Here is a 55895-nt window from a genome sequence, read left to right as displayed (position 1 = left end):
AGCGGTCGGCGATCGCCTGCCGCACGCGCGGCAGACCCACGGGATCGAAGCCCGACTCGCCCAGGTAGGCGGGGAGGTCGCGTGCGGCCCGCACCGCGGCATCCGCGAGCCTCGGGATCGCCGGCATGGTCGCCTTGCTGAAGTCGAGAAAGCCGCTACTCGCCCCCTCGATCGGCGCCGGGGCGTGCGTGGGCATGCGCGCGACGCTGCCCGAACCGCGCACGCTCTCGAGGTGGCCCGACTCGCGCAGCGCCGTGTAGGTCGCCGTGATCGTGGTGCGACTGACCCCGAGCCTGGCCGCGAGATCGCGTTCGGCGGGCAGCCGCGAGCCGACCGGAATGCGTCCGTCGACCACGAGAAGTCGGATGCGGTCGGCGAGCGCCTGATAGGCGGGAGCGGTCGAGCGCCACTGGGTGAGCAGGGCGTCGAGGGCCCTCGCGGACACGGTCACAGCACCGGTAGCCATAAGGCCACAGTAGCCAAAGTGGACTCTTGTCGTAAGGCCAATGTGGAGATTGGCTTGGCTCATGCCCCTTCTGCTTGTGCGCCGCATCCTCCAACTGCTCGTCGGACTGTTCTTCTACGGTTTCGCCATCGCCATGATGGTGCGCGCGGGAATCGGCGCCTCGCCGTGGGACGTGCTGAGCCAAGGCATCGCCCTGCAGACCACCCTCTCGTTCGGGCTCGTCACCAACCTCGTCGGCGCCGCGGTGCTGCTACTGTGGATCCCCATCCGCCAGCGCCCCGGCATCGGCACCGTCGCCAACGTGCTCATCATCGGACCGAGCGCCGAAGTCGGGCTCGCGGTGCTCCCCCACCCTCCCGAGCTGTGGATGTCGGCGCTCCTCTTCGCGGGCGGACTCGCCCTCCTCGCCCTCGCGACCGGTCTCTACCTCGGCGCTCGCTTCGGCCCGGGCCCCCGCGACGGGCTCATGACCGGCATCCACCGGCGATGGGGCGTTCCGCTGTGGATCGTGCGCACCGCCATCGAAGGAACGGTGCTCGCAATCGGGTGGGCGCTCGGCGGGGTCGTCGGCGTGGGCACGCTCGCGTTCGCGCTGCTCATCGGGCCGATGGTGGGGCGCACGATCCCGTGGTTCGCGGTGCCGGAGGTTGGTGGGGTGGGTGCGCGCGGGGCGAGGGCGCGTGGGGCGAGGGCGACGGGTGCGGGCGCGGGCGCGGGCGCGGGCGTGGCGCTCGGCGCAGACATCCGTGGTGCAGGAGTTTCCGTTGAAGACGCACCTCTCGCAGGAGGATCTGCGCCCCCGACCGCAGAAACTCCTGCAATCCGGTGACGGAAGGAGTTGCGGCTACAGCGGGCGGACAGCGTCTGCGGACGCGACACCCTGCCGACGCAGACGCATGTTGAGCAGCAGGAGCAGGCCACCGACGAGCAGCAGACCGACGCCGAGCTCGACACCGCCCTCAGCGGCGGCACCGGTCGCGGCCAGTGTCGGCGCGCCTGAGCCAGCCGGGTCGACGGCTGCAGCGGACACGACGGAGAAGCTGTGCTCTTCCGACGGCGGAGAGACTTCCAACGCGAATCCGGCAAATTCGACGTGGGCGGCCGAAACCACATAGGACCCAGCCGGGAGAGGCCACTCGATGCTCCAGGTTCCGTCTGCCGCCACCGAAGCACCGACCGGTTCGTAGGGAAGGTCGCCCTCGAAAAGCGCTTCGTCGACCGCCCGTTGCGTTGCCTCGTCGGTCGCCTCGAAGTTAGGAGAGACCGAAGTATTCGGCGTCCCTGTGCCCGAGAACACAACGGTGTCGCCCTGAACCACTGCGCCGTCGCTGGGCGACTCGATGGTCGGCGCAGGAAGCATCGAGGGCACTGTGATCGTGACCTCGCCCGGCAACAGGTCGGCCCCGTCTGCGTCGGTCCCCGTGACGGTGATGGTGGCGGTGCCGGGGTCATCGATCCCGAAGGGTATGTAGAAACGCCAATCACCCCTGGGCCCGACGATCTGTGAGGAGAAAGCCCCGTTGAGCGCCGTCGACACAGCGGATCCGACGGGAGCGGTGCCGGTGACCAGAACGATGCGAGACTCTGTCGTCGCGCCATCCGTCGGCGACGTGATGACGATCTCGCCTGCGGGAGCGGGTGCGGGCGGCACGACGGGCTCCTCGGGCAGCACCACGTCGAGCACGATCGTGTCGGGCTCGGGGTCGAGCGGGTTGTCGGGGTCGACCTGAACGATCGTGATCTCTTGGGCGACTTCGGCCTCCGGCGCGAAAGTCACCGGGAGAGTCCAGCCGCCGCTCGTCTCGACGATCGCTGCCCCGAGAACGGTGCCGTCCGCGGTCTCGGCTCCGATGCCTGCGCCCGCAGTGCCGGTGCCGGTGATGTCGAAGGCGCGTGACTCGACGGTGCTGCCGTCGGCGGGCGACACGATCGCGAGGGTGCCGAGCGCCGCCTGCGCGGGAGCGGCAACCAGAAGAGCCCCTCCCAGAGAGAGCGCGGCGGCAGCAGACGTGGCGACCACGCGGCGCCAGAACGGTTTCTTCGACATGGCGTCCTTGCTGAGAGATACGGGCGAGAAGTCGGATGCCCGCGGCAACGGTTGCACCCGACCGCAGGGCTCGGGATCGCAGTGAAGAAACTGATCAACCGTCACTGAACGACCCTTGCTCGGAGAGTAGCAGCGCGTCGGGCCAGCTCAGGGGGGTTCTTTGTCTCGATCTGGAAACGGTCGTGACCCGACCGGACTGACCGACTACCGCGAAGGCCACTTCCACGCGGGCTGGTCGAGCAGGTCACGCCCGGCGACCACCGTCTCGCCGTTGCGCTTCTCGAGCTCGTGCCGCAACGCGCCCTGGCCTGCAAGGGCGTCGACGAGCGGCGCCGCGTGCGACACCACGACGATCTGCGAGTCGCTCGACGCCCCGGCGATGAGCTCGGCGAGAGGCTCGAGCAGTGACGGGTGCAGGCTCGTCTCGGGCTCGTTGAGCACGAGGAGCGGGGCGGGGCGCGGGCTCAGGAGGGCGGCGACCCACACGAGGTAGCGGAGGGTTCCGTCAGAGAGTTCGGGCGCCGTCAACGGTCGCAGCAACCCCGGCTGCCGCAAGCCGAGGCTCAACCCGCCGTCGGCCGGCGTGAGCGTGAGCCGGCTGCCCGGAAAGGCCGCCGAGATCGCGTCGTCGAGCCGATCGGGGTCGCCGAGCTCGCGCACCGTCTGCAGTGCGGCGGCGAGGTCCGCGCCGTCACCCGAGAGCACGGGGGTGCGAGTGGCGACGGGCGACCGCCGGGCGGGGGCGTCGGCATCCGTTCTCACCGAGTCGTAGAACCGCCACGACCGCAGGATGTCGCGGAGCGTGAGCAGCTCGGGAGCGGTCGCCGGGTCGGCGACCTCGCCGAGCACACTCGCCCACGGCGGCAGGGACCGCTCGTGCCGCCTCCACCCCTCGTCGCCGCGCAACCGCACGAGCGAGTTCTGGCGCTCGGTGAGCAGGGTCGCGGGGCGGAGGATCGGCCCGCTCCACACGCTCTCGGCCTTGATCTCGGGGTCGTCGTTGAACATCGTGTGCGCCGACGGTGTCGGGATGCCGAAATCGATCGCGTAGCCGAAGCCGTCGTCGTCGCTCGCGAACCCGAGCTTGAGCGCGATCGGGGTGGAGCGTTTGCCTGCGCCGCCGCCGGGCCGCTCCGGCCCCGCCCAGAGGGTCGACGCGAGACCCCCCTCGCGAGCCAGGGCAGCGATGGCGCCGTCGCGGGCCGTCGCCGCGAGCAGGCGGAGCGAGCGGTAGAGGCTCGACTTGCCGCTGCCGTTCGCGCCCGTGATCACGGTGAGCTGTTCGAGCGGAACGACCAGATTGCAGAGGGAACGGTAGCCGGCGACGGCGAGGGTGGTCAGCATGCGGCGAGCCTAGGGGGCAGGGGTGACAGTGGCGCGGGCGGTGGGGCGAGGCGGCGAGATGGCGAGGCGGCGAGGCGGCGAGGTGGCGAGGCGGCGGAAAGGGAGGCCGGCCAGGCGACAGCGACCGCCGCTACCCCCGCAGCGCGAGCCGTTCGCTGCGCCACCGCGCGTACAGCGCCCACGGGTCGCTCACCCCCGCGGCGAGCGCCACCACGTGCGCGTCGAGCTCGTCGCTGCGCTCGAACCACTCGGTGCGGGGGATGCGCCACGACGCGAACTGCGCGTGGCGCCGCTGCTCGAGCATCCGATCTCCGAGCTCGAAGGCGAGCACCTCGTCGTAGGGCAGCGCCTGAAATCGCACGCGAGGATTGCCCGACGTGCCGATCTTGATGCGGTCGCCGAACCGCACGTAGTAGACGACATCCACCCGCGCCGAGGTGGCGTGCCCGTCGGACGCCGCGCCGTCGGGCGTCTCGCCGTAGCGCCACTCGCAGATCGCACACATCCATCCGGAGCGGAATTGCACCCCCAACCGCGACCCGCACGCGAGGCACGGCGACGGCAGCAGGTCGGTGACGCCCAGCTCGCCGACCACCCAGTCGTGCGCCTCGAGCAAGTGGCGGATGCACGCGGCGAACGGCGCGGCGTCGTCGACCGGCGCGGCGCACACCGTGCCGTCGCCGCGAACCACTTCGCACGTGCGCGCACCCATTCCCGCAGAATACGGGCAGCCGCTGACGTCGAGCGGAGCGGGCCGGAGCGGGCCGGGGCGGGGGTGCTCGCCGACCCCGCTACCCCGCCCTTACCCTTCCCCTACCCCGCCAGGATCTCGTCGACCTGGCCGAGCGCCTCGCGCATCCCCTCTTCCATGCCCATCTCGACCATCTGGTCGAGCTGCTCGAGTGAGTCGAACTTCGACGAGACCGTCATGACCGTCTTCCCCGATCCGGCGCTGTCGCCCGACTCGCCGCCATCAGCCGAACCGCCCGCGCGCTCGATCACCACGGCACCGTGGGTCGAGCCGAGGTCGCCCGTGGGGCTGCCGTTCTCGTCGGCGAACCCGTCGTCGAACTCGAAGAGGTGCGGGGCGTCGACATCCGTGATCAGCCACCAGCCGTGCATCTTCTCGCCGTCGGGGCCGGTCATGTAATAGTGCGATTGCGTTCCCACGACGGCCTCGTGCTTGACGAAGGTCGCGGGGTAGGTCGGCGGACCCCACCAGCGCTCGAGCTGGCGCGGGTCCTCCCAGATCTGCCACACGCGCTCGACGCTCGCGTCGAACTCGCACACGAACGTGAGGGTCAGGGCCTCGGGGTCTTTCGTTGAACTGATGACGGTCATGATTCCGTTCCTCCTTCGGGGCCGGAGAGCAGGTCTCCGATTCGGGCGGCGCGGTCGCGCCATATCTGTTCGTATGCGTCGAGGAGTGTCGCGGCTTTGCGAAGGACCTCGGCATTGCCGTGCACGAGTTGCTCCCTTCCTCGACGCTCCTTCGTGACGAGCGAGGCCCGCTCGAGCACGGCGACATGTTTCTGCACGGCGGCGAAACTCATGTCGTAGTGCTGCGCGAGCTCCGACACGGACGCCGCGCGCGCCATCGTCTTGCTCACGATGTCGCGGCGCGTCGCATGCGCCAGCGCCTGGAAGATGCGGTCCACCTCGGTGTCGCTCAATTCATATACAACCATTTGGTTGCACGTTAGCGGTGTCGGATGCTCGCGCGCAAGCGTTCTCGCGAGACCCTCTTCCGCGCGCCGGGCCACTCCGCGCGCGAACCGTCCCGGTGCAGAGCCGCAACCACGTGCCGCGCCACCGACCGACCGGCCCGGTTGGCGCCGATCGTCGACGCGCTCGGGCCGTAGCCGGCGAAGAACACGCGGGGGTCGGATTCCGACACCCCGTTGCGCACGCGCAACCCGCCCGCCGCCTCCCGCAGCCCGAGCGGCGCGAGGTGACGCACCTCGGGCCGGAACCCGGTCGCCCACACGATCGCGTCGGCGCGATGCAGGGTGCCGTCAGGCAGCAGCACGCCCTCCGGTTCGATGCGCGTGAACATGGGGTAGGCGACCAGCACACCCCGATCGATGCCTGCCGCGATGCGTCTCGTGGTCGCGATGCCCGTGCCGCTCACGATGCTCGGAAGCGGGCGCCCCTCCCGCGCCGCCTCGTCTTGCATCCGCACCGCCGCGAGTCGGCCCTCGAGGTCGTCGTCGCCGGGCGCGAGAAACTGCACCGGTCGACGCGTCACCCAGAGCAGGTCGGATGCGTGCCGCTCCAGTTCGAGCAGAAACCCGACCGCCGACGTTCCGCCGCCCACCACCACGACGCTCTGTCCGGCGAAGTCGAACGCCGAGCGGTAGTCGGCGGTGTGCACGTGGCGCCCCGCGAACGTGGAGTAGCCGGGGTAGTAGGGCATGAACGGCGATCCCCAGGTGCCCGACGCGTTGACGACGACATCCGCCACCACCTCGTGGTCGCCGTCGTCGTCGGTGAAGGCCACGACGAGGTCGTCGCGTTCGTCGACGACCGAGGTGACGGTCGCGGGGCGGTGCACCTGGAGCCCGAAATGCTCTTCGTATCGCGCGTAGTAGTCGGCGACGACGGTCTTCGCCGGCGCCTTGCGGTCGGCGGTCTCGAAGCTCAGGCCGAGCTCCGACATGCCGGGGAGGTCGTTGATGCGGTGGGCCGTTCCGATGCGCAGATCGCTCCACCGGTGCTGCCAGGCACCGCCCGCACCGGGACCGCGATCGAGGGTGAGCATGTCGTGCGCGGGCGAAAGCCCGAGACGCTGGAGAAAGTAGGTCACGGCGAGCCCAGCCTGCCCCGCACCGATGACGACGACCTCGCGGCGGGGCAACTCGAAGGGCACGAGCCCACGATAGTGCCCCACATTTGAAGCGGCCGCGAGACTGTGAACGACGGCCGGGATGACCGGTCAGTGGTGCTAAAGTGACGGTAGATTTTAGCTTTCCTGTTGGCCACTGCCCCGCGCCGTCTGCGCTCGGCTGCAATCGTAAGGGGGTCACCCATGGGACGCGGTCGCCAGAAGGCAAAGCACACCAAGGTTGCCCGTGAGCTGAAGTATTTCAGCCCGAACACCAATTACAACGCCCTCGAGCGTGAACTGACGCACCCGTCAGACGCCGAGCCGGACTACGAAGACAAGTGGGCCGACACCGTTGCTGCCCCCGAGCCCGACGAGGCGGATGATTCCGCCGACGACCTCTACGTCGACCGCTGGGCTGTCGACACCGACGACGACGCACCGGAGTCGAAGAGCGCCTAGGCGCTAGTGCGGGCGCGGCACGCCGCGCCCGTCATCCGGCTGCCCTCGGCGGCCTGACTCCCCGTGCGCAACCCCGCGCCGCCGATTGTCCGTCGTTTCCGCGAGCGGCCGTCGTATCCGACGTACGCTCGCGGAAATTGCGTTCATTCGGGGCGGGTTGTGCGCGCGGCGGCGGGTAGCGCGCGGCGAGGGGTGGCGCGCGGCGAGGGTCAGGCGGTGAAGCTGCCGGTGTCGAGGAGGTAGGGGATGAGCGCGAAGAGCGGCACCCCGATGAAGGCGATGAGCAGCAGGGTGAGCACGATCGTCACCACGAGGATCGCGATGTTGATCCAGATGCCCGCGATCGCGAACCCGCGACCGGCCGGCTCACGCTTGAGACCGAGCAGGCCGAGGATGAACCCGATGATCGGCACGATGAAAGTGAACCCGAGAAAGAACGAGGCGATCCCGATGACGAGGCTCGCGATGCTGAGACCGCGGGGCGGCTGCGCGCCGTACGCCTCGGGCCGATAGGCCGGCCCCGAGGGCTGCTGATACGGGTTCTGGTTCGGGATCTGCTGGTCGGCCATGGGTCCACGGTATCTGTCTGCGGCGACCGCAGCCTACGAATAGGTGCCGACGAGTTTCACGGCCCCGCCGTCGACACCCTTGGCCCCCTGCTCGAACCCGTCGAGCGGATGCGCCGCGGTCGAGACCGAACCGACCGCCCACGAGCGGATGCCTGCGGCCCCGAGCGTCGCGACGACCGCGTCGGCGGCGCGAGCGTCGACGACCGCGAACATCCCGATCCCGAGGTTCCAGGTGCCCTCGACACTCTCGAGCGTGAACGACCCCATCTCGGCGAGAGTCTGGAACACGGGCGCGGGCGACCACGTCGACCGTTCCACCTCGACCCACGAGCCGAGCGGCAGCACGCGCGCGAGGTTCGCGGCGATCCCGCCGCCGGTCACGTGGCTGAGCGAGTGGATGGCGCCCGGATGCTGCGCGATCGTGTCGAGCAGCGGCGTCGTGTAGAGGCGCGTCGGCTCGAGCAGCACCTCGCCGACCATTCCCCCGAGGTCGTCGGAGTGCGCCGTGAACTCGAGGCCCGCGGTGCGGAGGATGCTGCGCACGAGGGAGAACCCGTTGCTGTGGAGCCCCGACGATTCCATCGCCACGACGACGTCGCCGTCGCCCACGCGGTCGGCTCCGAGCAACTCGTCGGCTTCGACGGCCCCGACCGCCGCGCCCGCGACGTCGTAGTCGTCGGGCCCGAGGAGGCCGGGGTGCTCGGCGGTCTCGCCGCCGACGAGAGCGGTTCCGGTGGCGGAGCATCCGCGGGCGATCCCCGCGACGATGTCGGCGATGCGGGCGGGCTCGACCCGGCCGCACGCGATGTAGTCGGTCATGATGAGCGGTTTCGCGCCCACCACCACGATGTCGTCGACGACCATGCCGACGAGGTCGATGCCGATCGTGTCGTGCTTGTCGATCGCCTGGGCGATGGCGACCTTGGTTCCGACCCCGTCGGTGGATGTCGCGAGCAGGGGTTTGCGAAACTCCTTCAGAAACGACACGTCGAAGAGGCCGGCGAAACCGCCGACACCGCCGACGACCCCCGGGCCGTGAGTGGCCGACACGGCCGACTTCATGAGTTCGACGGCGAGGTCGCCCGCGGCGGTGTCGACACCGGCGTCGCGGTAGCTGTTCGTGGGGGTCTCAGTCACCCGACCAGCGTAGCGGCGGGGGTATGCGAAACTATTCGAGGCCCACTCGGACCGATCCCCTTACTCTCTGGAGCATCCGCCTCAGCATGTGCGGCATTGTCGGCATCGTTTCTTCGGAACCCGCCAACCAACTCGTCTACGACAGCCTCCTCCTTCTGCAGCACCGCGGACAGGACTCGACCGGCATCGCCACCGCCGACGGGCGCACCTTCCACATGGTGAAGGCCCGGGGTCAGGTGCGCGAGGCGTTCCGCACGCGCGACATGCGCAACCTGCCCGGAACGATGGGCCTCGGCCACGTGCGATACGCGACGCGGGGAACCGCCGCCAACGAGCAGGAGTCGCAGCCGTTCTACGTCAACGCGCCCTACGGCATCGTTCTCGTGCACAACGGCAACCTCACCAACACGCGCGAGCTCACGCAAGAACTGTTCGACATCGACCGCCGCCACCTCAACACGGCGAGCGACACCGAGCTGCTCGTCAACGTGCTCGCGCACGAACTGCAGCAGCAGGTCTCCGGTCGCGACCTCGACCCCTCGCAGCTCTTCGCCGCCGTGAGCCGCGTGCACGAGCGCGTCGAAGGCTCCTACGCGACGATCGCGCTCATCCCCGGCCACGGTCTGCTCGCGTTCCGCGACCCCTACGGCATCCGCCCGCTCGTGCTCGGGCGGCGCCCCCGCGGCATGGTCGGGTATGAGTGGGTCGTGGCATCCGAGTCCCTCGTTCTCGAGAGCGGCGGATACGAGATGGTGCGCGACATCGCTCCCGGCGAGGCCGTGTTCATCGCGCTCGACGGCGAGATGAGCTCGCAGCAGTGCGCCGCCAACCCGCGCCTCGTGCCGTGCTCGTTCGAGTACGTCTACCTCGCCCGGCCCGACTCGGTGATGAACGGCATCTCGGTCTACGACGCGCGGCTGCGTCTCGGCGACCGTCTCGCCGACACGATCGCCAAGTTCACGCCGATGGGCGACATCGACGTGGTCATGCCGATCCCCGACTCGTCGCGCCCCGCCGCGATGCAAGTGGCACAGAAGCTCGGCATCGAATACCGCGAGGGGTTCTACAAGAACCGCTACGTCGGCCGCACCTTCATCATGCCCGGGCAAGCGGAGCGCAAGAAGAGCGTCAAGCAGAAGCTCAACGCGATGAGCTCGGAGTTCAAGGGCAAGAACATCCTCATCGTCGACGACTCGATCGTGCGCGGCACGACCTCGAAGGAGATCGTCGAGATGGCGCGCCAGGCCGGCGCCAACAAGGTGACCTTCACCTCGGCCGCTCCCCCGGTGCGTTTTCCGCACGTCTACGGCATCAACATGCCGACGCGCGCCGAACTGGTGGCGCACAACCGCAAGATCCCCGAGATCGCGCGCGAACTCGGATCCGACTACCTCATCTACCAGGAGGTGGCCGACATGGAGTCGGCCATTCTCGAGGGTTCGGATGTGACGTCGCTCGAGATGAGCTGCTTCACGGGCGACTACGTGACCGGATCGGTGACCCCCGAGTACCTCGACTGGGTGGAGCGCAACCAGCTGAGCTGAGCTCGCGAAACCGGCTCTTGACCGCTCACGCGAGGGGGAGCATAATTCGGTCGTCGCACTCAACCAATGGGGGTCTCGTGCCGAACACTTTCACGCTTGCGCAACCCGCCGCCGCAAACGCCTCAGGGAGCCGAGCGCTCCGCACCACCGCCGTCTTGTTGACCGTCGCCGCCGTCTCGGTGGGGCTCGCGCTGTTCGCGATCACCGGCGATCTCGCGCCGGTCGTCGTGACCGCGCCGCTCGCCGGGCTCGCGGCCATCGCCTTCTACCTGCACCTCGTGCTCGAGGCCGCGGCGAGCCGCAGCCACCCGGTGATCGCGCGACACTGACGCGGCGCGGGCACTCTCGACCCCGACGCGGCTCGCGCACTCTCGACGCTGACGCGGCCCGTCAGTCTTCGAGGTCTCCCTCGACCTCTTCGGGCTCGGCGTCGACCGTGGTGCGCTCGGCGGTGAGCTCTTTCGCGCGCTTCGACGCGACGGCGTCGAGGATGATGGCGACGAGCCCGCCGAGCAGGGCGCCGGCCGGAACGGTGATGAGCGCGAAATAGCCGAACAGCGCTCCGAAGCCCACGAGAGGGTCGGTCGGGAAGAGCCCCGTCACGATGAACGTGACGATCGCCGCGAGACCCGCGCCGAGCACGATGAACCGCGGGTAGCGGGGTGCACGCCGCACGCTCACGCGGTCTTCGCTCGTCACACCTCGCGGGTCGGCATCCGGTTCGGGGGCAGTCATGCGTCCATTCTCTCGGATGCAGGCGGGAGTCGCCTGCGCGCCGAAAGCCGGCTGTGGGCCGAGAGTCGCCGCCACGGTCGGCGGCCGGGCTCGCCTACGACGGAGCGCGCTGCCCGACGATGGGCAATTGCGCCGAGAGGTCCGCGCGCGAACCCGACGCCGAGACACGACCCGCGCCGACGGCGGCCGGCCAGTCGAGCGACCCGGTCGCGAGCGCGAGGAAGGTCGTGGCATCCGTTTCGACGACGTTCGGCGGGGTTCCGCGCGTGTGGGTCGGGCCCTCGATGCACTGCACGGCGCCGTAGGGCGGAACCCGCACCTCGACGGTGTTGCCCGGAGCGTTCTCGGCGAGAACCTGGAGGAGGTATCGCACGGCCACCGCGGTCGTGTCGTCGTCGGCGCCCGGCTCGAGCGAACGTCGCACCGCCGCGTCGCCGACGGGGGCGGCGATTTTGCTTCTAGCCATGGTTCAACGCTAACAACACCCCCACTAACCTTGCAGGGTGAGAATCCTCATCCTCGGTTCCGGTGCCCGCGAGCACGCCATCGTCACCGCTCTGCTCGCCGAGCACGCGGGCCACGACATCACGGTCGCCCCGGGCAACGCCGGCATCGCCGCCGACGTCGCCGTGATCCACCTCGACCCCACCAACGGCGCGGTCGTCTCCAGTTTCGCGCTCGACAACGATATCGAACTCGTGATCATCGGCCCCGAGGCGCCCCTCGTGGCCGGTGTCGCCGACAAGCTGCGCCAGCGCGGGATCGCCGTGTTCGGTCCGGGCCGCGCCGCCGCGCAACTCGAGGGAAGCAAGACGTTCGCGAAACGCATCATGGATGCCGCGGGCGTGCCCACCGGGCGCGCCTCGCGCTCGGGCACCCTCGCCGAGGCGGTCGAGGCGATCGACGAGTTCGGCGCGCCCTACGTCGTGAAGGCCGACGGCCTCGCCGCGGGCAAGGGCGTGCTCGTCACGGGTGATCGCACCGCCGCGATCGCTCACGCCGAATACTGGCTCAACCACGGAAGCGTGCTCGTCGAAGAGTTTCTCGACGGCCAGGAAGTGTCGCTCTTCTTCGTCTCCGACGGCCACACGGTCGTTCCGCTGAGCCCCGCACAAGACTTCAAGCGGCTCTCCGACGGCAACGCGGGCCCGAACACGGGAGGCATGGGCGCCTACTCACCCCTCCCCTGGTTGCCCGAGGGGTTCGTCGACGAGGTCGCGCGCACCATCGCCGTTCCGACGGTGCGTCAGCTCGCCGACGAGCAGACGCCGTTCGTGGGGCTGCTCTACTGCGGCCTCATCGTGACGCGCCGCGGCATCAGGGTCATCGAGTTCAACGCGCGGTTCGGCGACCCCGAGACGCAAGTGGTGCTTCCGCGCCTCGAGTCGCCGCTGAGCTCGCTGCTCTTCGCCGCGGCGACCGGCGTGCTCGCCGAACAGCCGCTGCCGCGGTTCTCGACGGATGTCGCGGTGAGCGTCGTTCTCGCGAGCGAGGGATACCCCGAGACCCCGCTCACCGGTCGGCCCATCACCGGTCTCGACGACGCCCTCGCCATCGACGGCGTCACGGTCGCCCACGCCGCGACGGCCGTGAGCAGCAACGAACTCGTGGCGACGGGCGGTCGCGTGCTCAGTGTGGTCGCGACGGCACCCGACTTCGCCGCCGCGCGGGACCGCGCGTATCGCGCTCTCGCCGCCATCCACCTCGACGGCGGCCACTATCGCACCGACATCGCCGAGAGCGTCGCGAGCCCGAGGCCACCCCGATGACCGACGCCCCCGTGCTCGCCGGCTGGACGCACGTCTACTCGGGCAAGGTGCGCGACCTCTACCGCTCGCCCGAGCAGCCCGGGCGGATGCTCGTGGTCGCGAGCGACAGGGTGAGCGCGTTCGACCACATCCTGTCTCCCGGCATTCCGGGCAAGGGCGAGTTGCTCACGCGCTTGAGCGTGTGGTGGTTCGAGCAGCTCGACGTGCCCAACCACATCGTGACGGCTCCGGCGACGGGCCTCGACGGCGTGCCCGACGACGTGGCCGCGAGATCGATGCTCGTGACCGATCTCGAGATGCTGCCGATCGAGTGCGTCGTGCGCGGCTACCTCGTGGGGTCGGGCTGGCTCGAGTACGAGCGCACGCAGAGCGTGTGCGGCGTGCCGCTGCCCGAGGGCCTCTCGAACGGCGACCGCCTGCCCGAACCGATCTACACTCCCGCGTTCAAGGCGGCGTTCGGTGACCACGACGAGAACATCACGTTCGAGCGCACCGTCGAACTCGTGGGGGCGGAGCGTGCCGAACAGTTGCGCTCGGTGAGCCTCGAGATCTTCGCGCGCGCATCGGAGATCGCGGCGGAGCGCGGCGTCATCCTCGCCGACACCAAGTTCGAGTTCGGCATCGACTCGTCGGGGATCCTCACGTTGGGCGACGAGGTGCTCACGAGCGACAGCAGCCGCTTCTGGGATGCCCGGTCGTATGCCGACGGCAATCACGCCGACAGTTTCGACAAACAGATCGTGCGCAACTGGCTGCTGCAGCACTGGGACCCGTCGGCGCCCGACGGCGAGGCCCCGCCCGAACTGCCCGCGGATGTCGTCGAACGCACCGCCTCGCGCTACGGCGAGCTCATCTCCCGCCTCACGGACTGACCGCGCGCTACAGGTCGAGCGTTCCGCGCACGATCGAGTCGCCCGAGTGGGCCGGGTCGCCGTCGAGCGGTTCGACCGAGACATCCACGATGGGGAAGTCGGCGAGGTCGACGCCGTCGGGGATCGTGAACCGGCCGACGTCGCCCTCGAGCACACCGAGGCTGATGAGCTCGTCGAGGTCGGAGTTGAGCAGCCACACCTCGCGGTAGTCGCCTGCAGGTGCGGGGCCGCCCGCAACCGAGACGACGACGTCGCGCACACCGCTCGATGCGACCTCGACGGTCGCATCACCCGACGCGTCGGGGTGGGCATCGAGAGGGTCGAGCGACGCGGAGGCGAGCGGGGTCGGGTCGGCGAGTCGGCCGACCACGACGGCCGTGACCGCCGCGAGCGCTCCGACAGCGAGGAGTGTCGCACTCACGCCGAGGAGCACCCGCTGCGTGCGTGTGCGCGAGTTCACCCCACGTCGCGACGCGTGCTTCGTGCGGCGCCGCTCACGGAGGGGGACGTCGACGGAGGTCTCCGGCGCTCGGGGTGCTGCCGCGGCATCCGCTTCGCTCACCGTCGCCGGCCGCACGTCGGGCGACAGCTGGAGGGACTGACTGATGCGGTTCCAGACCTCGGGGTCGGGGGTCGCGAGAGCGTCGCCCGGGCGACCGGAGCGCGCGAGGTCGGCCACGCGCGTGAGGCTCTCGAGTTCGTGGGCGCACTCGGGGCAGTCGCGGATGTGCTCCACGTCGTCGCGCAAACCGTCGGTCTCGCCCATCGCGATCATCGCGATGATGTCGGGGTCACTATGCATCGTCATTCACCTCCAATCTTGTTCGGAGCCGATCGAGGCTTCGACGGATATGACTTTTGACCGTACCGAGCGGCATGCCCTCGCGGTCGGCGATCTGAGAGTGTGTCAGGTGGTCGTAGAACGCGAGAGCCATGATGCGGCGAGGCGTGTCGGGTAGCTGGGCGAGCTCGTCGGCGATGAGCAGGCGGTCGGCGATGTCGTCGCTCCACTCACCCTCGTCGACCTCGAGTGACGCCATGAGCGCCTCCCGGTCGCGGCGCTCCCGCGCGAGCCTCGCGTGGGCGTCGGCGATCGTGTTCTTCGCGATCCCGACGATCCAGGCGGCGAGTCTGGCTCGGCCCGGATCGAACGTGTGGCGCCCGATCCACGCCGACACGAAGACCTTCTGAGTCACATCTTCAGCCTCGACGCGGTCACCGAGAGAGCGCAGGGCCATCGAGTAGACGAGCCTGCTCCACCGGTCGTACATCTCGGCGAGCGCCCGCTCGTCTCCCGCCACGAACGTCGTGGCGAGCGACGACTGGTCGTCGTGGATCAGTTCAGTCACGGGAGTCCTGGTGAGGCGGAGCGATCTCGGCGCCGCAGTCGTTGCGACGCCCGACATCACGGTACCCCCGATCGCGCGGGAGCGCCTCCGACGGGTCGGTCGGCGTCGGCGCCCATGTCACTCGCTCGGAGAGTCGGCGACGGGCACCGCCGTGACGATGACGTTGTCGACGTAGTGGCCGGTCGCAGAATCGAATGCCCCGCCGCACGTCACGAGGGTGAGTCGAGGCGAACCACTCCGGTCGAAGACTTCCGCCATCGGTGCGTCGATCTTGCCGACCGTGCGCACCTCGGTCACGACGTAGTCGGTCTGCGTGCCGTCGTCGCCCGAGAGCGTCACGACGCTGCCCTCGGCGGCGTTCGGCAAGCGGCTGAACGGTCCGATCCCGTCGTGACGGGAGTCGATGTGGGCGGCGATGACCGTCGCCCCCTCGTCGGCGTTCGCTCCCGGCCCGAATCGGTACCACCCCGCGGTGGCCGCGTCTTCGGGCAGACCCATCGCTCCCTCGGCGTCGAGCCCGTGCGCCTCGACCGTCATGTCGATGTCGAGGTCGGGCATCGTCAGACGCGTCGGAACGATCGTGTCGGATGCCGCGAGCGCCTCGATCGAGGCGTCGCGCGTGCCGATCTCCGGCACGGCCGTATCGCCAGTGCCGGGCGAGGCTTCGGGGGTCGGCGCGACGCTCGCGGAGGGGTCGGGCGACGCGACGGGCTCGAGGGTGGGGCTCGTGCACCCGACGAGCAGGGGCAGGGCGAGAGCCGACGCAATAAGCGCGACCCCCGCCCGTCCCCTGATCATCGTGATGGTGTTATTCGATCTCAGCGGCGTGCGGCCGAGCGGCGCGACGCGAAGAACGCACCCGCGGCGGCGAGCATGAGACCGAGCGCTCCGACACCGAACCAGGTCGACTGGCTCGACGCGAGCGCGGCCGCTTCACCGGTCTGACCGGCGGGGATGCCGGCCGGCGGCGTGTGGAGTCCTTCGACGGTCTGCACGGCGAGGTCGAGGTTGTCGTCGTCGAGGCTGCCCCACGCGTAGACGATCGTGTTGACGCCCTCGGTGATGGGAACGTCGGCCGGGCCGATGAGGGCTTCGGTGGTTCCCGTCGCGGCGACGGACGCCGACACGGTCGACGCGGCGAGGTCGAGGATCGCCTCGTTGGGGTTCGACAGGTCGCTCACGACGGCGTCGCCGCCCGCGAGAACGTCGACGGCGGGGGCTGCTGCCGCGTGACGCACGGTCAGACGTCCCTCGCCGGCTGCGGTCGCCGAGATGTCGTTCTCGAACGCGGCGAGCGCCGGGTCGCCACCCTCGGTGAGGTGGGCTGCGGCGGTGTAGTTGGCTCCCGCGGCGAGCGTGACGTCGGCCTCGAGGATCGGGTCGTCGGCCGACTCGGCGTCGGGCGCCGTGAGTGCGAGCGCGTAGTCGCCGGCGGGCAGCGAGAGCTCATCGGTCACCGTGCCGGGCTCGAAGTCGTCGAGGGTCAGGTCACCGTTGACGTAGACGTCGACGGGAGTGTCGGGGATGCCGTGGAAGACGGTCAGCTGGGCGGTGTCGGCGGTCGCGGCACTCGCCGAGAGGGGAGCAGCGAGAGCGACGAGAATGGCGGCGCCGGCAGCTCCGCCAGCGGCAATACGTGATTTCACGGGATACTCCTGTTCATGCCCCGGGGGGCGGTTCGGTGGGTTACATAGAGGACTTCCCCCACAGACCGCGTTTTGGATGCACTCGGGCCGAAGTTTTTTCGGAATGCCCGCGACGCGACACCGGTTGACTCGACCATGGCCCCCGATCTCCTGCCCGCCGACACCGCGATGGGTGCGGTGACCCTCCTCGTCGCCGACCCCGACGCCATGACGCGCTACTACCGCGACGCGATCGGACTCGACGTGCTCGCGGCGGACGCCGGCACCGTCACTCTCGGTCGAGGCGGGCGCGCACTCATCCACCTCGAGTTCGCTCCCGACCTCTCGCCCGCCGCCCTCGGCTCGGCGGGGCTCTTCCACACCGCGATCCTCTTCGAGTCGCGCGCCGCGCTCGCGGCCGCCGTGTATTCGACCGCGACCCTCGCGCCGGCGAGCTTCACCGGGAGCGCCGACCACCTCGTGAGCCAGGCGTTCTACTTCACCGACCCCGAGGGCAACGGCGTGGAGCTCTATTGGGACCGCGATCGCACGCAGTGGAGCTGGGTGCACGGCCACATCGAGATGGCGACGCTCGCCCTCGACCCCAACGCGTTCATCCGCGAGCACATCGAACTCGACACGGCCGCGGCCTCGACGACACCCCTGAGCCCCGGCGGCGCCGAGGTCGGGCACGTGCACCTCTCGGTCGGCGACATCGCTCAGGCGCGGGAGTTCTACGTCGACCGTCTGGGTTTCGAGACGACCGCCGCGCTCGGAGACCAGGCCCTCTTCGTGAGCGCGGGCGGATATCACCACCACATGGCCATGAACACGTGGGCATCACGGGGGGCGAGCCCGCGAACGCGAGCGCTCGGCCTCGGCGAAGTCGACATCGTCGTGCCCTCGTCCGACGAAGTCGGCGCACTCGTGGAGCGCATGACCCACTTCGGATCCGCTCCCGCCGACGACGGGCGCACCGTGACGATCTCCGACCCGTGGAACAACACCATCCGGGTAACGTCGAGCGCGTGACCGCCTTCACCCGCCTCGCCGCTCTGCCCCGAGCTCCGGTGCTGTGGCGACAGAGCAGACGGCTGCGGCGAGACACCCCCCGCTTGCCCGACGCGGCGCTGCCGTGGTCGGGGTCGAGACCGGGGCCCGACCCCGTTCGACTCGTGGTGGTCGGCGACTCGACGGCGGCCGGTGTCGGAGCCGACACCCAAGACGACGCGCTGCCCGGATGGTTCGCCGTGGAGATCGAGAGGCGCTTCGCCCGCGGCACCCAGTACGCGGCCTTCGGTCGAAACGGTGCGACCGCTCGCGATGTCGTCGAGAGCCACCTCGGTGCGGCCACAACCCAGCCCTTCGACCTGGCCCTCCTCACGATCGGCGCGAACGACGCCCTCGGGTTGCGGTCGCGGACATCCTTCGCCAGGGATGTCGCGGCGATCGTCGCCCGCATGCGCGAGGCGAGCCCCGACGCAACCGTGCTCGTCTCGCTTCTGCCGCGATTCGACAGGTTCGAGTTGCTGCCTCAACCGCTGCGATCCACCCTCGGAGCGCACGCGATGAGTCTCGACGCCGCCGCGCGCGCTGCCGTGGAGCGCCTCGACGGGGTCATCGCCATTCCGCCGCCCCCGCCCTACGTCGACGGCTTCTTCGCGACCGACCGGTTCCACCCCAGCCGTGACGGCTATCGCATGTGGGCGGAATACGTCTTCGACTACGCAGACACGGTGGGGTTCACCCTCGGCGACGCTCCCTCGTGACCGCCGCGCCCCGCACTCTCTCGACCCTCGAGGAGGTCGCGGTCACCGTGCTCGACGTGAGCGGCGATGCCGCCCGGAGCGGTCTCGATCGCGTGCTCATCGGAATAGCGGGCGCACCGGGGGCCGGAAAGTCGACGCTCAGCGCGGCTCTCGTTTCGCGACTCCGCGAGCACGGTGAGCGCGTGGCGGTTCTGCCGATGGACGGCTTCCACCTGTCGCAGCGGCGCCTCGTCGAGCTCGGGCGCCGCGATCGCATGGGCGCCCCCGACACGTTCGACGTCGACGGCTTCGTCGCGACGCTGCGGCGCGTGCGAGCCGGATACGGCGGCGAGACGACCGCGCCCGGTTTCGACCGCACCGTGGAAGAGGCTGTGCCCCACGCTGTCACGATCGTCGCCGACATCCGCATCGTGGTCGTCGAGGGCAACTATCTCCTGCTCGAGAGCGCGGGTTGGGGCGAGGTCGCGGCGCTGCTCGACCACGCGATGGTCGTCGAGATCGCGCGGGAGCTGCGGCTCGAGAGACTCGTGGCCCGACACATCCGCTTCGGAAAGTCGGAGTCGGATGCCCGCGCCTGGGCCCTCGGCCCCGACGACGCCAATGCGCGGCTCGTCGAGCAGTCGGCGCACCGCGCCGACTCCCGCGTCAAGCTCGACTAGCGCACCGTGTCGACAGGCTCGGTGACCGGGGGCCGCTGAGCCCATCGAGGGCACGACGACTGTCGAGGGGCGCTACGACTTCGCGGGCTTGCGCAGGAGGCCGCGCGACACCTTCGACTTGCGGTCGGCCGCTTGAGACACGTATCTGCCTCGCGCCGATTTGGGGGTGTCGATGCCGGGCACGGGCACGTTCTCACCGCTCCACGACTTGACGATCGCCCACGCGACCGCGGTGAGCGGCACGGAGAGGAGGGTTCCGACGATTCCGCCGAGCACGGTGCCCGCGGTCAACGCGAGCAGCACGACGAGTCCGTTGAGCTTGAGGGCGTTGCCGAGCACGAACGGCGCGAGCAGGTTGCCTTCGAGCTGGTTGACCGCGACGACGATGATCGTGACGATGATCGCCGTGTTGAGGTCGTTGGTCACGAGCGCGACGAGGGCCGCGATGATGCCCGCGGCGGTCGCACCCACGATGGGGATGAACGCACCGATGAACACGATGACCGCGAGAGGCAGGGCGAGCTGCACGTCGAGCACGAACAGCCCGATTCCGATGATCACCGCGTCGACGAGGGCCACGGTCGCGGTGCCGCGGATGTATCCGCCGAGAACCTCGACCGCGCGGTTGCCCGCGTTGCGCGCCTTCGTGTGCGTTTCGGCGTCGAACGCCTTGATCAGGAACGCCCACATCTGCGGGCCCTCCTTGAGGAAGAAGAACAGGATGAAGATGAAGAGCACGGTTCCCGTGAGGAACTCGACCGCGGTCGTGACACCGGCGAGCGCACCCGAACCGAACTGGCTGCTCGTCAAGAAGTCCTGACCCGCGGCGATGGCGTCGTTGATGACATCCTGATCGACCGGAAGGCCGCCGTTCTGCACGAGGGCGATGAGTTCGTCGATGCCTTCGAGCACCGACTGCTCGAGGCTGTCGTACTCCGCTTGCACCGCGAACACGACACCCGTGATGATCCCGCCGAGCACCGAGACGCCGAGGAGCAGCGAGATGATCGCCGCGAGGGTGCGGGGCATGACGCTCTCGAGCCAGCGCACGACCGGTCGCAGCGCCGACGCGATGATGAGCGCGATGATCACGGGGATGACGACGAGCTTGAGGGTCACCGTCGCGTAGATGACGGCGATGACGACGAGCAGCAGCAGGAGCGCTTGCGCCGCCCGTGTCGCGGCGGCGCCGAGGGGGTCGGTCCACAGCGACTTGGGTGTCTTCGTCGGGTCGACCTGCTCGGCCACCCGGGCCGGGCGTGAACGTGTGAACATGGCAACCCCTATCGTCAAGTTTCGACAGTACAGCCCTCCCGCGCTACCGAGCGGGGGCTTGCGGATGCGCGCGGCGAGCGTCGGTAGACTGGGCACTATTCCCGGCTGGTCGTGCGGTCTCGCGCGAACCGCCACCGCCCGACTCGCAAACGGAGTGACCGGTGCCCACAATCCTCGTCGAGGTCATGCCCAAGGCCGAACTTCTCGACCCCCAAGGAAAGGCCGTCGCCGGCGCGCTCGCGCGCACGGGCCACGTTCAGATCTCCGACGTGCGCGTCGGCAAGAGGTTCGAGATCACGGTCGACGGCGACGTGACCGACGCAGTGCTCGCCGACATCCGCGAGATCGCCGACACGGTGCTGTCGAACGCGGTCATCGAAGACGTCGTGAGCGTGCGCGTCGCCGACGAGGCCTCCGTCTGATGCGCGTCGGCGTCATCACCTTCCCGGGAAGCCTCGACGATCGCGACGCCCAGCGCGCCGTGCGACTCGCGGGCGCCGAGCCCGTTGCCCTGTGGCACGGCGAGCACGACCTGCACGGTGTCGACGCCCTCGTTCTGCCCGGTGGTTTCAGCTACGGCGACTATCTGCGTGCCGGCGCGATCGCGAGCCTCTCGCCGATCATGGCCGAGGTCGTCACGGCGGCCGAGCGCGGCATGCCCGTGCTCGGCATCTGCAACGGCTTCCAGATGCTCGCCGAAGCGCACCTCCTCCCCGGCGGGCTCATCCGCAACGACCATGGCAGCTTCATCTGCCGCGACCAGCGACTGCGCGTCGAGAACACGTCGACCGCGTGGACGAACGGTTTCGCCGAGCAAGCCGAGATCACCATCCCGCTCAAGAACGGCGAAGGCGGGTTCATCGCCGACGCCGAGACCATCGCGCGACTCGAGGGCGAAGGCCGCGTGGTCTTCCGCTACCTCGGCGTGAACCCCAACGGGTCGATCGACGACATCGCGGGCGTCTCGAACGAGCGCGGCAACGTCGTGGGCCTCATGCCGCACCCCGAACACGCCGTCGAGGAGGGCTTCGGCCCCGACACCCCGCTCGCCATGCGCTCGGGCACCGACGGCCTCACCCTCTTCACCTCCGCGATCAGCTCCCTGCTCGCCGCCTGACCCGTCCACCGCCTCGGCGGTGGTGCCGACTTCGCGTCGGCGGCATCGCCCCGGTGCCGCCCCCGTCGGCGAGTGGCAGACATCCGCTCCCCGACATCCACCGAAACCAGGAATCATGGCTCAGCCCGTCGACGCCGCCGACCTCGACATCGCGACCGAGGCCCGTCGCCGCCGCACCTTCGCGGTGATCTCGCACCCGGATGCCGGCAAGTCGACGCTCACCGAAGCGCTGCTGCTGCACGCCCGCGCCATCACGACCGCGGGAGCCGTGCACGGCAAGGCGGGCCGTCGCGGCACCGTCTCCGACTGGATGGCGATGGAGCAGGAGCGCGGCATCTCGGTGACGTCGACCGCGATCCAGTTCGATTACGACGACACGATCATCAACCTCGTCGACACCCCCGGGCACGCCGACTTCTCCGAAGACACCTACCGCGTGCTCTCGGCCGTCGACGCCGCCGTCATGCTCGTCGACGCCGCCAAAGGCCTCGAGGTGCAGACGATGAAGCTCTTCGCGGTGTGCAAGCAGCGCGACCTGCCCGTGATCACCGTCATCAACAAGTGGGACCGCCCGGGCCTCGACGCCCTCGCGCTGCTCGACGAGATCAAAGACCGCACCGGACTCGTGCCGACCCCGCTCACGTGGCCGGTCGGCATCGCGGGCGACTTCCGCGGGGTTCTCGACCGCTCGACGGGCGAATTCGTGCACTTCGACCGCTCCCCGGGAGGTGCGACGAGGCCGATCGCCGAGCGACTGTCGCCCGCCGAAGCCGAGGAGCGCGAGGGGGTCGCGTGGGAGACCGCCGTCGAAGAGGTCGAGCTCCTCGACGCCGAAGGGCAGGATCACGACGACGAGCGCTTTCTCGGCAACGAGACCACGCCCGTGCTGTTCAGTGCCGCCGTCGCCGGGTTCGGTGTGCACGAACTGCTCGAGACGCTCGTCGAGATCGCTCCGCCCGCCGACGCCCGAGTGGATGCCGCGGGCGAGCGTCGCGGGGTCGACACCGACTTCTCGGGCTTCGTCTTCAAAGTGCAGTCGGGGATGAACACCGCGCACCGGGACCACGTCGCGTTCGTGCGCGTGTGCTCGGGGCTGTTCCGCCGCGGGATGATCGTGACCCACCAGGCCACCGGGCGCCCGTTCGCCACGAAATACGCCCAGCAGCTCTTCGGTCGCGTGCGCGAAGTAGCCGACTACGCGTGGCCGGGCGACGTCGTCGGGCTTGTCAACGCGTCGGCGCTGCGCGTCGGCGACTCGGTGTTCGAGGGCACCCCCGTCGAGTTTCCCCGACTGCCGATGTTCTCGCCCGAACACTTCAGGGTCGCGCGCTCCGCCGACTCGAGCAAGCACAAGCAGTTCCGCCGCGGAATCGAGCAGCTCGACCACGAGGGCGTCATCCAGGTGATGCGAAGCGACCTGCGCGGAGACCAGTCCCCGGTGCTCGGCGCTGTGGGCCCCATGCAATTCGAGGTCGTCGTCGAGAGGATGACCCACGACTTCGGTGCCGCCATCCGCCTCGAAACCCTGCCGTACGAGGTCGCGAGAGGTACAGACCCCGCCGGAGCAGCCGCTCTCGAGAAGGAGCGCCAGTGCGAAGTGCTCACGAGATCGGATGGCGCGCTCATCGCGCTCTTCAGCACGCAGTGGCGGTTGCAAGCGCTGCAGAAACTGCACCCCGACGTGCTGCTCGGCGAAGTCGCGGCATTCGGGCGCGGCTGAGGCCGGTTTCGATCGCACGGCCGGGCGACGCGGCACTCAGCGCGCTCGGGTAGCCTCGAACGCTGTGCATTTCCCGTGTGACTTCCGCGCCCCAACGAGATAGGAGCACCCCCTGACCAAGCTCGACCGCACGTCCGCCACGAAAGGCGCGTCTCCCGACGCCCCTGACGTCACCCCTGCACCCTCGCGCCTCGCCGTCTGGGTGTTCTGGCCCGCCGCCGTCATCATCCTCGGCATCGCCGCTTTCGCGCTCATCGCGCCTGATGTCGCCACGAACGTCTTCTCGACCCTGCAGACCACGGTCGTCAACTCGTTCAGCTGGTATTACGTGCTCCTCGCCGCGATGTTCGTCGTCTTCGCGATCTGGATGGGGGCGAGCCGATTCGGCGACATCAAACTCGGCAACGACGACGACAAGCCCGAGTTCTCGTTGCTCGCCTGGATCTCGCTGCTCTTCGCCGCCGGGATGGGCATCGGCCTCGTCTTCTACGGTGTCTCCGAGCCGCTCACCCACTACGCGAGCCCGCGTCCGGGTGTGACCGGCTCCGACACCGAGCTCGCGCAAGCGGCCATGTCGCAGACCTTCCTGCACTGGGGGCTCCACGCCTGGGCGATCTACGTGGTCGTCGGACTCGCCCTCGCCTACGCCATCCACCGTCGCGGCCGCCCCGTCTCGATCCGCTGGGCTCTCGAGCCCCTGCTCGGCAAGCGCGTGCGCGGCGGCTGGGGCAACGCGATCGACGTCATCGCCCTCGTCGGAACCGTCTTCGGTGTCGCGACCTCGCTCGGCCTCGGCGTGCTGCAGATCTCCGCGGGTCTCGAGTCGGCGAGCATCGTCGAGTCGTCGCTCACCATCCAGATCATCGTCATCGCGATCATCACCGGTCTCACGATCATCTCGCTCGTGTCGGGGATCGGGCGCGGCATGAAGTGGCTGTCGACAGCCAACCTGCTTCTCGCCGCAGCGCTCCTGATCTTCCTGCTCTTCTCGGGCCCGACCCAGTTCCTCCTGCGCGAGTTCGTGCAGTCGATCGGAAACTACCTGCAGAACTTCCTCGGGTTGAGCTTCACCGTGAGCGCCTTCGCGGGCACCGAGGGCGAAGAGTGGCAAGCGGGCTGGACGACCTTCTACTGGGGCTGGTGGATGTCGTGGGCCCCGTTCGTCGGTGTGTTCATCGCCCGCGTCTCGCGCGGCCGCACCGTGCGCGAGTTCGTCGTGGGAGTTCTCCTCGTGCCGACGCTCATCACGTTCCTCTGGTTCGCGGTGCTCGGCGGGAGCGCGCTCTACCGCGAGCTCTACGGAGCGGGCGGGCTCGTCGGCGACGACGGCTCCGTCGACTCCAACTCCGCCCTCTTCGCCCTCTTCGAGGGCATGCCCGGCGAGATCGTGCTCACCTTCGGGGCGATCCTGCTCATCGGTGTGTTCTTCGTCACGTCGTCGGACTCCGGCTCACTCGTCATGTCGATGATCGCCACGGGTGGCTCGCCCGACCCGAAGAACCGCATCCGCGTCTTCTTCGCCGTCGCCACGTCGGTGCTCGCCATCGCACTCCTCCTCGCGGGGGGACTCGACGCACTGCAGACCGCGGCGATCCTGTCGGCCCTGCCCTTCAGCGTCGTCATGATCCTCATGTGCATCGCGACCGTCATCGCCTTCCAGCGGGAACGTCGCGCCTACGATCGCGCCCGGCGTGCCGCGTTCGTCGGCGACATCGGCGAGTTCTACGGACTCGAGGTCGAAGCACCGGGCGAACGCGAGCCGGTGCACCCGCTGCGCCGCCTCGGCGAGAGGCTGCGCGGCGGTGCGAAGGCGACGACCGCGCCGACCGGGGCCACGCGCACCGTTGCCCCCGGGGCCGCCGGTGCACCCGGGGCGACCGGGCCGGCAGGGGAAGACCGTGAGGTCGGCCCCGACGAGGTCGACGACGTGCGCCGGGCACTCCGCGACTCCGACGAGCTCCCCGAGCACGGTAACGACCGCAGCTAGACAGCGACTCGACCCTGCACCGAGGTCCCGGCACCCGATGGGTGTCGGGACCTCGTCGTTCGCCGGGCGTGACGCGCGCGCGGGCGCGCGTGCGGGCGCTAGCGCGCGTGGCAGGTTGATGCGCGTGGCTCGCGACATCCGCCGCCCATTTCGGCATCCGCTGTTCTGATGTGCCCGGCGGATGCCGATCGGCCCGGCGCCCGCGCGATCAACCCGGGTTCGGGGCAGCCGGCACGGGGAGCCGGCATTGGGAGCCGGAGCCGCGCCGATGCGAGGATGCGCGCTGTGGCCACGACGTTTCGCACATCCGATCCACCCGATCAGCGGATGACGGCGCGAACGGGATCGGACCAGCCGCGACGGCACGCACAAAGGGGGTCCCGCCTCAGCGGAACCCCCTCCTCGAGCTCGATCGACTACGCGTCGACCACGATCGCCGTGATCACGGGCGAGCGGCGGTGCTTGCGCTGCAGCCAGCGTCCGAGCGTCTTGGTGAAGAGCTGCTCGAGCTCCTGGCCGTCGCGCACGCGCTGCGCCTTCATGGCGTCGTCGATCGCGCGGGTCGCCTCGCGGATCCACTGGTCGTCGTGCACGAACCCGCGCGCCAAGAACTCGACCGGCTCGACGAGCTTGCCGGTCTTCTGGTCGAAGATCCCGAGCACCGTGATGGCGCCCTCCTCGGCGAGCACGCGGCGATCGTTGAGTGCCTCTTCGCTCGCCCCACCCACGTGGGCGCCGTCGACGAAGACGTAGTCGACCTTCACGCGACCGGTGATGGATGCACGCCCGTCGACGAGGTCGATGGTGACACCGTTCTCGGCGATGAGGGTGCGGTCTTCGGCGACACCCGTGCGGATCGCGAGTTCGGCGTTGGCCACGAGGTGGCGCCACTCGCCGTGCACGGGCATGACGTTCGACGGCTTCACGATGTTGTAGCAGTAGACGAGCTCGCCCGCACTCGCGTGGCCGGAGACGTGCACCTTCGCGTTGCCCTTGTGCACGACGTTCGCACCCCAGCGGGTGAGTCCGTTGATCACGCGGTAGATGGCGTTCTCGTTGCCGGGGATGAGCGAACTCGCGAGAAGCACGGTGTCGCCCTCGCCGATCTTGATGATGTGCTCGCGGCTCGCCATGCGCGAGAGGGCGGCCATGGGTTCACCCTGCGAGCCGGTGCACACGAGCACGACCTTGTCTGCGGGCATCCGCTCGAGCTCTTTGAGGTCGACGACGAGACCCTTGGGCACGTTGAGGTAGCCGAGGTCACCGGCGATCGCCATGTTGCGCACCATCGAGCGGCCGACGAACGCGACCTTGCGGTTATGGCGTGCCGCGGCATCGAGAACCTGCTGGATGCGGTGCACGTGGCTTGCGAAGCTCGACACGACGATGCGGCGGGGCGCGGTGCGGAACACCTCGTCGACGGCCGGGCGGATGCCCTCCTCCGACATCGTGAAGCCGGGCACCTCCGCGTTGGTGGAGTCGACGAGGAACAGGTCGACCCCCTCCTCGGCGAGGCGCGCGAACGCCCCGAGGTCGGTGATGCGCTTGTCGAGAGGGAACTGGTCCATCTTGAAGTCACCCGTGTGCAGCACGAGGCCCGCATCGGTGCGGATCGCGATCGCGAGGCCGTCGGGGATGGAGTGGTTGACGGCGACGAACTCGAGGTCGAACGGACCCATCTCGCGGGTCTCGCCCTCCTTCACCGTGATGAACGGCGGCTTGAGCTTGTGCTCCTGGAGCTTCGCCCCGAGGAACGCGAGCGTGAGCTGCGACCCGATCACGGGGATGTCTTCGCGCTCCTTCAGGAGGTACGGCACACCGCCGATGTGGTCTTCGTGGCCGTGGGTGAGTACGATCGCCTCGATGTCGTCGAGGCGGTTACGGATCGACGAGAAGTCGGGCAGGATGACGTCGATGCCCGGCTGGTTCTCTTCGGGGAACAGCACGCCGCAGTCGACGATGAGCAGTTTGCCCTTGTGCTCGAACACGGTCATGTTGCGACCGATCTCGCCGAGCCCCCCGAGGGCGGTGACGCGCAGGGCGCCGTCGTTGAGGCGGGGCGGTTTGCCGAGATCGAGCGGATGCATGGTCATAGGGCTTCTCTCTGAAGTCGTGTGGATGGTGCAGGAATGCGTGTGTGGGGCGAGCGGGGCGCGGGCCGGAGGCGGCGCGGTGAGGGCTCGTCTCCCCTATTCTCCACCCTCGACCGCGTGAGACGGGCGACGGCGGCGCGAACAGGGTCTGTACAGCTCACCGGGAGCGGAGCTGGGCGATGAACTCGTCTGCCCACGCGAGGTGGTCGCGGAGGCGTTCGCGGCGTTGCTCGGCGTCGACGATGAACCCCTGCAGGCGCTCCCGGGCGGCGGCGACATCCGTCTCGGCCGGGGTGTTCTCGAGGGCGTGCACGATGTCGAGCACCTCGCCCATCTCGTCGAGACTGAAACCGAGGGGCTTCATGCGGCGGATCACCATGAGTCGTTCGAGATCGTCGTCGTCGTAGAGACGGAAGCCACCGTCAGACCGGTCGGAGGGATGAAGCAGACCGACCTCGTCGTAGTGGCGGATGGTGCGCAGCGAGAGTCCTGTCTTGTCTGCGAGTTCGCCGATCTGCATCCGTTCAGGCACGAGAACAACTATACCCTCACGTGAGGGTAGGGTTGTCTCCGGCGCGATCGCGCCCCCACATCTCCGCGCCGACAGTGACGTCGCACGCCGCATCCCCGACACCACCGCAAGGAGCACCCATGCCCATCACCGAACGCGCGCCCGCCGCATCCGCCCCCGGAGCCCGCAACCCCCACGGCGTCATGACGGCGCTCCGCACCCCGCGCATCCTCACGCGCGAAGTTCTCGCCGGCCTTGTCGTCGCGCTCGCCCTCATTCCCGAGGCGATCTCCTTCTCGATCATCGCGGGCGTCGACCCGCGGCTCGGGCTGTTCTCGTCGTTCGTCATGGCCATCTCGATCGCCATCCTCGGCGGGCGCCCCGCCATGATCACCGCGGCGACCGGAGCGATCGCCCTCGTCATCGCGCCCGTCGCCCGTGACCACGGCGTCGACTACCTCATCGCGACGGTCATCCTCGGCGGGGTGTTCCAGGTGATCCTCGCCGTCATCGGCGTTGCGAAGCTCATGAGGTTCATCCCGCGCAGCGTGATGGTGGGATTCGTCAACGCCCTCGCGATCCTCATCTTCACGTCGCAGATCCCCTACCTCATCGGGGTGCCGTGGCTCGTCTACCCGCTCGTCGCCGGCGGGATCATCATCATGGTCCTCCTGCCGCGCATCACGCGCATCATTCCGGCGCCGCTCGTCGCCATCGTGGTCATCACCGTCGCGACCGTCGTCGCGGCGATCGCCGTGCCGACCGTCGGCGACCAGGGCGAACTGCCCGACGGACTCCCGTCGCTGTTCTTCCCCGACGTTCCCCTGAACCTCGACACCCTCGCGATCATCGCGCCCTACGCCCTCGCCATGGCGCTCGTCGGGCTGCTCGAGTCGCTCATGACCGCGAAACTCGTGGACGACATCACCGACACGCGCTCGCAGAAGACCCGCGAGAGCTGGGCGCAAGGCGTCTCCAACATGCTCTCCGGTTTCTTCGGCGGCATGGGCGGCTGCGCCATGATCGGCCAGACGATGATCAACGTGAAAGCCTCCGGTGCTCGCACGCGCATCTCGACCTTCATGGCCGGGGTGTTCCTCATCATCCTCATCGTGCTGCTCGGCGACGTCGTCGCGATCATCCCGATGGCGGCCCTCGTCGCCGTCATGATCATCGTGTCGGTCGCGACCTTCGACTGGCACAGCATCCGCATCTCCACCCTCAAGCGCATGCCCAAGAGCGAGACGATCGTGATGGTGGCCACGGTCGCGGCCGTCGTCATCACCCACAACCTCGCGATCGGCGTCATCCTCGGGGTCGTCGTGGCGATGATCCTCTTCGCGCGACGCGTCGCGCACTTCGCCACCGTCGAGCGCACCCTCAACGAGACGCCCGACGGCACGGATGTCGCGCACTACACGGTCTCGGGCGAACTGTTCTTCGCCTCGAGCAACGACCTCACCACCCAGTTCGACTACGCCGACGACCCGCACGACGTCGTCATCGACATGAGCGGGTCGCACGTGTGGGACGCCTCGACCGTCGCGTCGCTCGACGCCATCACGACCAAGTACGAGAAGCACGGCAAAACGGCGACCATCATCGGCATGAACCAGGCGAGCACCGACATCCACACGCGGCTCGCGGGCAACCTCGGGGCGGGGCACTAGGGCGGGGGCACTGGGGCGGGTGCCGCGGTCGCGGGCTGGGCGCCGTCGGGGCGGGTCGCACCCCGCCTCCGCTCAGGCACGCGACGGTAGGCTCGCAGCCGCACACCGGCGCGCGCGAACCGTGCGCCCCGCGACATCCCGTCCCCTGACGTCACACCTCCGGAGCCCCGTTGTCACCGAGACTCTTCTACCGCACGCTCTCGATCGCCGAAGCGGTCACCTGGACGATGCTCCTCACGGGCATGTTCCTCAAATACGTCGTCGACGTGACCGATGTCGGTGTCACGATCGGTGGGGCCGCCCACGGGTTCGTCTTTCTCGCGTACTGCATGACGGTCGTGGTCGTGGGCCTCAATCAGCGCTGGAGCGTCGGGCTCATGATCGGCGGTTTCGCGTCGGCGGTGGTGCCGTATGCGACGATCCCGTTCGACCGCTGGCTGGAGCGCCGCGACCGGCTGACCGGCGGATGGCGGCGCACCGCCGTCGAGGGTGACCCGCGTGATTCGCGACCTCTCGACCGTCTCGTGCGCTGGCTCATCCGTCACCCAGTGCTTTTCGGGGCGCTCTTCGTGGTCGCCCTCGTGGCGGTCTACGCGACCCTGCTCGTCGTGGGCCCACCCGGCGGCGACTGACCCCGCCGCCCCCCAAACCCCCCGCCCACAGTGCGCAGTTTCCGCGAGCGTATGCCGGATCCGACGTACGCTCGCGGAAACTGCGTACCTTCGGGGCCCGCAGCTTGCGCGGCCGCAGCCCGCGCGGCCGCAGCCCGCGCGGCCGCAGCCCGCGCGGCCGCAGCTTGCGCGACCGGAGCCCGCGCGGGGCGGGGCCGCGACCCCTCGATAGACTGAGGCGACCGTGCCGGTCGTCGAACGCGAGGAGCACCGCACACGTGAGCGCCACCACCCCCACCCGTCCCGCACCGGATTCGGTGAGCAACGCCGCCGCGACTCCCGACAAAGAGCAGCCCTACGGCGCCCTCGGGCTGAAGGCCGACGAGTACGCGAAGATCCGCGAGATCCTCGGCCGGCGCCCCACGAGCGGCGAGCTCGCGATGTACTCCGTGATGTGGAGCGAGCACTGCTCCTACAAGAGCTCCAAGATCTACCTGCGCCAGTTCGGCCAGAAGGTCAGCCCCAAGATGACCGAGAACCTCATGGTCGGCATGGGCGAGAACGCCGGGGTCGTGGATGTCGGCGAAGGCTGGGCCGTGACGTTCAAGATCGAGTCGCACAACCACCCGTCCTACATCGAGCCCTTCCAGGGCGCGGCCACGGGTGTCGGCGGCATCGTGCGCGACATCATCTCGATGGGTGCCCGCCCGGTCGCCGTCATGGACGCCCTCCGTTTCGGCGCGATCGACGCCGAAGACACCGCGCGCGTCGTCGACGGCGTCGTGTCGGGCATCAGCTTCTACGGCAACTGCCTCGGCCTCCCCAACATCGGCGGGGAGACCTACTTCGACGCCGTCTACCAGGCCAACCCCCTCGTCAACGCCCTCGCGGTCGGCGTTCTGCGCCACGAAGACCTGCACCTCGCCAACGCACGCGGTGTCGGCAACAAGGTCGTGCTGTTCGGCGCGCGCACGGGCGGCGACGGCATCGGCGGGGCGTCCATCCTCGCGTCCGACTCGTTCTCCGAGGGCGGCCCGACGAAGAGGCCCGCCGTGCAGGTCGGCGACCCGTTCGCCGAGAAGGTGCTCATCGAGTGCTGTCTCGAGCTGTTCGCGCAGGACCTGGTCGAAGGCATCCAGGACCTCGGTGCCGCCGGCATCTCGTGCGCGACGAGCGAGCTCGCGAGCAACGGCGACGGCGGGATGCACATCGAGCTCGACAGGGTTCTGCTGCGCGACCCGTCTCTCACGGCCGAGGAGATTCTCATGTCGGAGAGCCAGGAGCGCATGATGGCGATCGTCACGCCCGAGAAGCTCGAGGGGTTCCTGAAGGTCGTCGAGAAGTGGGATGTCGAGACGAGCGTTCTCGGCGAGGTCACCGACACCGGGCGGCTCATCATCGAGTGGCAGGGTGAGACGATCGTCGATGTCGAGCCGCGCACCGTCGCGGTCGACGGCCCCGTCTACGAGCGCCCCGTCGCCTACCCGACCTGGATCGACGCCCTGCAGGCCGACTCCGCGTCGAGCCTCGCGCGCCCGGCCGACAGCGCCGAGCTGCGCGCGCAATTCTTGACCCTCCTCGGCAGCCCCAACATCGCCGACAAGAGCTGGATCACCGACCAGTACGACCGCTACGTCATGGGCAACACGGCACTGTCATTCCCCGACGACGGCGGCATGGTGCGCGTCGACGAGGAATCGGGGCTCGGCTTCTCGGTCGCGACCGACGCCAACGGCCGCTTCTGCCAGCTCGACCCCTACACCGGCGCTCGCGTCGCCCTCGCCGAGGCGTTCCGCAACGTCGCCGTCACCGGCGCGACCCCGGTCGCCGTCTCCGATTGCCTCAACTTCGGCTCACCGGAAAACCCCGAGGTCATGTGGCAGTTCTCCCGCGCGGTCGAGAGCCTCGCCGACGGCTGCCTCGAACTCGAGATCCCGGTCACGGGCGGCAACGTGTCGTTCTACAACCAGACGGGGGATGTCCCCATCCACCCGACCCCGGTCGTCGCCGTTCTCGGCGTCATCTCCGACGTCGCGACGCGCATCCCCTCGGGGTGGCAAGACGAGGGCGACAACATCTACCTGCTCGGCACCACGGCTGAGGAGTTGGACGGATCGGCATGGGCGGGAGTCATCCACGACCACCTCGGCGGTGTGCCTCCGGTCGTCGACTTCGAGGCCGAGAAGGCTCTCGCCGAACTCATCTCGGCCGGTGGTTCCGGCAGCCTCATCGGCGCGGCGCACGACCTCGCCGACGGCGGCCTCGCGGTCGCCCTCGCCGAAGCGGTGCTGCGTTTCGGCATGGGTGCGCGCGTGTGGCTCACCGAGATCATGCAGCGTGACGGTGTGGATGCCGCGACCGCCCTCTTCAGCGAGTCGACCGGTCGCGTGATCGTGTCGGTTCCGCGCGAAGACGACGTGCGCTTCCAGGGCCTGTGCGAGGGTCGCGGCTACCCGGTGCTGCGCATCGGGGTGACCGACGACTCGGGCGAGCTCGAGGTGCAAGACGAGTTCACGGTGTCGCTCGACGACCTGCAGCGGGCGCACCGCTCGACGCTTCCCGCGCACTTCGGGCCCCGCGTCGGCGACTGAGCCGCCGCGCAGCCCTCGCGCAGCTCCCGCGCCGCTGCCCGCCACAGCAGGAGAAATCCCGCGATGCGCGCGCTCTGCAGGAGAATTTTCTTCTCGGCAAACAGACACTCCTGCGTCGCCGTCGCCGTTCCTCGTGTAGCAAGGGAGAAGCATCATGCAGCCTCGAACTGTCGCCGTCATCGGCGCCCTGACGATCGCCCTCGGTTTCATCGTTGCGCAACTTCTCACCGCGGCGGCGGGAGCCGTGAGCCTCTACGGCGGCACGCAGCTCGATCAGACCCTTCTCGCCGTGGTCTTCAGCCTGGGCGGGCTGGTGACGGATGTCGCGGTGCCCCTCGGTTCGGCCATGGTCGGTGTCGGAGCTGCCCTCCACTTCACCCGACGACAGCACGAGCACGCCTGACTGGGGCGGATGCGTCGGTCAGCTCGAGCCCACCAGCACGCCCACGACGGATGCCTGCCGCGAACCCCACTCGCTCCCTACGGCCGGAAGCGCTCGCCCGTCCACTGCTCCGAGAGCCGCCACAGTTCGCGTCCGAAGTCGGGGGAGGCACTCGACGCGACCGGGGTGACGGCCACAGGGAGCCCCTTGGTCAGGTATTCGGGCCCGAAGAAGTCACCGCTCACCGCCGCGGGGTCGGTCGCCGCGCGCACGACGGGCGCGGCTCCCCGGTTCTTGCCCTGAGCACCGAACGCGAGGAGCATGCCCGCGCCGCCCCCCTCGACGATGCCGCCACGGGTGGCCGTGAGGCTGTCGATCGCGTAACCCGGGTGGGAAAGCACCGCGCTCACATCAGTTCCGGACGCGCGCAACCGACGGTCGAGCTCGAGGATGAAGCCGTGCACAGCGTGCTTCGTGAAACCGTAGGCACGGAAGAAACCGAAGCGGTGCTCGCTCTGCAGATCGGCGGGGTCGAGGGGCACGATGAGGGTCGCGAGACTCCCGAGCCCGACGATGCGGCTTTCGGGCGTGCGCTCGAGTGCCGGGAACGCCCGCGCGGTGAGCGCGAAATGCCCGATGTAGTTGGTGGCCATCGTGAGCTCGTGGCCGTCGACGCTCGTCTGGCGGTCGCGGGCACCGGTCGTCGTGCCGGCGTTGAGAATGAGCCCGTCGACGCGGTCGAACTCGGCGATGCGGTCGCCGGCCGCGCGGGCCGACTCGAGCGACGACAGGTCGACGGGGAGGTACTCGAGCCGAGCGTCGGCGACGCGCGCGCGAATGGCCGCCTTCGCGACATCCGCTCTGCCCTCGTTTCTTGCGGCGATCACGATGGTGGCGCCCGCTCGCGCGAGCTGTTCGCCCGCGAAGTATCCGAGGCCCGCAGTGCCTCCCGTGATCACGAACCGGCGGCCGGTCTGGTCGGGGAGTCTCGACGGTGTCCAATTCATGTCGCGAGGCTAGCAATTCGTTCTCAATGAGCCCCGAATGCCATCTCAAGCGGTGCGCGGTGGCTCCCTCGCGCTCTACCGTGGGGTCATGCGCGAAACACAGCAACGGATCATCACCGACCTCGCCGTGAAGGCGACCATCGACCCCGCCGCCGAGATCGAGGCGCGAGTGGACTTCTTGTGCGCCTACGCCGAGCAGACCGGCGCGAAAGGGTTCGTTCTCGGCATCAGCGGCGGCCAGGACTCCTCCCTCGCCGGCCGACTGTGCCAGCTCGCCGTCGAGAGGCTCGCCGAGCGGGCCGTCGAGTCCGAGTTCCTCGCCGTGCGTCTGCCCTATTCGGTGCAAGCAGATGAGGATGACGCGCAGCTCGCCCTTTCGTTCATCCGCCCCACGCGCACCGTGACGTTCAACATCCAGCGCGGCGTCGACGGTTTCGAAGCCGAATACGCCGACGCCCTCGGCGACGAGATGGTCGACTTCACGAAGGGCAACGTGAAGGCGCGCTCGCGCATGGTCGCGCAATACGCGATCGCCGGCCAGCGCTCACTCCTCGTGGTCGGCACCGACCACGCCGCCGAAGCGGTGACCGGGTTCTTCACCAAGTACGGAGACGGTGGCGCCGACATCCTTCCGCTCTCCGGCCTCTCGAAGCGCCAGGGCAAGGCCCTGCTCGAGCACCTCGAGGCCCCCGAGCGCCTCTACCTGAAGGCGCCCACGGCCGACCTCCTCGACGACAACCCCGGCCAGACCGACGAGGCCAACCTCGGACTCACCTACGCCGACATCGACGCTTTTCTCGAGGGGCAGGATGTCGCGGTCGAGGTCGCCGAGACGATCGAGGCGCGCTATCTCGCGACCGAGCACAAGCGCCGCACCCCGGTCGCGCCGAGCGACGACTGGTGGCGCGTGACCGACGAGAACAGCTACACGACCTGACCGATTTCGCTCGCGCGCGCGAGCGTCGTACGGTCGACACGTGACCGCCTCTCCCCCCTCCCGCGGCGGCGGGTCGGTCGCCGCGTCCGGGCTCGTCGTGCTCGGCCTCGCGTGCCAGGAGGTGGGTGCTTCCGTCGCCGTTCTGCTGTTCCCGACGGCGGGCGCTCTCGGCACCGTGACCCTGCGCCTCGTGTTCTCGGCCCTCTTTCTCGTCGCGATCTTCCGACCGCGCTGGCGCGGCCGCTCGCGCGCCGACTGGGGCGTCGTCGCGGGGTTCGGCCTCGTGCTCGCGGGCATGAACGTGATGTTCTACGAGGCGCTCGCGCGATTGCCTCTCGGTGCCGCGGTGACGATCGAGGTCGTCGGGCCCCTCATCCTGTCTGTCGTGATGGGGCGGAGGCTCGCGAGCTGGTTGTGGGCGGTGCTCGCGTTCGTCGGGGTCGCCCTGCTCGGGGCCGGAGGTGTCACAGGGTTGGACCCCGTCGGCGTGCTCTTCGCGGCGGGGGCGGGCGCGGCATGGGCCGGATACATCCTGCTCTCCGCGCGCACCGGAAGCCGCTTCGAGCGACTCGACGGACTCGCGATCGCGATGGTGATCGGGAGCCTCGCGACCCTGCCGTTCGGCATCGCCGCGACCGGGTCGGTGCTCTTCTCCCCGACCGTGCTGCTGCTCGGAGCCGCGATCGCCGTGCTGTCGTCGGCGATCCCCTACGCCGCCGAACTCATCGCCCTGCGGAGGGTCACCGAGTCGGCGTTCGCGATCCTCATGAGCCTCGCGCCCGCCGTCGCTGCCCTCGCGGGGCTGCTCGTGCTCGGGCAGCAACTCACGCTCGTGCAATACATCGCCATCGGCCTCGTCATCGTCGCGAGTGCTGGCGCCGTACGAACGTCGAATCGTCAAGCGCGCCAGCCCGGCGACATCGTGCCGCCCACGCCGTGAGCGGCCCGGCGCCGCCCCGGCACCCGGCCCCCGCGAACCGCCGCTCAGAGCCCTTCGGGCAGCGGGGACGTCGGGCGGCCGATGAGGCGTGAGAGATCGCCCGGTGTGACGGCGAGCAACCCCTCGCGGATGTTCTGGTCGAGCCCGACGACGAACCCGGCCGTGCCTTCGTCGAGACCCGCCGCGAGCAGGGAGGCGCGGTGCTCGTCCGGCGTCAGTCGCACGTAGGTCACGTCGCGCCCGACGAGGTCGGTCACCGCGGCCGCGAGCTCGTCGTAGCTCCACGCGTAGTCGCCGCTGAGCTCGAGCGTGCGGCCCGTGAGCGAGTCGTCGAGGAGGGCGACGGCGGCGGCCTCGGCGAAGTCCCGGCGCGTGGCACTCGCGACCCGACCGTCACCGACACTCGCCTCGATCGTGCCGCTCTCGCGAGCTGACGCGACCTGGGCCGCGTAGTTCTCGGTGTACCAGCCGTTGCGCAGAATCGTGAACGGCACCCCCGACGCGATGAGGTGCTCTTCGGTCGCCTTGTGCTCGGGGGCGAGAAGCAGATCGGATGTCGTCGCATCGAGCACCGAGGTGTAGATCACGCGGGCGACTCCCGCGTCTTTCGCCGCGTCGATCATGCCGCTGTGCTGGGCGACGCGCTGCCCGACCTCGCTCCCCGACACGAGCAGCAGCGTGTCGCCGCCCTTCACGACGGCGGAGAGGGTCGAGGGGTCGCTGTAGTCGACGACCGCGGTCGGCACCGAGAGCGAACCGAGTCGCTCGGCGTTGCGTCCGGTCGCGAGGATGTCTGCGGGGTCGGCGCCGCGAGCGAGAAGCGCGTCGACGACGAGGGATCCGAGGGAGCCCGTGGCTCCGGTGACGATGTAGGTCATGAGGGTGTCCTTTCGTAGGTGCACCGACTCAAACGCCTGCGGCCCGAAAAGCTTCCCGCCCGGTCGAGGGATGTCGCCTACTCGTGGGTCTCGATCGTGCCCGTCGAAGCGATCTGCTCGTGGTGGTGGATGACCTCCGCGACGATGAAGTTCAGAAACTTCTCCGCGAACGCCGGGTCGAGGTGCGACTCTTCGGCGAGCGCACGCAGTCGGGCGATCTGAACCGCCTCACGGTCGGGGTCGGACGCCGGGAGCCCGGTCGTCGCCTTGAGCCAGCCGACCTCCTGGGTGAACTTGAACCGTTCGGCGAGGAGGTGGACGAGCGCGGCGTCGATGTTGTCGATGCTGCGACGCAAGCTCAGCAGCTTCTCGGTTCCGTCGACAGGGTGGGGTGAGCTCATGCTCCCAACCTATTGCGTCGGCCAGACGCCCGACAGGCTCAGCGACCGGGTGGGGTCACTGAGCCTGTCGACAAAGCTGCTCTCGTCGAGAGGACCTACTCGACGATGGAGAGCGCGACGTCGATGTTTCCGCGCGTCGCGTTCGAGTACGGGCACATCTGGTGCGCTCCGTCGAGAACCTCCTGGCGGCGGTCGGCCGGAACACTCGGCAGGTACACGTCGAGCTCGACGGCGAGCTTCATGCCCTCGCCCTCTTTTCCGATCGAGACGCTCGACGACACGGCGGCCTCCGACGTGTCGACCTTGAGGCCGCGACCGACCGCGTGAACCGCGCCGAGGAAACACGCGGCGTATCCGGCGGCGAACAACTGCTCGGGGTTGGTGCCGTCGCCGGACCCACCCATTTCTTTGGGGGGACGGGTGTCGAAGTCGAGACGGTCGTCTTCGGAGCGGACGTGGCCGTCGCGGCCGCCTCCGGTTGCGTGGGCAATGGCCGTGTAGAGAGTTTCCATTGCCTCAGGCAACCACCGGAGTCTGAACGCCAGCCGCACAAAGGATCAATAGCGAAAGTCAGTGTGTCGGCATCGTGCGGAACAACACGGGTCTCCCCGCGTGTGCCGCCAAGCGCTCATCGAGAAGCGCCCTCACGTGCGGCCAGTCGTCGATGATCACGGAGAACATCGCGCTGTCGCGGAAGCTGCCGTCGGCGCGCACCATGTCGCGGCGCATGATGCCCTCGAACGTGGCTCCGAGCCGCGAGATGGCGGCGCGAGAGCGAGCGTTGAGAGCATCCGCCTGAATCTTGACGCGACCGAAGCCGTGGTCGAACGCGAGACCGAGGAGGAGCCTCTTGGCTTCGGCGTTGACGGCGGTGCCCCACACCCGCGGGTCATAGGCGGTCCAACCGATGTGTGCCGACTCGTTGCGCTCGTCGAAATCGCCGAGCGTCGTCGTGCCGACCACGTCGTCGGCGTGCGGGCCAGACGAGACCACGACGACGTAGACGTTGTTGCGACCCCACGAGTAGTAGGTCTCCGCCCACTCCACGAACCCTTCGAGGGTGTCGCGATAACCCGCGGGCCCACCGCCGTATCCTGCGGCGAAGACGATCGGGTGCCCGATGGCGGCGTAGAGGGCGGGCAGGTGGTCACGCGTCATCGGTTCGAGACGGATGACGGCGCCGACGAGGGTCTGCAGGGTGGGGGTGCGCGCGCTCACGTGACGATTCTCGCAGCCCCCCACGCCGAATGGCGCCCCGTGCGGGACGCCATTCGGTGGTGCGGTGCGGTGTGGTGCTAGTCGGTCTGCCGCGTGCGACGTGACGCCATGACCGCGAACAGGCCGGCGAGCAGCATCAGCAGCGCGATGACCGCGGGGACCACGCCGTCGGCACCGGTGTAGGCGAGCGAGCCGTCACTCGAACCCGAACCCGAACCGGCGGTGTCGCCGTCGGGGCTCACGCCCGAGTCGTCGGGAGTGGTCGGGTCCGTCGGGTCGGTCGGGTCGACCGGAACCGTCGGGTCCGTCGGGTCGACCGGATCCGTCGGGTCGACGGGCTCCGTCGGGTCGGTCGGGTCCGTCGGGTCGGTCGGGTCCGTCGGGTCGACCGGCACGACCGCGGCGGCGATCGAGAGACCGACGACGATCGGGTCGTGGTCGGACGAGCGATACGGACCGTCCTCGTAGAACAGCGTCGCGTTGTAGTTGTAGCGGCTGTACTCGAGGGCGATCGCCTCGACCGAGTTGATGTTCCAGATGTCGACGTCGTTCACGTCGGCCACGGCCGCGGCGTTGCCGAAGATGTGGTCGAGCGAACCGATGGCACCGTCGAACGAGTAGGTCTCCTTGCCGGTCGTCGCCCCGAGGCTCGCGAAACCCGCGTCGACGAGCACGTCGATGGGGTCCTCCTGGAGGTAGGAGTTGAAGTCGCCGACCAGGAAGACCCGCGCGTCGTCGTCACCCGCGGTGAGGTCGTCGGCGAAGTCGACGAGCGACACGGCCTGAAGCACGCGCGACGCGTTCGAGCCGCTTTGGCCGTCACCCTGATCGGCATCGGCGCCCGTTCCCGCCGACTTCGACTTGAAGTGGTTGACGATCGCGAGGAACTCGCTCTCATCGTCGCCGACGAGGCGGAACGATTGCGCGAGAGGCTCGCGCGCGTTCACGAAGGCGACCTGGTCGTCGAGGATGACCGACTCACCGACGGGCTCGATGACGGCGGGCTTGAAGATGAACGCCGTGCGGATGACATCCTCATCGAGCGGAACCGCGTCGGGCGAGGGCACGTAGTCCCACGTGCCGGCTCCCGCCGCCGCGTTGAGCGCGTCCGTCAGCTCGGCGACGGCCTCGTCACGGTCGACTCCGAAAGCGGCCGAGTTCTCGATCTCCTGGAGACCGACGACGTCGGCGTCGAGGCTGTTGAGCGCCGACACGATCTTGGCCTGCTGGCGGTCGAGGTCTTCCTGCTCGGCTGCGCCGCGGGCGTCACACCCGGTCCGCACCGTCACGGGGTCGCCGGCACGGTCGGTGAAGTACTCGCACCCGTCGAGCTCGTCGCCCGTCGTCGAGAAGTAGTTCAAGACGTTGAAGGTCGCGAGTGTCGCGTCTCCGCCGACGTCCTGCGGGGCGAGCGTGCGCGTGTTCTCGAATGTCGCGGGCTGCACGACATCCTCGTTCGCCTCGGTGAGCTGCGTGAGGGGCTGGAAGCTCCACGCATCGAAGCGGTAGTCGAGCACCACGGGGGTCTCGAAGGTCACGGCCGCACCGATGCGCACGGGCTCGGTCGTCGACAGGTACGGGAGCGGGATGCCCTTGTTGGCCTGCGAGTTGAAGTTGACCGTCGAACCGTCGTCGAGCGTGATGATCGCCGCCTGGTTCGCTGCGAGCGCCTCGAAGTACGCCGGGGTGCCCGGATCGACGACAGCCGTCGGTTGCACGAGGGGAGAGTCGCCCGCGGTCAGCACGATCGAGCCGTAGAAGTTGGTGTCGTAGTTGTCGGTGACCGTGAAGTCACCCGTCGGTGCGAGGAGCATGCCCTCGAGCGACTCGCGCTGCACGGCGTTCGGGGTCACCTCGACGACGGCCGGAACCGGGGCGTCGACGGTCTCGGTGAGCACAGTCAGGCCCCCCGTGACGACGGAGATCTGTGTCATTCCGAAATACTCGTCGACGATGCCCGTGACCTCGACGTAGCTCCCGATCGTCGCCTGGGTGACGGTCTGGGGCGAGTAGACGAAGATCGCGTCCGACGCGTCGTCGAGGGTCGCACCCGAACCCGGGGTCTGGATGTAGTAGCCGTCGAAGCCGCCCGTGGGGTAGCTCGCGGTCACGACGCCACGCGTCGTCACGGCCTCGCCGTCGAGAGCGCTCGCGGTGCCGGTGCCCTGGATCGCGTCGATCGCGATCGGGTCGGTGGCGACGGGAGGTTCGGGCTCGGGCTCGGGCTCGACCGAACCGGCTTCGCCGGCTGCGTTGGTCGGAGTGGGCAGCGCGGTCGTGAAGTCGGCGCTGTTGACGTCGGTATCGAGACCGGCGGCGCGGTTGAGCGAGGTCGTGAGGGATGCCGCAGTGGCGACCGAGGTCTCGAATGTGTTCGATGTCCCGTAACCGAGGAGATCGGTGACGAGCGAGTTTCCGACGATCGACCCAGTCGGTGGAGCCGTGAGTGCCGTGGCCTGGTCCGCGAGGAAGAGGGTTCCTGCGGTCCCCGAGAACGAGACGGTGGTCGTGATGTCCGGGGTCGGGAGCGGGGCGCCGTTCGTGGAGTTCGCCGTGCCCTGAATGAGGTAGTAACCACCCGCGGGGATGGAACCCGAAAGAGCGAGAACACCGCTGGGGTTTGTTGTTCCCGTCGCCGAGCGGTACTGCAGCGACATCCCGTCGAGGCTGATGGCCGCGTCGGTGGGGTTGTAGAGCTCAACGAACTTGTTGAGGTACGACGCTCCGGCGCTACCGCCGTTGAGGTAGGCCTCGTTGATGACGACATCGGTGCCGGCCGTGTTGGCCGACGCCGAAACCGCCACGAGGGGGCTGGCGACGAGGGCAAGGGCGAGAGCGCCGACGAGACCGGCCCTCCGCGATTTGCGCGTTGAAGAGTGCATAAAAGGAAGGTCTCCTGACATCCGTCATGGATGTGTGTGCTCGAAGGGGACGGCCGCGATCGCAGCCTCAATCAACCTACGTGAGGCAATGTGTCGAGCGGGTTAACACCGGGCGAGCAGTGGGGTCGACCGCCTGCCACGTAGCGGTGTCGAGCGGTGTGCGCAAGGGTGCGCGGCCCACCGCCCCCTGGGCCAAGATGGAACGATGCGCGAATTGACCTATGCCTCCAAGTCGTTTGTGACCACGGACGAGATCACCGACGCTCTGCTCGACCTCGTTACCGCCATCGACCGGCGAGACCACTCCGAGGCCGTGTGCGTGCCGTCGTTCACCCCCGACGGGAAGCTCACCGAAGCGCTCATGACCCTCGACGCCGGCAGCGAGGTCGTGGCCATGCCCGTCGACGTCGACATCGACACGGATGACGACACCCGCGCGGCGATCGCGGCGGCGGTCGAAGACATCCGCTCCCGCATCAACCGCAACACCAAGGCCACCGAGGCCAAAGCGATCAACGACGCCCACGATCACGGCGTCGACCTCGACGAGTTCTAGTCGAGGGCGAAGGCGCAGGCCGAGAGGCCGGGCCCGCACCGGAACGCTACGGGAGCGTCACCGACGCGAGCACCGATGCGTTGGTGGCGTCGCGCTCAGCCTGAGGGGTGTCGGGATTGCTGTGGATGAAGATGAAGATGTCGAATTCGTCGTAGCGCACGCCGAACTCGTGAACCCAGCCGTCGAAGAGCGGGTCGGCTCCGGCGATCTGGTAGAAGGTCTGACCTCCGGCCACGACATCGGGCAGTCGCTCCATCGGTTGCCCGCTCTCGGGGCTCTCCACTCTTTCCGTCGCGAAGACGTCGAGGTCGGCGTCGCCGAACGGGCTGTACTGATCGACCTCGAACCGCAGGATATTCCGGAGGTCGGCGGGAAGAGCGGTGAAGCCGCCGTCGGGGTCGCGAACGGCGTCGTCATCGGCGTACCCCTCGGGGGCGCGAATAGTCATCTCCCCCGACGTGAGCTCGACGGTGAACTCCGGCCCCGTAGCCGGGTCGACGGCAGGCGCCGCCGGCTCTGACGGCTCGGGCGACGGTGACGGCGACGCAGACGGCGAAGACGGCGCAGCGGATGGTGCGGGGTCGGCCGTCGTCTCCGAACCGGCGCCACATCCCGCGAGAACGGCGACGCTCCCGACCACCAGTGACGTGAGTGCGAGGCGACGTGCGACGGCGCCCATCAGTCGAGCAGGTCGTGGCGCGCGATGATGGCGTCTCGGCCGGGGCCTACGCCGATCGCCGAGATGCGGCATCCGCTCATCGCCTCGATCGCGAGAACGTATTTCTGCGCGTTCTCAGGCAGGTCGCCGAACTCGCGCACCCCCGTGATGTCGTCGCTCCAGCCCGGGAACTCCTCGTAGATGGGCTTCGCGTGGTGGAAGTCGGACTGCGAGACCGGCACCTCGTCGACGCGCACGCCGTCGACCTCGTAGGCGACGCAGACCGGGATGGTCTCGAGCCCCGTGAGCACGTCGAGCTTGGTCATGACGTAGTCGGTGACCCCGTTGATGCGCGCCGAGTAGCGCGCGATGGGTGCGTCGTACCAACCGGTGCGGCGAGGACGACCGGTGGTCGTGCCGAACTCGAAACCGGCGGCGCGCAAGAACTCGCCGGACTCGTCGAAGAGCTCGGTCGGAAAGGGGCCGGCGCCGACTCGCGTCGTGTAGGCCTTGACGATGCCGATGACCCGTTCGATGCGTCCCGGGCCGATACCGCCACCGGTCGCCGCGCCGCCCGACGTCGAGTTGCTCGACGTCACGAACGGATAGGTGCCGTGGTCGACATCGAGCATGGTCGCTTGGCCACCCTCGAAGAGCACGGTCTTGCCCTCGTCGAGCGCCTCGTTGAGCAGAAGCGACGTGTCGGCGACCATGGGGCGCAACCGGTCGGCATACGACAGCAGGGTCTCGACGACCTCGTCGGCGAGGATTGCGCGACGGTTGTAGACCTTGACGAGCAAGTGGTTCTTCTGGTCGAGAGCCGCCTCGACCTTCTGCCGCAGGATGCCCTCGTCGAACAGATCCTGAATGCGGATGCCCACGCGGTTGATCTTGTCGGCATAGCTCGGGCCGATGCCGCGCCCGGTCGTGCCGATCTGCTTCTTGCCGAGAAAACGTTCCGTCACCTTGTCGAGGGTGCGGTGGTAGTGCGTGATGACGTGGGCGTTCGCGCTCACGCGGAGCTTCGAGACATCCACCCCGCGCGCGATGAGGGCATCGAGTTCGTCGAACAGCACCTCGATGTCGACGACGACCCCGTTCGAGATCACGGGCACGACACCGTCGGTGAGGATTCCGGACGGCAAGAGGTGGAGGGCGTACTTCTGGTTGCCGATCACGACCGTGTGGCCGGCGTTGTTGCCACCGTTGAACTTGACGACGTAGTCGATGCGGCTGCCGAGGAGGTCGGTCGCCTTGCCTTTGCCCTCGTCACCCCACTGGGCGCCGATGATCACTACTGCGGGCATGGCCGCTCCTTCTGTTGCGAAAGGGGTACACGCGAGTCTATCGAAGGTGTCCGTCAACTCAGGTGTTGCACGACCATCCGCCCAGAATCGTGATTCGCACGTTTCGGTCGAGCGTCGAGGTCGATGACCATGTCCACTGGTCCCCCGTCGCGATCGTTGTGACGCGGGCCGTGTAATTCCCCTCCCCGAGCAGCCCCCCGAGCAGGTCGGCGTTGATCGTTCGACTGAGTGTCGTCGCTGGGGCCGTCGTGGAGTAGACAGGTGTCGACCCGGCCCCGAAGAGCTCCACTCGAAAGGCGGTCGGCGTAATCCCTCCCGACGGGGCCCTCCACGTCAGAGTCATATTCCCGAAGAAATTGGTGCTGCATCCGATCACTGTCGGCGCACCCACCAGCCCGAGCGGCGGGTTGACCGTCGCAGCCGTGACCGTTCCTCGTGCGAACTCGGAGTTCGTGAAGTTCGCCTCGACGGGCTGGGGCGCCATGGCGGCACCCGCCACGAGCACGCCTGCCGCGCCCAGCGCCGCGAGTCCCGCTCGCCACGATGGCATGCTCGCGCGCTCGGTGCTCATCGGTCTCTCCGCGGTGCCCGTTTGCGCAGCACGGTGGCTACGGCGGCGACGCCGAGCCCCGCGGTGATCGCCCCGAAAGCGAGAAGCGCGCCGAACCGCGGGTCGGCGCCGGTCCACGCGAGCGAACCGCCGCTCGCCGACCCGAGGTCGCCTGAACCTCCTCCGCCCCCGCCGGGACTCCCGCCCGCGCCATCCTGCTCCGGGTCCTGCCCAGCCGAACCGCTTCCGACCCCCACCCTGTCGCCCTCCGCCCACGCGTGGATCTCCACGTCGGCGCGCACTCCGTTCTCGTGTCCCGTGGCGTTGCGGGAGACGACGACCCGCAACCACCGCTCCTCGTTCGACGACATCACGCCGAGCACCTCGACCTCGCTCGACACGACGGGTGCCTCCGGTTGCAGAACGACTCTCTCTCCCGAGCACGCGTCGTCTTCCCACTGCCGCGAACACGCCTCGATGAGGTGCGAGAACACTCCCGGTTGCGACGACTCGAGCGCGACCCCGAACGTGACCGGCACGGGATGCGGGGGTGCCGCCTCGACACCGACGGTCCACACCACCGAGGCACCGACATCCATGTTCGTCATCGCCCTCCGGTCGCTCACGGTCGTGAGGGTCAGAAACTCCCCGGAGATGCGCGCGACACTCACCGACCCCGGAGCGGCGCTCGCACCTGCCGCCGGCACACTCGCCGCGGTCGCCATGGCGTTAGTCTGCGGGGTCGCGAGAGCGAGCCCCGTCGCGAGCCCGAGCACGACGACCGTCGACCCACCCAGTCGCGCTCGCGAGTCGCGGTGCCGTCGGGGTGCGGATGCCTCGACCCCGACATCTCGGGCACCCGCGCGCCTGGGCCAGAACGCCCAGGTCACGAGCGCGGCCGCTCCGGCGGTGATGCTCCCGAGCACCACGGGGTTCGAGAACCACTGCACCGTGTAGGCGAGGTGCGGCACCGACCAGAGCACCGATCGCACGGAGCTCACGGAGTAGGGGGCGGGGTCGTCGGTCTCGTTCGCGTCACCGCGCATCGTGATCACGCGCGTCGCGCCCGGCTCGACCGCGCCGTCGGACACGCTCGTCACGCGGTGCGTGACCGGCAGCTCGCCCGGTCTGCCGACCGTCACGACGTCGCCCACGGCGATGCTCGACGCGGGCACCTCGCGCACGACGGCGAGTGACCCCGTCGGGATCGTGGGAGACATCGACCCCGTCTTGAACATGATGAGCGTGATGTCGAAGACGACGCCGAGCACGACGAGCGCGACGCACAGCACACCCCCCGCGGCGAGCACGTTGAGCAGCCCACCGGCGAGCAGGCTCGCGACCGATCGCCGCTGCCTCCTCGCCCGGTGGGCTACCGGTGCCCCTCGTCGACTCGCCACGCGGTGCCGGCTAGGTGGAGGTTCCGAGAAGCTGCCACGTGGGCGTGGCCGACGTCCCCTGGAACGTGTTGGCGGTCGTCGACGGGAGTGTCACTTGGAAGCAGAGTTGCACGGGTGTCGCCCCCGCCGCAGCGATGGGAATCGAGGTTCCCGCCGTCGTCGCCGTCAGCGCGGTTCCCGGCGGGATGATCGTGGTCGTGCTCGCGCCGAAGGTCGCGGCCGTGCATCCGCCCGTCGCCGGCACCACGCGGATGCCGTAGGTGAGCGCGGGAGCGAGCGCGCCCGTCGACACCGGGGGTTGCACGACGATCGTGCCGGCGGTGCTCGCCGACTTCGTGCGCACCCAGAACCCGGCGTGGGTCTGCGCGCTCGGCGTCATGGCACCGACCGGCGGGCTGAAGGTGAGCGCCGCGGCCGACGCGGATGCCTCGTGGTCGCTGTATCCGGTCGTCGACGACGTCGTGCTGCCCTCGATCTGGAACACGCTCGCCGTGATCGTGGCACTCGCGTATTCGCTGTCGTTCCACGCGGCGAGCGTCGCCGCCGTTCCTGCGCTCAACACGAGCCCGCCGACCGCGAGCGCCCGCGCGCGCAACCACCACGACCTCGTCGTCGACCGCTCCCGGTGCGGGGAGACCATCGTGGCCTACCCGTCGACGGAGGTGGCGGTGAACTGCCACGTCGACGTCGTCTCCACCGACTGCTCGAGGTCGTCGTTCGCGGTCACGACGATGCACAGCTGAACGGCAGACCCGGCGTCGTCGACCGTGGCACCCTGGGTCAGGTCGACGGTGTCGCTCGCGACGGCCGCGTTCGACGTGAGGTCGGCACCCGACGCGATGGGGGTCTCCCCCGCGACGGCGGCCGCGCCACACGGCGATCCCGACGGGATCGAGTAGATGTCGTAGCTCAGGTTCTCCTCGTTGCCGACGGCGGGCGCCGTGGGCACTGTCGTCGCGATGGACTCGACCGCGAGGGTGGCGTCGACGGTCGTGCCCGCGGCGAGCCGCAGCCAGTAGCCCGAATAGACGACGTCGTCGGGAGCCAGGTTGTCGAACGGGGCCGTGAAGGTCAGGGCCGCGGCGTCACCGGGTTCAGCGTGGTCGCTGTAGGGACCGGCGGCGGTGACCTCGTTGCCCTCGAGGTTGAACGACCCCGAGGTGAAGACGCCGGTCGCGAACTCCGAGTCGTTCCACGCCGCGAGGGTGATCGCAGCGCCGACGCCGAGCACGAGCCCGCCCGCGAGCACGGCCCTCGCGCGCGGTCCCCGGCGGTGGGCTCGCGGCGACGGGCGCGTCGCAGAGAGGGCGGCGCCGGTGTCGGTGTCGGTGTCGGTCTGTGATGGGTGCAGAGATGTGGTCACGGTGGATCCCCCCGATAGATGGGGACCCCCGCCCCCGCGCTCAAACGATGAACCGCTCCACCCAGTGAAGCAACCCCACCAAACGCGAACGTGCCGTCGACGCTAACAACGCCGTCGACGACAGTCGATGCTCGGGGCCACGGGGATCGTGAAGTGCAGTAGTCGGCCGGGAGGTGGTGCGTAGATCGCGGTGACGGGCGCGGTAGCTAGCGCCGTTCGGCCTCGATCTGCGCCGCGGCGGTCGGGTCGGAGTCAGTGATGAGGGCGCCGAGTCGCTCGACCTCGCTCGATTCACCGATCGCCTCGGCGGCGCGGCGGAGCGCGTAGAACGCCCGCAGCACCCCGCGATTGGGTTCGTGCGACCACGGCACGGGACCGTGACCCTTCCACCCGGCTTTGCGCAGCGCGTCGAGCCCGCGGTGGTAGCCGACCCGCGCGAAGGCGTACGACTCGATGGTCTTTCCGGCGTTGAACGCGTTGTTCGCGAGCAGCGCCCACGCGAGCGGCGACGAGGGATGTGCGACCACGACGTCCTCGGCGTCGAGACCCGTGCTGGCGACGGATGCCGCGACCTCCGGGTCTTCGGGAAGGAGCGTCTCTGCGGGGCCGAGGAGGTTGTTGGTCATTCCGCTACGGTACTCCGCGGTCAGGCGAGGGAGCGGGTCAGCGGGGAAAAGTCACGTGCTGCAGCACCCACGCGTGCATCGCGACCGCCGCAGCCGCCGACGCGTTGAGGCTGCGGGTGGACCCGAACTGGCTGATCTCGACGACCGCGGACGACGCCCGCACCGCGGCATCCGAGAGTCCGGGCCCCTCCTGCCCGAACAGGAGGATGCACGCCGACGGAAACGCGAAGGTCTCGATGATGACGGAGCCGGGCAGGTTGTCGATCGCGATGACCGGGATGTCGCGCTCGCCCGCCCAGGCCACGAACTCGTCCACCGTGTCGTGGTGCACGATGTGCTGGTAGCGGTCGGTGACCATGGCCCCGCGCTTGTTCCAGCGGCGGCGACCGATGATGTGCACCGCGTCGGCCCCGAAGGCGTTCGCGCTGCGCACGATCGACCCGATGTTCATGTCGTGCTGCCAGTTCTCGATCGCCACGTGGAACGGATGCCGCGACTCGTCGAGGTCGGCGACGATCGCGTCCATGCGCCAATAGCGGTAGCGGTCGATGACGTTGCGGGAGTCGCCGCGCTCGAGCAGCTCGGGGTCGTAGCGCGCATCGTCGGGCCGCTGCCCCACCCACGGCCCGAGGCCGTTGGTCGTGAGCTCGACGCTGGGGTTCGCTCGAGCGTCAGGGGGGAGGTCGGTCACTGGTCGAGGGTACCGGCTGGGCCGCTGCGAGCCGTGACAGGGCGCGGCAGGAGGCCGGGTCGCTAGCATGGGCCCCATGAGCAAACGCGAAGACATCGAATGCTGGCTCACCGACATGGACGGCGTGCTCGTCCATGAGAACCACCCTCTGCCGGGCGCAGCCGACCTGCTGCAGCAGTGGCGCGACAAGGGCAACCCGTTCCTCGTTCTCACCAACAACTCGATCTTCACCCCGCGCGACCTGAGCGCCCGGTTGAAAGCCTCGGGGCTCGACGTGCCCGAAGAGTTCTTGTGGACGTCCGCCCTCGCGACAGCCGACTTCCTCGCGTCGCAAGCACCGGGCAGCTCTGCCTTCGTGATCGGCGAGGCCGGACTCACGACGGCCCTGCACGAAGCTGGATTCGTGATGACCGACACCTCACCCGACTACGTCGTCGTCGGGGAGACCCGCAACTACTCGTTCGAGGCGATCACGCGCGCGATCCGGCTCATCCTCGGCGGGGCGCGCTTCATCCTCACCAACCCGGATGCGACCGGCCCGAGCGCCGAAGGCCCCATGCCGGCGACGGGCGCCGTCGCGGCACTCATCACGAAAGCCACCGGCATGGAACCGTATGTCGTCGGCAAGCCGAACCCCATGATGTTCCGCTCGGCGATGAACAAGATCGGTGCGCACTCCGAGAACACCGGGATGATCGGCGACCGCATGGACACCGACATCGTCGCCGGAATCGAGGCCGGGCTCCACACGATCCTCGTGCTCACCGGCATCAGCGATCGCGCGGAGATCGAGCGCTACCCGTTCCGCCCGACCGAGGTGCTCGACGGCGTGATCGACCTCGTCGACACCGAGCCGTACCAGACCGACCTGCTCTGACAGCGGACTGGTCTGACACCGACGCCGTCGCCCCCGTCTGGCACCGGGGCTCGAGCGGAGTCGCGCGTCGGGCTAGCGGTTCGCGAGGATGACGCCGAGCACGACCGCGAGGGCGACCGCGGCGGTGAGCAGCACACCGAGCACGACGCGCTGAACGGTCGACATCGCGTCACGCCCCGACGACGACGCGCGCTTGGTGTCGCGTGGCGCGTCACGGGCGCGGGCATCGGACAGCCCCTCGTCGTCGGCGTCGTCACGCGGGGCGAACAGGGCGTCGATGTCGAGCGCGGGAGCAGACTCGCGCGCCGCGTCGGGTGAGGCCTCTGCCCGCTCGGGCAACCACGCGAGAGCGGGAGGTCCGGGGGCCGCGCGCTCGGGTGCGCCGGAGTCCGACCCGTTTCGCCCGGAGCGGCGGGCTGCCGCATCGTCTGAGGTGGTCGCGTCGGACGAGTCCGCGACGCCTGAGTCGGGATCGTGCGAATCGGCATCGGCCGAATCAGCATCGGGCGAGTCAGCGCCGGACGACCCGGAATCGACCGAATCCCAGTCCGACATGTCGAGCGCCGCGGTCTCGGGTGCGGCGGCCGCTTCGCGCGTGGCGAGGTCGGGCGCACCCGCAACGGTCTGCGTGCTCGCCACGTCTCGCGCGGGGGGAGCGTCGGTCGCGACGGGACCGGTTCGGGCGGTCACATCGCGCAAGAGCTCGGGAGGCAGTTCGCGCGAGCCGCGGCTCGCGGCCGTGGGCTCGACGAGAGGAACGGGGTCGCTCTCGGCGGCGGGGCTGTCGCGCTCGTCAGAGAAATTGCCGCTCGGGCTCGCCTCAGGGGCCGCCGACGCCGAACTCGTCGAGTCGACCGCGGTTTCGCCGCGTTCGGCGGCCGCACGCGCTGCCGCTTCGCGAGCCGCGGCCTCTCGAGCCGCGCGGCGGGGAGACGGTGCGTCGAGCACCTCTTCGATGCTCACCGGTGTCACCGGAGCGGGTGCGGGGGCTGGTGCGGGTGGCGCCTCAGCAGCAGCAACGCCCGAGTCCTGAGCGCTCGGGGTGCTCGGGGTGCTCGGGGTGCTCGGGGTGCTCGGCGTACTCGGGGCAGACGTCTCGGCCGGCACGCGTTCGGGCACGGGTGAGATCACGGGGGGCGGCGGGTAGAACAGTCGGGATTGCGCGGCGGCCGACACGGGGGCCGGCAGACCGGTGCCGACCGGCGTCGCCGCGGTGTCGCCCGAGTCGGCCGAACGCAGGTCGGCGTCGCGCGAATCGGCACCGAGCACCTCGGGTTCGAGGCCGTCGGCGTCGGACGCCCGCGCCGCGTTGCGGGCGGCAGCGGCGCCCGCAACGGCGGCCGCGCGGGCGACCCGGGCTGCGGCGAGCGCCGCGGCGATCTCGGCGGTGCTCGGTGACGCAGAGTCCAGAAAAGTGGATGAAGACGCGGGGGCCGAAGCCGAGCCTGCTGCGCCGACCGCAGCCGCTCCGGTATCCTCGCCTCCGCGAGGGGGCGGCGGGGCGAACGGACTCGCGGGCAGAACCCGGGTCGCCGGGGCGACGCCGAGGTCGAGGTCGAGGTCGACGGAATCGTCGACGCCGGAGCCTTCCGATCGGTCCGCGCCGTCCGCGTCGGTCACTCCGGAAGCTTCCGGGTCGGAAGCTTCGGGGTCGGCTGCTTCCGCGTCAGCTGCTTCCTGGTCGGCAGCTTCGGCGTCAGCTGCCTCGGGGTCGGCTGCTTCGGGGTCGGCGACGACGCGCGGCCGAAGGCCCCACGTGAACCCGCTCTGGCTGGTCGATCCGTCGGACTCGTCGAACTGCTCGCTCAACCAGTCCGACGTCACGGAGTCGTCGGATGAGCCCGGGTCGTCGGAGGTGGGTGCGGTGGCGAGTGACCGCGTCGCTGCGACATCCGCGTCGGTCGAATCCGGGGCACCGACGGCGTCAGCGGTATCAGGGGCGTCGGGCGCATCGCCGCGACGGAAGATCCGCCCCCACGCTGAACGCGGGCGGTCGTCGCTCACGGCTCGAGCCCCAGATCGGCGAGGCCGATGGCGGCGAGGTAGCGGTATCCCGCGTTCTCGATGATCTCGCGCGCACCGGTGGCGCGGTCGACGACGACCGCGACGGCCGCGACGGTGGCGCCGACCTTCTCCACGGCGGCGATCGCCGCGAGGGGCGAGCCCCCCGTCGTCGACGTGTCTTCGAGCACGATGACGCGTTTGCCCGCGAGGTCGGGACCCTCGACCTGTCGCCCGCGCCCGTGGTCTTTCGGCTCCTTGCGCACGACGAACGCGTCGTAGGTGAGCCCTCGCGCAGCACCCTGGTGCAGCACTGCGGCCGCGATCGGGTCGGCACCCATCGTGAGACCACCGACGGCGTCGACATCCGGAACCTCGGCGATGAGGTCGAGCATGACCGCGCCGATGAGCGGGGCGACACGGTGGTCGAGGCTCACCTTGCGCAGGTCGACGTAGTAGGTGGCCTTCTTGCCGCTCGTGAGGGTGAAGTCACCGTGGAACACTGCCCCGGCTGAAATGTGCTCGATGAGCTCGCTGCGTACGTCGGTCACGGTTTCACTTTAGACGAGAGGGTGAGGGTTCACGGGATGACCGCGGCCCGCACCTGGATGTGGCCTCCCCGCACCGACACCGACCTCACATTTACGCCGTCGCGTTCGACCGCCTCCCACGGTCGGGCCGTGAGGTCTGCGCCCCCCGTCGCCGCGGCGAGTCTCGCGAGCGGCCCGAAGACGGCGGCGCGGCCGACGGGCACATGCATGTCGACGATCGCAGCGCTCCCGCCGGGGCGGAGTACCGCGCGCACCCGTGTCCATGCCGCCGGCCAGTCGCCGAAGATGCTCATGGCGTAGGTGGAGATCACGCCGTCGACCGGGCGATCGGGAGGCGTCGTGGCGGGATCGTCGTCTGGTCGCACCCGGGACCGGTGCGCGCCCTCGAGTGCGTGCGCCACCACATCGGGGTCGAACGCGGTCGCGTCGGCCACCGCGACCGCGACGTTGCGCCAGCCCGCGCGGTCGATGCGCGCCCGCGCCATCGCGAGCATGTCGGGGCTCGCGTCGAGCCCGATCACCGCTCCCTCGGGACCGACCGCGTCGACGAGCAGAGAAAAGTTGAGGCCCGTGCCGCACCCGAGGTCGAGCACGACGTCTCCCCGCGCGGGAGCCAGAGCGCGGATGCCCGCGACCCGCCCCGCGCGGTAGACGAACCGCTCGCCCGAGAGCACGTCGTAGAACTTCGCGCCGACCCCGTAACGCCGGAAGATGGCCATGCCCCGCCTCTCGTCCGCGCCAGCCTATGACGGTCTACGCTCGCTCCCATGAGCGACGACACGAGCGACAGCCCGAGCACGAGCGCACCCGACTCCTTCGGCGGAACCACCCTCTCGACCCTCACCCTGGCGGCCGCGGCCGAGATCGCGTGGGACCTCGTCGTCATCGGAGGGGGAACCGCAGGGCTCGTCGCGAGTCGCACGGCGGCGGGGTTCGGGGCCCGAGTGCTGCTCATCGAGCGCCACAGGCTCGGAGGCGACTGCCTGTGGACCGGTTGCGTGCCCTCCAAATCGCTCATCGTCGCGGCTCGCGCGGCGCACTCGGCGCGCACATCCGCTCGACTCGGAGTGACGACCCAGGGGGTCACGGTGGACTTCGCCGCTGTCATGCAGCGCGTGACCGACGCGATGCTCGAGGTCGCTCCCGCCGATTCGACGGAGTCGCTCGCCGCGTCGGGGGTCGACGTGCTGATCGGCGAGGCGGCGTTCACGGGCGAGCGGTCGATCAGCGTCGACGGCACGACGATCGGTTTTCGCCAGGCCCTCATCTCGACGGGCGGCTCCCCCGTGGTGCCCGACATCGACGGGATCGACGGGGTCGACGTGCTCACGAGCGAGACACTGTGGAACATCCGCGACCTGCCCGAGCGCCTCCTCGTGCTCGGGGGCGGCGCGATCGGGTGCGAGATCGGGCACGCGATGACGAGACTCGGTTCGACCGTGACGCTCGTGCACCGCGGCGAGCGCATCCTCCCGAAAGAGGAGCGTCGGGCGTCGCAGATCGTGCACGCTGCAATGACCCGCGACGGTGTCGACATCCGCACGTCTTCCGAGGTCGTGTCGTTCACGGCGTCGCCGCACGATCGCACTCGGGGCTCCGCGACCCTCGACGACGGATCGGTCGTCGAGTTCGACCGCGTCGTCGTCGCGCTCGGCCGCACCCCGAACACCGGGTCGCTGCAGTGCGCTCGAGCGATCGTGCGGCTCGACGAGAAGGGCGACGTGCGCGTCGACGCGCACTTGCGGTCGAGCAACCCGCGCGTGTGGGCGGCCGGCGATATGACCGGCTTGCCGCAGTTCACCCACACCGCCGGTGTCAACGGCAGCCTCGCCGCGACCAACGCGATCCTCGGGCTCACACGCTCGGTCGACACTGCGGCCGTACCCCGAGTGACGTTCACCGACCCCGAGGTCGCGGCCGTCGGTCTGAGCCCCACGGATGCCGACGCGAACGGCGCGCGCACGATCACGATCGACCACGCCGACCTCGATCGCGCGATCGCCGAATCGGAGACCGACGGCTACACGTCGATCGTCGTCGACGCGAAAGGACGCATCCTCGGGGCCACGATCGTGGGGCCTCGCGCCGGCGAGACCCTCGGTGAAGCGTCCGTGGCGGTCAAGAACGGGCTGTCGACGAGTTCCCTCGCCGGCGCGACGCACGCCTACCCGACCTTCAGCGACGCCCTCTGGCAAGCGAGCGTCTCCGACGTGCGCACCCGCCTCGGGCAGGGGCTCGTGTCGAAGGCCACGGGGGTGCTCGGCCGCATCCGCGCGTCGCGAGTGAAGTGATCCGCGACGAAACGCGAAGTGGCCAAACCCCCTTGTCGAGCGCTCCGAAGCATTTAGGCTGAGTTCGCGTCCGTCTGGGCCACTCAGCGGACGCAGGCCGATGGCGACCATTCGGCCGACCGACCTCACTGGAGACCGCATGTCGCTCGCGAATCGCATCCGCTCGTTCGAACTCGACACGAGGCCGATCCACCCGCACACGAAGCGGGCGCTCGCGAAGCGCTGGGCCGAACTGCCCGAGCACGTCAAGACCGACAATCAGTTGCTCGGTCGCTGTGCCGTCGGCTGCGAGGGCACCCACGGGGTGTTTCCGAAGTGCGACCTCACGTGTTCGCCGTGCTACCACTCGGCAGACGCCAACAAGGTGCGCATCGACGGCGACCACACCGTCGCCGAAGTGCACGAGCAGATGGAGTTTCTGCACCAGGTGCGCGGCCCTCGTGCCCACGCCCAGCTCATCGGCGGCGAGGTCAGTCTCCTCCCCGCAGAAGACCATGCCCAGGCCCTCCTGACGATGCGCAAGTTCGGCCGCGAGCCCATGTCGATGACCCACGGCGACTTCTCCTACGACTACCTCAAAGACGTCGTGCTCGACGCCGACGGTTCACCGCGCTTCAAGAAGGTGTCGTTCGCAGCCCACTTCGACTCGCTCATGCGCGGTCGGCGGGGAGCGGTGCGGCCCCGCAGCGAAGGGGAGCTCAACCCGTTCCGCGAGAAGTTCGCCCAGATGTTCGTCGACCTCAAGCGCGAGCACGGAGTGAAGTCGTATCTCGCGCACAACATGACGGTGACGCCGTCGAACGTCGGCGAGGTCGGCTCGGTCACGCGCGACGTTCTCGAGATGCCCTTCGACATGATGTCGTTCCAGCCCGCCGCCTTCATCGGAGACGACCGGCGTTGGAAAGAGGACTTCACCGAAGTCACGATCGATGCCGTGTGGGATCAGATCGAGGAGGGTGCCGGCCACAAGATTCCGTGGAAGGCCACCCAGTTCGGTGACCCGCGATGCAACCGCTCGACCGTCGGAATGCGCGTGGACGGGCGATTCGCCGTGCTGCTCGATGCCGACGACCCCCGCGACATCGCCGCGCGCGATCGCTTCCTCGACCACTTCGGCGGGATGATCTTCGGTGACATCCCGACGCACATCCTCACGATCAAGATCATCAGGGCGATCGCCGGTCACCCCGGAGACATCCCGCCCCTCATCGGGCTCGCCCGTCGTGTCGTCAAGCGCGCCGGCGGGGTCGGCCGCATGCTGCGAGCCGCTCGCAAGGGCAAGCTCGGCTTCAAGACCTTCGTGGTGCACAACTTCATGGACGCGGATGTCGTCGCCCCCGCGTGGAAGCTCATGGAGGAGGGCGTCACGAGTGACGACCCGAAGATCCGCGAGACCCAGGAGCGCCTCGGCTCGTGCATGTACGCCATGAGCCACCCCGAAGACGGGCGCCTCGTGCCCGCGTGCACGCAGCACTCGGTGCTCGACCCGATCGAGAACATCGGGTTGCGCAAGCTCCTGCCGCTCATCGGACGCTCGGGCGACCAAGCCGAGCCCGCAATCGTGTCGCGCCCCGACGGCTTGAGCCCCGTGCGCAAGACCGGACGGCACGTCGACGCGTAGGGACGACGCCTA

The 55895-nt window shown here is 69.3% G+C and carries 58 protein-coding genes (1 of these 58 running past the window's edge); 23 read left to right on the top strand and 35 right to left on the bottom strand.

Going from position 1 to position 55895, the window contains the following annotated elements; translation table 11 throughout:
- Positions 1-466 carry the 5' portion of a PLP-dependent aminotransferase family protein gene (locus ACLHIH_RS11800; protein ID WP_411317015.1) on the bottom strand. 962 nt of this gene lie to the left of the window's left edge, so 466 of the gene's 1428 nt are visible here — the first part of the coding sequence; its start codon is at positions 464-466; the stop codon falls past the left edge of the window.
- 61 nt (positions 467-527) lie between these two features.
- Between ACLHIH_RS11800 and ACLHIH_RS11795 the strand changes: the two genes are divergently transcribed.
- Positions 528-1295: a YczE/YyaS/YitT family protein gene (locus ACLHIH_RS11795; protein ID WP_411317014.1), complete on the top strand. Its 768-nt coding sequence runs from the start codon at positions 528-530 to the stop codon at positions 1293-1295.
- 15 nt (positions 1296-1310) lie between these two features.
- Here ACLHIH_RS11795 and ACLHIH_RS11790 read toward each other — a convergent pair whose 3' ends face one another.
- The 6 genes from ACLHIH_RS11790 to ACLHIH_RS11765 all read right to left on the bottom strand — a co-directional run bounded on the left by ACLHIH_RS11790 (position 1311) and on the right by ACLHIH_RS11765 (position 6726).
- Positions 1311-2513 (bottom strand): Ig-like domain-containing protein, encoded by a 1203-nt coding sequence (locus ACLHIH_RS11790; protein ID WP_411317013.1) that lies wholly within the window; start codon positions 2511-2513, stop codon positions 1311-1313.
- Positions 2514-2717: 204 nt separating this feature from the next.
- Positions 2718-3857 carry an AAA family ATPase gene (locus ACLHIH_RS11785; RefSeq protein ID WP_411317012.1) on the bottom strand — a complete coding sequence of 380 codons (1140 nt, stop codon included), beginning with the start codon at positions 3855-3857 and terminating at the stop codon, positions 2718-2720.
- A 130-nt stretch (positions 3858-3987) separates the two neighbouring features.
- Positions 3988-4569, bottom strand: coding sequence for a GIY-YIG nuclease family protein (locus tag ACLHIH_RS11780; RefSeq protein WP_411317011.1), 582 nt, complete (start codon positions 4567-4569; stop codon positions 3988-3990).
- Between the two features lie 101 nt (positions 4570-4670).
- Entirely contained in the window at positions 4671-5198 is a 528-nt protein-coding gene (locus ACLHIH_RS11775) for an SRPBCC family protein (protein ID WP_411317010.1), read from the bottom strand.
- The gene (locus tag ACLHIH_RS11770) at positions 5195-5545 is read right to left on the bottom strand and encodes an ArsR/SmtB family transcription factor (RefSeq protein WP_411317009.1); all 351 of its coding nucleotides are present in this window, start codon (positions 5543-5545) and stop codon (positions 5195-5197) included. Before ACLHIH_RS11770 ends, ACLHIH_RS11775 begins: the two co-directional genes overlap by 4 nt.
- Before the next feature lie 11 nt (positions 5546-5556).
- Positions 5557-6726 carry an NAD(P)-binding domain-containing protein gene (locus ACLHIH_RS11765; protein ID WP_411317008.1) on the bottom strand — a complete coding sequence of 390 codons (1170 nt, stop codon included), beginning with the start codon at positions 6724-6726 and terminating at the stop codon, positions 5557-5559.
- 159 nt (positions 6727-6885) lie between these two features.
- Between ACLHIH_RS11765 and ACLHIH_RS11760 the strand changes: the two genes are divergently transcribed.
- A complete protein-coding gene (locus tag ACLHIH_RS11760) occupies positions 6886-7143 on the top strand; it encodes a DUF3073 domain-containing protein (RefSeq protein ID WP_411317007.1) in 258 nt (85 codons plus the stop codon).
- A gap of 209 nt (positions 7144-7352) precedes the next feature.
- On the opposite strand, the gene ACLHIH_RS11755 is transcribed toward ACLHIH_RS11760, so the two are convergent.
- The gene (locus ACLHIH_RS11755; RefSeq protein WP_411317006.1) at positions 7353-7712 is read right to left on the bottom strand and encodes a DUF4190 domain-containing protein; all 360 of its coding nucleotides are present in this window, start codon (positions 7710-7712) and stop codon (positions 7353-7355) included.
- 33 nt (positions 7713-7745) lie between these two features.
- Positions 7746-8849, bottom strand: a complete 1104-nt coding sequence (gene purM, locus ACLHIH_RS11750) for a phosphoribosylformylglycinamidine cyclo-ligase (protein WP_411317005.1) — start codon at positions 8847-8849, stop codon at positions 7746-7748.
- 86 nt (positions 8850-8935) lie between these two features.
- Here purM and purF point away from each other — a divergent pair, with 86 nt between their 5' ends.
- Together purF and ACLHIH_RS11740 are read left to right on the top strand one after the other, a co-directional pair.
- Entirely contained in the window at positions 8936-10393 is a 1458-nt protein-coding gene (gene purF / locus ACLHIH_RS11745; protein WP_411317004.1) for an amidophosphoribosyltransferase, read from the top strand.
- A gap of 77 nt (positions 10394-10470) precedes the next feature.
- A complete protein-coding gene (locus tag ACLHIH_RS11740) occupies positions 10471-10722 on the top strand; it encodes a hypothetical protein (RefSeq protein ID WP_411317003.1) in 252 nt (83 codons plus the stop codon).
- Between the two features lie 61 nt (positions 10723-10783).
- Here ACLHIH_RS11740 and ACLHIH_RS11735 read toward each other — a convergent pair whose 3' ends face one another.
- Together ACLHIH_RS11735 and ACLHIH_RS11730 are read right to left on the bottom strand one after the other, a co-directional pair.
- Positions 10784-11128, bottom strand: coding sequence for a hypothetical protein (locus tag ACLHIH_RS11735; RefSeq protein ID WP_411317002.1), 345 nt, complete (start codon positions 11126-11128; stop codon positions 10784-10786).
- Between the two features lie 94 nt (positions 11129-11222).
- Positions 11223-11594, bottom strand: coding sequence for a sterol carrier family protein (locus ACLHIH_RS11730; protein ID WP_411317001.1), 372 nt, complete (start codon positions 11592-11594; stop codon positions 11223-11225).
- A gap of 37 nt (positions 11595-11631) precedes the next feature.
- Here ACLHIH_RS11730 and purD point away from each other — a divergent pair, with 37 nt between their 5' ends.
- Together purD and ACLHIH_RS11720 are read left to right on the top strand one after the other, a co-directional pair.
- Positions 11632-12897, top strand: coding sequence for a phosphoribosylamine--glycine ligase (gene purD / locus ACLHIH_RS11725; protein WP_411317000.1), 1266 nt, complete (start codon positions 11632-11634; stop codon positions 12895-12897).
- The gene (locus ACLHIH_RS11720; RefSeq protein WP_411316999.1) at positions 12894-13769 is read left to right on the top strand and encodes a phosphoribosylaminoimidazolesuccinocarboxamide synthase; all 876 of its coding nucleotides are present in this window, start codon (positions 12894-12896) and stop codon (positions 13767-13769) included. Before purD ends, ACLHIH_RS11720 begins: the two co-directional genes overlap by 4 nt.
- 7 nt (positions 13770-13776) lie before the next feature.
- Here the strand turns inward: ACLHIH_RS11720 and ACLHIH_RS11715 are convergent, their stop codons facing one another.
- From ACLHIH_RS11715 to ACLHIH_RS11700, 4 genes are all read right to left on the bottom strand, one after another.
- Complete coding sequence (locus ACLHIH_RS11715; protein ID WP_411316998.1) at positions 13777-14577, bottom strand: anti-sigma factor; 801 nt, start codon at positions 14575-14577, stop codon at positions 13777-13779.
- Complete coding sequence (locus ACLHIH_RS11710) at positions 14564-15118, bottom strand: RNA polymerase sigma factor (protein ID WP_411316997.1); 555 nt, start codon at positions 15116-15118, stop codon at positions 14564-14566. Before ACLHIH_RS11710 ends, ACLHIH_RS11715 begins: the two co-directional genes overlap by 14 nt.
- 117 nt (positions 15119-15235) lie before the next feature.
- On the bottom strand, positions 15236-15916 hold the full coding sequence (locus tag ACLHIH_RS11705) for a class F sortase (protein WP_411316996.1): 681 nt from the start codon (positions 15914-15916) through the stop codon (positions 15236-15238).
- Positions 15917-15936: 20 nt separating this feature from the next.
- Positions 15937-16764 (bottom strand): DUF4397 domain-containing protein, encoded by an 828-nt coding sequence (locus ACLHIH_RS11700; protein WP_411316995.1) that lies wholly within the window; start codon positions 16762-16764, stop codon positions 15937-15939.
- A gap of 135 nt (positions 16765-16899) precedes the next feature.
- Here ACLHIH_RS11700 and ACLHIH_RS11695 point away from each other — a divergent pair, with 135 nt between their 5' ends.
- The 3 genes from ACLHIH_RS11695 to ACLHIH_RS11685 are packed head-to-tail and all read left to right on the top strand — an operon-like array spanning position 16900 to position 19171.
- A complete protein-coding gene (locus ACLHIH_RS11695; protein ID WP_411316994.1) occupies positions 16900-17775 on the top strand; it encodes a VOC family protein in 876 nt (291 codons plus the stop codon).
- A complete protein-coding gene (locus ACLHIH_RS11690) occupies positions 17772-18512 on the top strand; it encodes an SGNH/GDSL hydrolase family protein (RefSeq protein WP_411316993.1) in 741 nt (246 codons plus the stop codon). Before ACLHIH_RS11695 ends, ACLHIH_RS11690 begins: the two co-directional genes overlap by 4 nt.
- Positions 18509-19171, top strand: coding sequence for a nucleoside/nucleotide kinase family protein (locus ACLHIH_RS11685; protein ID WP_411316992.1), 663 nt, complete (start codon positions 18509-18511; stop codon positions 19169-19171). The genes ACLHIH_RS11690 and ACLHIH_RS11685 overlap by 4 nt, the downstream gene beginning before the upstream one ends.
- A 72-nt stretch (positions 19172-19243) precedes the next feature.
- Here the strand turns inward: ACLHIH_RS11685 and ACLHIH_RS11680 are convergent, their stop codons facing one another.
- Positions 19244-20446 carry an AI-2E family transporter gene (locus ACLHIH_RS11680; RefSeq protein ID WP_411316991.1) on the bottom strand — a complete coding sequence of 401 codons (1203 nt, stop codon included), beginning with the start codon at positions 20444-20446 and terminating at the stop codon, positions 19244-19246.
- Positions 20447-20607: 161 nt separating this feature from the next.
- Between ACLHIH_RS11680 and purS the strand changes: the two genes are divergently transcribed.
- The 4 genes from purS to ACLHIH_RS11660 all read left to right on the top strand — a co-directional run bounded on the left by purS (position 20608) and on the right by ACLHIH_RS11660 (position 25270).
- Positions 20608-20868 (top strand): phosphoribosylformylglycinamidine synthase subunit PurS, encoded by a 261-nt coding sequence (gene purS / locus ACLHIH_RS11675; RefSeq protein ID WP_411316990.1) that lies wholly within the window; start codon positions 20608-20610, stop codon positions 20866-20868.
- Positions 20868-21563 carry a phosphoribosylformylglycinamidine synthase subunit PurQ gene (purQ, locus tag ACLHIH_RS11670; protein WP_411316989.1) on the top strand — a complete coding sequence of 232 codons (696 nt, stop codon included), beginning with the start codon at positions 20868-20870 and terminating at the stop codon, positions 21561-21563. The genes purS and purQ overlap by 1 nt, the downstream gene beginning before the upstream one ends.
- 115 nt (positions 21564-21678) lie before the next feature.
- Positions 21679-23283 (top strand): peptide chain release factor 3, encoded by a 1605-nt coding sequence (locus tag ACLHIH_RS11665; protein WP_411316988.1) that lies wholly within the window; start codon positions 21679-21681, stop codon positions 23281-23283.
- Between the two features lie 202 nt (positions 23284-23485).
- Entirely contained in the window at positions 23486-25270 is a 1785-nt protein-coding gene (locus ACLHIH_RS11660) for a BCCT family transporter (protein WP_411316987.1), read from the top strand.
- 416 nt (positions 25271-25686) lie between these two features.
- On the opposite strand, the gene ACLHIH_RS11655 is transcribed toward ACLHIH_RS11660, so the two are convergent.
- Both ACLHIH_RS11655 and ACLHIH_RS11650 read right to left on the bottom strand, forming a co-directional pair.
- Complete coding sequence (locus tag ACLHIH_RS11655; protein WP_411316986.1) at positions 25687-27363, bottom strand: ribonuclease J; 1677 nt, start codon at positions 27361-27363, stop codon at positions 25687-25689.
- 157 nt (positions 27364-27520) lie between these two features.
- Positions 27521-27895, bottom strand: coding sequence for a MerR family transcriptional regulator (locus ACLHIH_RS11650; RefSeq protein ID WP_411316985.1), 375 nt, complete (start codon positions 27893-27895; stop codon positions 27521-27523).
- 119 nt (positions 27896-28014) lie between these two features.
- Here ACLHIH_RS11650 and ACLHIH_RS11645 point away from each other — a divergent pair, with 119 nt between their 5' ends.
- The 4 genes from ACLHIH_RS11645 to ACLHIH_RS11630 all read left to right on the top strand — a co-directional run bounded on the left by ACLHIH_RS11645 (position 28015) and on the right by ACLHIH_RS11630 (position 33149).
- Complete coding sequence (locus tag ACLHIH_RS11645) at positions 28015-29544, top strand: SulP family inorganic anion transporter (RefSeq protein WP_411316984.1); 1530 nt, start codon at positions 28015-28017, stop codon at positions 29542-29544.
- Between the two features lie 170 nt (positions 29545-29714).
- Positions 29715-30176: a DUF3817 domain-containing protein gene (locus ACLHIH_RS11640; RefSeq protein WP_411316983.1), complete on the top strand. Its 462-nt coding sequence runs from the start codon at positions 29715-29717 to the stop codon at positions 30174-30176.
- 257 nt (positions 30177-30433) lie between these two features.
- Entirely contained in the window at positions 30434-32746 is a 2313-nt protein-coding gene (gene purL / locus ACLHIH_RS11635; protein WP_411316982.1) for a phosphoribosylformylglycinamidine synthase subunit PurL, read from the top strand.
- Positions 32747-32900: 154 nt separating this feature from the next.
- Positions 32901-33149 carry a hypothetical protein gene (locus ACLHIH_RS11630; protein ID WP_411316981.1) on the top strand — a complete coding sequence of 83 codons (249 nt, stop codon included), beginning with the start codon at positions 32901-32903 and terminating at the stop codon, positions 33147-33149.
- Positions 33150-33226: 77 nt separating this feature from the next.
- Here the strand turns inward: ACLHIH_RS11630 and ACLHIH_RS11625 are convergent, their stop codons facing one another.
- Positions 33227-34135 carry an SDR family NAD(P)-dependent oxidoreductase gene (locus ACLHIH_RS11625; protein WP_411316980.1) on the bottom strand — a complete coding sequence of 303 codons (909 nt, stop codon included), beginning with the start codon at positions 34133-34135 and terminating at the stop codon, positions 33227-33229.
- Between the two features lie 88 nt (positions 34136-34223).
- On the opposite strand from ACLHIH_RS11625, the gene nadE reads away from it, so the two are divergent.
- Both nadE and ACLHIH_RS11615 read left to right on the top strand, forming a co-directional pair.
- Entirely contained in the window at positions 34224-35072 is an 849-nt protein-coding gene (nadE, locus tag ACLHIH_RS11620; RefSeq protein WP_411316979.1) for an ammonia-dependent NAD(+) synthetase, read from the top strand.
- Between the two features lie 40 nt (positions 35073-35112).
- Positions 35113-36012, top strand: a complete 900-nt coding sequence (locus tag ACLHIH_RS11615) for an EamA family transporter (protein ID WP_411316978.1) — start codon at positions 35113-35115, stop codon at positions 36010-36012.
- A 44-nt stretch (positions 36013-36056) separates the two neighbouring features.
- Here ACLHIH_RS11615 and ACLHIH_RS11610 read toward each other — a convergent pair whose 3' ends face one another.
- The 5 genes from ACLHIH_RS11610 to ACLHIH_RS11590 all read right to left on the bottom strand — a co-directional run bounded on the left by ACLHIH_RS11610 (position 36057) and on the right by ACLHIH_RS11590 (position 41391).
- Positions 36057-36890, bottom strand: coding sequence for an SDR family oxidoreductase (locus tag ACLHIH_RS11610; RefSeq protein ID WP_411316977.1), 834 nt, complete (start codon positions 36888-36890; stop codon positions 36057-36059).
- Between the two features lie 77 nt (positions 36891-36967).
- Positions 36968-37291 (bottom strand): chorismate mutase, encoded by a 324-nt coding sequence (locus tag ACLHIH_RS11605; RefSeq protein ID WP_411316976.1) that lies wholly within the window; start codon positions 37289-37291, stop codon positions 36968-36970.
- Between the two features lie 95 nt (positions 37292-37386).
- Positions 37387-37803, bottom strand: a complete 417-nt coding sequence (locus tag ACLHIH_RS11600) for an organic hydroperoxide resistance protein (RefSeq protein WP_411316975.1) — start codon at positions 37801-37803, stop codon at positions 37387-37389.
- 58 nt (positions 37804-37861) lie between these two features.
- Complete coding sequence (locus ACLHIH_RS11595; RefSeq protein WP_411316974.1) at positions 37862-38509, bottom strand: GNAT family N-acetyltransferase; 648 nt, start codon at positions 38507-38509, stop codon at positions 37862-37864.
- 77 nt (positions 38510-38586) lie between these two features.
- The gene (locus ACLHIH_RS11590; protein ID WP_411316973.1) at positions 38587-41391 is read right to left on the bottom strand and encodes an ExeM/NucH family extracellular endonuclease; all 2805 of its coding nucleotides are present in this window, start codon (positions 41389-41391) and stop codon (positions 38587-38589) included.
- A gap of 205 nt (positions 41392-41596) precedes the next feature.
- Here ACLHIH_RS11590 and ACLHIH_RS11585 point away from each other — a divergent pair, with 205 nt between their 5' ends.
- Positions 41597-41947, top strand: a complete 351-nt coding sequence (locus ACLHIH_RS11585; RefSeq protein WP_411316972.1) for a hypothetical protein — start codon at positions 41597-41599, stop codon at positions 41945-41947.
- Between the two features lie 46 nt (positions 41948-41993).
- On the opposite strand, the gene ACLHIH_RS11580 is transcribed toward ACLHIH_RS11585, so the two are convergent.
- The 8 genes from ACLHIH_RS11580 to ACLHIH_RS11545 form a co-directional block, all read right to left on the bottom strand.
- Positions 41994-42626 carry a hypothetical protein gene (locus tag ACLHIH_RS11580; protein WP_411316971.1) on the bottom strand — a complete coding sequence of 211 codons (633 nt, stop codon included), beginning with the start codon at positions 42624-42626 and terminating at the stop codon, positions 41994-41996.
- Positions 42626-43912 carry an adenylosuccinate synthase gene (locus ACLHIH_RS11575; protein ID WP_411316970.1) on the bottom strand — a complete coding sequence of 429 codons (1287 nt, stop codon included), beginning with the start codon at positions 43910-43912 and terminating at the stop codon, positions 42626-42628. Before ACLHIH_RS11575 ends, ACLHIH_RS11580 begins: the two co-directional genes overlap by 1 nt.
- Before the next feature lie 58 nt (positions 43913-43970).
- Positions 43971-44483, bottom strand: coding sequence for a hypothetical protein (locus ACLHIH_RS11570; protein WP_411316969.1), 513 nt, complete (start codon positions 44481-44483; stop codon positions 43971-43973).
- Entirely contained in the window at positions 44480-45862 is a 1383-nt protein-coding gene (locus ACLHIH_RS11565) for a signal peptidase I (RefSeq protein WP_411316968.1), read from the bottom strand. Before ACLHIH_RS11565 ends, ACLHIH_RS11570 begins: the two co-directional genes overlap by 4 nt.
- Before the next feature lie 10 nt (positions 45863-45872).
- Complete coding sequence (locus ACLHIH_RS11560) at positions 45873-46502, bottom strand: SipW-dependent-type signal peptide-containing protein (RefSeq protein ID WP_411316967.1); 630 nt, start codon at positions 46500-46502, stop codon at positions 45873-45875.
- Between the two features lie 6 nt (positions 46503-46508).
- Entirely contained in the window at positions 46509-47225 is a 717-nt protein-coding gene (locus tag ACLHIH_RS11555; RefSeq protein ID WP_411316966.1) for a SipW-dependent-type signal peptide-containing protein, read from the bottom strand.
- A gap of 206 nt (positions 47226-47431) precedes the next feature.
- Positions 47432-47851 (bottom strand): DUF3151 domain-containing protein, encoded by a 420-nt coding sequence (locus ACLHIH_RS11550; RefSeq protein ID WP_411316965.1) that lies wholly within the window; start codon positions 47849-47851, stop codon positions 47432-47434.
- Between the two features lie 37 nt (positions 47852-47888).
- Positions 47889-48611 (bottom strand): TrmH family RNA methyltransferase, encoded by a 723-nt coding sequence (locus ACLHIH_RS11545; RefSeq protein WP_411316964.1) that lies wholly within the window; start codon positions 48609-48611, stop codon positions 47889-47891.
- A gap of 7 nt (positions 48612-48618) precedes the next feature.
- On the opposite strand from ACLHIH_RS11545, the gene ACLHIH_RS11540 reads away from it, so the two are divergent.
- On the top strand, positions 48619-49419 hold the full coding sequence (locus ACLHIH_RS11540) for an HAD-IIA family hydrolase (RefSeq protein ID WP_411316963.1): 801 nt from the start codon (positions 48619-48621) through the stop codon (positions 49417-49419).
- A 72-nt stretch (positions 49420-49491) separates the two neighbouring features.
- Here ACLHIH_RS11540 and ACLHIH_RS11535 read toward each other — a convergent pair whose 3' ends face one another.
- From ACLHIH_RS11535 to ACLHIH_RS11525, 3 genes are read right to left on the bottom strand one after another with little or no spacing between them, the layout of a single operon-like run.
- Positions 49492-51423, bottom strand: a complete 1932-nt coding sequence (locus ACLHIH_RS11535) for a hypothetical protein (protein WP_411316962.1) — start codon at positions 51421-51423, stop codon at positions 49492-49494.
- Positions 51420-51971 carry an orotate phosphoribosyltransferase gene (gene pyrE, locus ACLHIH_RS11530; protein ID WP_411316961.1) on the bottom strand — a complete coding sequence of 184 codons (552 nt, stop codon included), beginning with the start codon at positions 51969-51971 and terminating at the stop codon, positions 51420-51422. Before pyrE ends, ACLHIH_RS11535 begins: the two co-directional genes overlap by 4 nt.
- Positions 51972-52000: 29 nt before the next feature.
- Complete coding sequence (locus tag ACLHIH_RS11525) at positions 52001-52690, bottom strand: class I SAM-dependent methyltransferase (protein ID WP_411316960.1); 690 nt, start codon at positions 52688-52690, stop codon at positions 52001-52003.
- 48 nt (positions 52691-52738) lie between these two features.
- On the opposite strand from ACLHIH_RS11525, the gene ACLHIH_RS11520 reads away from it, so the two are divergent.
- Complete coding sequence (locus ACLHIH_RS11520; protein WP_411316959.1) at positions 52739-54262, top strand: dihydrolipoyl dehydrogenase family protein; 1524 nt, start codon at positions 52739-52741, stop codon at positions 54260-54262.
- 139 nt (positions 54263-54401) lie between these two features.
- Positions 54402-55883, top strand: coding sequence for a hypothetical protein (locus tag ACLHIH_RS11515; protein ID WP_411316958.1), 1482 nt, complete (start codon positions 54402-54404; stop codon positions 55881-55883).
- Positions 55884-55895: the final 12 nt, after the last annotated feature.

Source organism: Marisediminicola sp. LYQ134, assembly GCF_046599635.1.
GTDB lineage: Bacteria > Actinomycetota > Actinomycetes > Actinomycetales > Microbacteriaceae > Marisediminicola.
This window is presented reverse-complemented; position numbering and strand designations above follow the sequence as displayed.

Coding starts and splice junctions, on each gene's coding strand:
- ACLHIH_RS11630 (WP_411316981.1), top strand. CDS start 32,901: ATGCAGCCTCGAACTGTCGCCGTCATCGGCGCCCTGACGATCGCCCTC.
- ACLHIH_RS11605 (WP_411316976.1), bottom strand. CDS start 37,291: ATGAGCTCACCCCACCCTGTCGACGGAACCGAGAAGCTGCTGAGCTTG.
- ACLHIH_RS11790 (WP_411317013.1), bottom strand. CDS start 2,513: ATGTCGAAGAAACCGTTCTGGCGCCGCGTGGTCGCCACGTCTGCTGCC.
- purQ (WP_411316989.1), top strand. CDS start 20,868: ATGCGCGTCGGCGTCATCACCTTCCCGGGAAGCCTCGACGATCGCGAC.
- nadE (WP_411316979.1), top strand. CDS start 34,224: ATGCGCGAAACACAGCAACGGATCATCACCGACCTCGCCGTGAAGGCG.
- ACLHIH_RS11785 (WP_411317012.1), bottom strand. CDS start 3,857: ATGCTGACCACCCTCGCCGTCGCCGGCTACCGTTCCCTCTGCAATCTG.
- ACLHIH_RS11575 (WP_411316970.1), bottom strand. CDS start 43,912: ATGCCCGCAGTAGTGATCATCGGCGCCCAGTGGGGTGACGAGGGCAAA.
- ACLHIH_RS11730 (WP_411317001.1), bottom strand. CDS start 11,594: ATGGCTAGAAGCAAAATCGCCGCCCCCGTCGGCGACGCGGCGGTGCGA.
- ACLHIH_RS11515 (WP_411316958.1), top strand. CDS start 54,402: ATGTCGCTCGCGAATCGCATCCGCTCGTTCGAACTCGACACGAGGCCG.
- ACLHIH_RS11545 (WP_411316964.1), bottom strand. CDS start 48,611: ATGCTAGCGACCCGGCCTCCTGCCGCGCCCTGTCACGGCTCGCAGCGG.
- ACLHIH_RS11560 (WP_411316967.1), bottom strand. CDS start 46,502: ATGGTCTCCCCGCACCGGGAGCGGTCGACGACGAGGTCGTGGTGGTTG.
- ACLHIH_RS11520 (WP_411316959.1), top strand. CDS start 52,739: ATGAGCGACGACACGAGCGACAGCCCGAGCACGAGCGCACCCGACTCC.
- ACLHIH_RS11540 (WP_411316963.1), top strand. CDS start 48,619: ATGAGCAAACGCGAAGACATCGAATGCTGGCTCACCGACATGGACGGC.
- ACLHIH_RS11600 (WP_411316975.1), bottom strand. CDS start 37,803: ATGGAAACTCTCTACACGGCCATTGCCCACGCAACCGGAGGCGGCCGC.
- ACLHIH_RS11680 (WP_411316991.1), bottom strand. CDS start 20,446: ATGTTCACACGTTCACGCCCGGCCCGGGTGGCCGAGCAGGTCGACCCG.
- ACLHIH_RS11695 (WP_411316994.1), top strand. CDS start 16,900: ATGGCCCCCGATCTCCTGCCCGCCGACACCGCGATGGGTGCGGTGACC.
- ACLHIH_RS11755 (WP_411317006.1), bottom strand. CDS start 7,712: ATGGCCGACCAGCAGATCCCGAACCAGAACCCGTATCAGCAGCCCTCG.
- ACLHIH_RS11655 (WP_411316986.1), bottom strand. CDS start 27,363: ATGACCATGCATCCGCTCGATCTCGGCAAACCGCCCCGCCTCAACGAC.
- ACLHIH_RS11590 (WP_411316973.1), bottom strand. CDS start 41,391: ATGCACTCTTCAACGCGCAAATCGCGGAGGGCCGGTCTCGTCGGCGCT.
- ACLHIH_RS11720 (WP_411316999.1), top strand. CDS start 12,894: ATGACCGACGCCCCCGTGCTCGCCGGCTGGACGCACGTCTACTCGGGC.
- ACLHIH_RS11645 (WP_411316984.1), top strand. CDS start 28,015: ATGCCCATCACCGAACGCGCGCCCGCCGCATCCGCCCCCGGAGCCCGC.
- ACLHIH_RS11525 (WP_411316960.1), bottom strand. CDS start 52,690: ATGGCCATCTTCCGGCGTTACGGGGTCGGCGCGAAGTTCTACGACGTG.
- ACLHIH_RS11760 (WP_411317007.1), top strand. CDS start 6,886: ATGGGACGCGGTCGCCAGAAGGCAAAGCACACCAAGGTTGCCCGTGAG.
- ACLHIH_RS11580 (WP_411316971.1), bottom strand. CDS start 42,626: ATGGGCGCCGTCGCACGTCGCCTCGCACTCACGTCACTGGTGGTCGGG.
- ACLHIH_RS11665 (WP_411316988.1), top strand. CDS start 21,679: ATGGCTCAGCCCGTCGACGCCGCCGACCTCGACATCGCGACCGAGGCC.
- ACLHIH_RS11735 (WP_411317002.1), bottom strand. CDS start 11,128: ATGACTGCCCCCGAACCGGATGCCGACCCGCGAGGTGTGACGAGCGAA.
- ACLHIH_RS11585 (WP_411316972.1), top strand. CDS start 41,597: ATGCGCGAATTGACCTATGCCTCCAAGTCGTTTGTGACCACGGACGAG.
- ACLHIH_RS11715 (WP_411316998.1), bottom strand. CDS start 14,577: ATGACGATGCATAGTGACCCCGACATCATCGCGATGATCGCGATGGGC.
- ACLHIH_RS11550 (WP_411316965.1), bottom strand. CDS start 47,851: ATGACCAACAACCTCCTCGGCCCCGCAGAGACGCTCCTTCCCGAAGAC.
- ACLHIH_RS11795 (WP_411317014.1), top strand. CDS start 528: ATGCCCCTTCTGCTTGTGCGCCGCATCCTCCAACTGCTCGTCGGACTG.
- ACLHIH_RS11780 (WP_411317011.1), bottom strand. CDS start 4,569: ATGGGTGCGCGCACGTGCGAAGTGGTTCGCGGCGACGGCACGGTGTGC.
- ACLHIH_RS11770 (WP_411317009.1), bottom strand. CDS start 5,545: ATGGTTGTATATGAATTGAGCGACACCGAGGTGGACCGCATCTTCCAG.
- purF (WP_411317004.1), top strand. CDS start 8,936: ATGTGCGGCATTGTCGGCATCGTTTCTTCGGAACCCGCCAACCAACTC.
- ACLHIH_RS11625 (WP_411316980.1), bottom strand. CDS start 34,135: ATGAATTGGACACCGTCGAGACTCCCCGACCAGACCGGCCGCCGGTTC.
- ACLHIH_RS11610 (WP_411316977.1), bottom strand. CDS start 36,890: ATGACCTACATCGTCACCGGAGCCACGGGCTCCCTCGGATCCCTCGTC.
- ACLHIH_RS11775 (WP_411317010.1), bottom strand. CDS start 5,198: ATGACCGTCATCAGTTCAACGAAAGACCCCGAGGCCCTGACCCTCACG.
- ACLHIH_RS11570 (WP_411316969.1), bottom strand. CDS start 44,483: ATGAGCACCGAGCGCGCGAGCATGCCATCGTGGCGAGCGGGACTCGCG.
- ACLHIH_RS11705 (WP_411316996.1), bottom strand. CDS start 15,916: ATGATCAGGGGACGGGCGGGGGTCGCGCTTATTGCGTCGGCTCTCGCC.